This is a genomic window from Burkholderia sp. WSM2232 (assembly GCF_000472545.1).
Taxonomy (GTDB): domain Bacteria; phylum Pseudomonadota; class Gammaproteobacteria; order Burkholderiales; family Burkholderiaceae; genus Paraburkholderia.
Window position 1 is genome coordinate 1 of sequence record NZ_AWZV01000040.1, and the last position, 44,917, is coordinate 44,917.

Annotated in this window: 34 protein-coding genes and 1 pseudogene; 18 read left to right on the plus strand and 17 right to left on the minus strand. The window is 64.2% G+C overall.

Going from position 1 to position 44,917, the window contains the following annotated elements; translation table 11 throughout:
• A partial coding sequence (locus F757_RS34210; protein WP_035467498.1) for a phage late control D family protein occupies positions 1–680 on the minus strand: 680 nt, incomplete at its 3' end.
• Between the two features lie 716 nt (positions 681–1,396).
• A complete protein-coding gene (locus F757_RS0127400) occupies positions 1,397–2,317 on the minus strand; it encodes a recombination-associated protein RdgC (RefSeq protein ID WP_027214171.1) in 921 nt (306 codons plus the stop codon).
• 236 nt (positions 2,318–2,553) lie between these two features.
• Between F757_RS0127400 and F757_RS0127405 the strand changes: the two genes are divergently transcribed.
• Complete coding sequence (locus tag F757_RS0127405; RefSeq protein WP_027214172.1) at positions 2,554–2,886, plus strand: hypothetical protein; 333 nt, start codon at positions 2,554–2,556, stop codon at positions 2,884–2,886.
• A 49-nt stretch (positions 2,887–2,935) separates the two neighbouring features.
• On the opposite strand, the gene F757_RS0127410 is transcribed toward F757_RS0127405, so the two are convergent.
• Positions 2,936–3,781, minus strand: a complete 846-nt coding sequence (locus tag F757_RS0127410) for a glycosyltransferase family 2 protein (protein ID WP_027214173.1) — start codon at positions 3,779–3,781, stop codon at positions 2,936–2,938.
• A gap of 291 nt (positions 3,782–4,072) precedes the next feature.
• On the opposite strand from F757_RS0127410, the gene F757_RS0127415 reads away from it, so the two are divergent.
• Positions 4,073–5,344 carry an O-antigen ligase family protein gene (locus tag F757_RS0127415; protein ID WP_027214174.1) on the plus strand — a complete coding sequence of 424 codons (1,272 nt, stop codon included), beginning with the start codon at positions 4,073–4,075 and terminating at the stop codon, positions 5,342–5,344.
• A gap of 113 nt (positions 5,345–5,457) precedes the next feature.
• Here the strand turns inward: F757_RS0127415 and F757_RS0127420 are convergent, their stop codons facing one another.
• Positions 5,458–6,537 carry a glycosyltransferase family 4 protein gene (locus tag F757_RS0127420; protein ID WP_027214175.1) on the minus strand — a complete coding sequence of 360 codons (1,080 nt, stop codon included), beginning with the start codon at positions 6,535–6,537 and terminating at the stop codon, positions 5,458–5,460.
• 159 nt (positions 6,538–6,696) lie between these two features.
• On the opposite strand from F757_RS0127420, the gene F757_RS0127425 reads away from it, so the two are divergent.
• Complete coding sequence (locus F757_RS0127425) at positions 6,697–7,713, plus strand: glycosyltransferase (protein ID WP_027214176.1); 1,017 nt, start codon at positions 6,697–6,699, stop codon at positions 7,711–7,713.
• 194 nt (positions 7,714–7,907) lie between these two features.
• On the opposite strand, the gene msbA is transcribed toward F757_RS0127425, so the two are convergent.
• On the minus strand, positions 7,908–9,701 hold the full coding sequence (gene msbA, locus F757_RS0127430) for a lipid A export permease/ATP-binding protein MsbA (RefSeq protein ID WP_027214177.1): 1,794 nt from the start codon (positions 9,699–9,701) through the stop codon (positions 7,908–7,910).
• Positions 9,702–10,247: 546 nt separating this feature from the next.
• Here msbA and F757_RS0127440 point away from each other — a divergent pair.
• Entirely contained in the window at positions 10,248–11,018 is a 771-nt protein-coding gene (locus F757_RS0127440) for a glycosyltransferase family 2 protein (RefSeq protein WP_027214178.1), read from the plus strand.
• A 16-nt stretch (positions 11,019–11,034) separates the two neighbouring features.
• Here F757_RS0127440 and dnaE read toward each other — a convergent pair whose 3' ends face one another.
• Positions 11,035–14,634, minus strand: a complete 3,600-nt coding sequence (gene dnaE, locus F757_RS0127445) for a DNA polymerase III subunit alpha (RefSeq protein WP_027214179.1) — start codon at positions 14,632–14,634, stop codon at positions 11,035–11,037.
• A gap of 586 nt (positions 14,635–15,220) precedes the next feature.
• Here dnaE and F757_RS0127450 point away from each other — a divergent pair.
• Positions 15,221–16,084 carry a sulfurtransferase gene (locus F757_RS0127450; RefSeq protein WP_027214180.1) on the plus strand — a complete coding sequence of 288 codons (864 nt, stop codon included), beginning with the start codon at positions 15,221–15,223 and terminating at the stop codon, positions 16,082–16,084.
• Positions 16,085–16,156: 72 nt separating this feature from the next.
• Positions 16,157–17,056 (plus strand): tRNA glutamyl-Q(34) synthetase GluQRS, encoded by a 900-nt coding sequence (gene gluQRS / locus F757_RS0127455; protein WP_027214181.1) that lies wholly within the window; start codon positions 16,157–16,159, stop codon positions 17,054–17,056.
• A gap of 165 nt (positions 17,057–17,221) precedes the next feature.
• On the opposite strand, the gene F757_RS0127460 is transcribed toward gluQRS, so the two are convergent.
• The 6 genes from F757_RS0127460 to purT form a co-directional block, all read right to left on the minus strand.
• Positions 17,222–18,685 carry a DEAD/DEAH box helicase gene (locus F757_RS0127460; RefSeq protein ID WP_027214182.1) on the minus strand — a complete coding sequence of 488 codons (1,464 nt, stop codon included), beginning with the start codon at positions 18,683–18,685 and terminating at the stop codon, positions 17,222–17,224.
• Positions 18,686–19,109: 424 nt separating this feature from the next.
• Entirely contained in the window at positions 19,110–20,546 is a 1,437-nt protein-coding gene (locus F757_RS0127470) for an aldehyde dehydrogenase family protein (RefSeq protein ID WP_027214183.1), read from the minus strand.
• Between the two features lie 62 nt (positions 20,547–20,608).
• Positions 20,609–22,258 (minus strand): acetolactate synthase large subunit, encoded by a 1,650-nt coding sequence (locus tag F757_RS0127475; RefSeq protein ID WP_027214184.1) that lies wholly within the window; start codon positions 22,256–22,258, stop codon positions 20,609–20,611.
• A 251-nt stretch (positions 22,259–22,509) separates the two neighbouring features.
• Positions 22,510–22,866, minus strand: a complete 357-nt coding sequence (locus F757_RS0127480) for an MliC family protein (RefSeq protein WP_027214185.1) — start codon at positions 22,864–22,866, stop codon at positions 22,510–22,512.
• A gap of 22 nt (positions 22,867–22,888) precedes the next feature.
• Positions 22,889–23,125, minus strand: a complete 237-nt coding sequence (locus F757_RS0127485) for a DUF6726 family protein (protein WP_027214186.1) — start codon at positions 23,123–23,125, stop codon at positions 22,889–22,891.
• 145 nt (positions 23,126–23,270) lie between these two features.
• Positions 23,271–24,494, minus strand: a complete 1,224-nt coding sequence (gene purT / locus F757_RS0127490; protein WP_027214187.1) for a formate-dependent phosphoribosylglycinamide formyltransferase — start codon at positions 24,492–24,494, stop codon at positions 23,271–23,273.
• A 142-nt stretch (positions 24,495–24,636) separates the two neighbouring features.
• Here purT and F757_RS0127495 point away from each other — a divergent pair, with 142 nt between their 5' ends.
• Both F757_RS0127495 and F757_RS37090 read left to right on the plus strand, forming a co-directional pair.
• On the plus strand, positions 24,637–25,185 hold the full coding sequence (locus tag F757_RS0127495) for an META domain-containing protein (RefSeq protein ID WP_027214188.1): 549 nt from the start codon (positions 24,637–24,639) through the stop codon (positions 25,183–25,185).
• A gap of 2,577 nt (positions 25,186–27,762) precedes the next feature.
• Positions 27,763–29,301: pseudogene (locus F757_RS37090) on the plus strand (DNA translocase FtsK); the annotation flags it as partial.
• 275 nt (positions 29,302–29,576) lie between these two features.
• Here the strand turns inward: F757_RS37090 and F757_RS0127505 are convergent.
• Entirely contained in the window at positions 29,577–30,887 is a 1,311-nt protein-coding gene (locus F757_RS0127505) for a lactonase family protein (RefSeq protein WP_027214190.1), read from the minus strand.
• Between the two features lie 282 nt (positions 30,888–31,169).
• Here F757_RS0127505 and F757_RS35495 point away from each other — a divergent pair, with 282 nt between their 5' ends.
• Positions 31,170–31,322 carry a DUF3096 domain-containing protein gene (locus F757_RS35495; protein WP_006048361.1) on the plus strand — a complete coding sequence of 51 codons (153 nt, stop codon included), beginning with the start codon at positions 31,170–31,172 and terminating at the stop codon, positions 31,320–31,322.
• 318 nt (positions 31,323–31,640) lie between these two features.
• Here F757_RS35495 and F757_RS0127515 read toward each other — a convergent pair whose 3' ends face one another.
• Positions 31,641–31,886: a hypothetical protein gene (locus tag F757_RS0127515; RefSeq protein WP_027214191.1), complete on the minus strand. Its 246-nt coding sequence runs from the start codon at positions 31,884–31,886 to the stop codon at positions 31,641–31,643.
• A gap of 246 nt (positions 31,887–32,132) precedes the next feature.
• Between F757_RS0127515 and F757_RS0127520 the strand changes: the two genes are divergently transcribed.
• The gene (locus F757_RS0127520; protein WP_027214192.1) at positions 32,133–34,013 is read left to right on the plus strand and encodes a glycoside hydrolase family 15 protein; all 1,881 of its coding nucleotides are present in this window, start codon (positions 32,133–32,135) and stop codon (positions 34,011–34,013) included.
• A 180-nt stretch (positions 34,014–34,193) separates the two neighbouring features.
• The gene (locus tag F757_RS0127525; RefSeq protein ID WP_027214193.1) at positions 34,194–35,471 is read left to right on the plus strand and encodes a polyhydroxyalkanoate depolymerase; all 1,278 of its coding nucleotides are present in this window, start codon (positions 34,194–34,196) and stop codon (positions 35,469–35,471) included.
• A 161-nt stretch (positions 35,472–35,632) separates the two neighbouring features.
• Here F757_RS0127525 and F757_RS0127530 read toward each other — a convergent pair whose 3' ends face one another.
• Positions 35,633–36,265 carry a TetR/AcrR family transcriptional regulator gene (locus F757_RS0127530; RefSeq protein ID WP_006048365.1) on the minus strand — a complete coding sequence of 211 codons (633 nt, stop codon included), beginning with the start codon at positions 36,263–36,265 and terminating at the stop codon, positions 35,633–35,635.
• A gap of 234 nt (positions 36,266–36,499) precedes the next feature.
• Between F757_RS0127530 and rsxB the strand changes: the two genes are divergently transcribed.
• From rsxB to F757_RS0127545, 3 genes are all read left to right on the plus strand, one after another.
• The gene (gene rsxB, locus F757_RS0127535) at positions 36,500–37,510 is read left to right on the plus strand and encodes an electron transport complex subunit RsxB (RefSeq protein WP_027214194.1); all 1,011 of its coding nucleotides are present in this window, start codon (positions 36,500–36,502) and stop codon (positions 37,508–37,510) included.
• Between the two features lie 25 nt (positions 37,511–37,535).
• Positions 37,536–38,180: an endonuclease III gene (gene nth, locus F757_RS0127540; protein WP_027214195.1), complete on the plus strand. Its 645-nt coding sequence runs from the start codon at positions 37,536–37,538 to the stop codon at positions 38,178–38,180.
• Between the two features lie 253 nt (positions 38,181–38,433).
• On the plus strand, positions 38,434–38,868 hold the full coding sequence (locus F757_RS0127545) for a DUF1841 family protein (protein ID WP_027214196.1): 435 nt from the start codon (positions 38,434–38,436) through the stop codon (positions 38,866–38,868).
• Positions 38,869–39,142: 274 nt separating this feature from the next.
• Here the strand turns inward: F757_RS0127545 and F757_RS0127550 are convergent, their stop codons facing one another.
• Positions 39,143–39,526 carry a c-type cytochrome gene (locus F757_RS0127550; protein WP_027214197.1) on the minus strand — a complete coding sequence of 128 codons (384 nt, stop codon included), beginning with the start codon at positions 39,524–39,526 and terminating at the stop codon, positions 39,143–39,145.
• 65 nt (positions 39,527–39,591) lie between these two features.
• Entirely contained in the window at positions 39,592–39,960 is a 369-nt protein-coding gene (locus F757_RS0127555; RefSeq protein WP_013338619.1) for a c-type cytochrome, read from the minus strand.
• Between the two features lie 299 nt (positions 39,961–40,259).
• Here F757_RS0127555 and F757_RS0127560 point away from each other — a divergent pair, with 299 nt between their 5' ends.
• From F757_RS0127560 to tal, 4 genes are all read left to right on the plus strand, one after another.
• Complete coding sequence (locus tag F757_RS0127560) at positions 40,260–41,102, plus strand: AAA family ATPase (protein WP_013338618.1); 843 nt, start codon at positions 40,260–40,262, stop codon at positions 41,100–41,102.
• A 34-nt stretch (positions 41,103–41,136) separates the two neighbouring features.
• Positions 41,137–42,312: a vWA domain-containing protein gene (locus F757_RS0127565; RefSeq protein WP_027214198.1), complete on the plus strand. Its 1,176-nt coding sequence runs from the start codon at positions 41,137–41,139 to the stop codon at positions 42,310–42,312.
• A gap of 39 nt (positions 42,313–42,351) precedes the next feature.
• A complete protein-coding gene (locus F757_RS0127570; RefSeq protein WP_027214199.1) occupies positions 42,352–43,572 on the plus strand; it encodes a benzoate/H(+) symporter BenE family transporter in 1,221 nt (406 codons plus the stop codon).
• A gap of 241 nt (positions 43,573–43,813) precedes the next feature.
• On the plus strand, positions 43,814–44,767 hold the full coding sequence (tal, locus tag F757_RS0127575) for a transaldolase (RefSeq protein ID WP_027214200.1): 954 nt from the start codon (positions 43,814–43,816) through the stop codon (positions 44,765–44,767).
• Positions 44,768–44,917 lie beyond the last annotated feature (150 nt).

A 44,917-nucleotide genomic window follows, 5' to 3' on the forward strand; every position in this document is an offset into this window, starting at 1 on the left:
AACGACTGCGGAACCGTCTGTGTGTGCGTCTTCAGCGCCGTCACCGCCTCGACGCCGCCCGCCTCGAGCCCCGCCGTCTCCCGGTATGGCGCGATCAGTTGCGGATCGTAGACATAGTGGTCAATGTCGTCGGCAAACACGATCTGGTCGCCGTACTCCGTCTCGACCATGAAGCAGTAGATACCCGCCTTCTGCATGAGCATGTGCACATAGAAGAAGTCGGTCATCTGGTACTGGAAGCGCCACCGGTGCGCCGGATACCCGCTGCGCAAGCGGAACGACATCTGATGGTCGCGCATGCCATGGCCGCGGAGGATTTCCCGGATGATCTGCGGTGTGCTCAGGTGCTGGAAGGTCTGCGTGTTCGTGACAGCCTGGAGTCGCCCGAAATGCGACTTCAGCACGAGCTCGTACCTGGTGAAATCCTTCGTGGTCTGCACCGTCGAGAAGCGTTCGATATACCCCGAGAACTTGCGCACCGGGCCGCTGTGAGGCCTGATTGTGAACACCGCATCGCGGCTCAGGTAGTCCGCGCGCGCAAGCTGCTGCGCATGGGTGAGCACGATGCGCACTTCATTCGGCTCGCCCATTTTTTCGGTTGCCTCGAACGACACGACCGAGAGCGCGGCGGCGCTGCCGGTGCCCGGCACATCCAGAAAATACGCCTGCTGTCCCGTCATGCTCTGGATTAACGGATCAGACTCTGCCACTCCCCGCCCCCTGAAAAAGACCAGCGACACACATTCCGCTGCGAAATTGTTAATTGACCATTCAATACTAATCAGGTCAACTTAATTAATTTGAGACAGACGATTCTTGACACAGCTTTACAAAAAACAAGGCGGCCAGTTTTTAACGCAGAAGAATGGACTTGGCCAGGTACCTTCGCGCAGTGAGCCGTCGCTTTCCAACTCTTCCATCGTCGATGGCGGGGCGGATGCGCGAGAACCCCGGCGGCTGGCGCTTCATCGCACTCATGCCGGACCGCAGCGAGGGTCAGGCGCGGTCACACTCCGGGCGGCGTTCACGCGTCCCCCTTTTGAACAGGTAGCGGAGCGCAAGTCAACGCTGATTGCTTGACTCGGCATGCACAGAGCCGGACAGGCCGGAGCCATCGTTCAGAATAAGGCCGTGATTCGCAGCGCCGAGTTTATGGGGCGGCGCTTCGCCGATGCCATTCAAAGCATTTCCCCTCACCATATCCCGTCCAAGATGCCTTCCGTGGCCCATGTTAGGCATGGCAGAAGTTACTCACAGAATCCGTTGAAAACACTGTGGACAACTACCCCGCAATCGCCGCAACTCATTGAAGCGCTGGCCGTTTCCGCAGAGAAGCGGAACTTGGGCAGCGAGGCCGCCCCTTTTCCTCACGCGGCCGTCGGCCTGAACCGTCGCTTCAGGCCGCCGCCTGCAGCATCCCCTCGCCCTGCTCGCCGCCCAGCGCATCGAGCAGATCGCCGAGCATCCCGTCGAGTTCTGCGGTCATCAGCGTGACGTCCGAATCGAAACGTTCGTCGTCGTTCTGGGCGGTCGGGTCGCCCGCTTCCTTCAACACGTCGAGCGGGGCAATGCGCTTGATCGTCAGCGAAGGCGTCAGCACGAACGACACGCGGTCCTTCCATGTCATCGCGAGGCGCATGCATTGCTTGCCGGCCTCGATATGACGGCGCATATCTTCAGCATCCAACGTATGTCCGACGTAACGGACCGTCGCGTTGCCTTCCGTTGGCGAGCGCAATTCCGTGTCCTGATCGACGGTGAACCCGGCCGGACCCTCGCCGGAAAGCAACCACTCCGTCATCGCCGCAACCGGCGACTGCGCGACGCGCACCGTGCCGAGCGGCAACTGATCGATCGACTTGACCAGCAGGCCGCGCACTTCGTCCGCGACCGCTTGCGACGCAGCGTCAATCACGAGCCAGCCATTGCGGCAATCAATCCACACGCGCGTGTCGCGGCGAATACTGAAGGCACGGGGCAGGAGTTCGTCGGTGACCTGCTCCTTGAGCTCGCGCATCTGTTTGCGGCCGGGCTTGAAACCCTGCTGTTCCTCGAGTTCGGCCGCACGGGCCTTGGTCACCTGCGTGACGACCGAAGCCGGCAGCAGCTTCTTTTCAGCGCGAAACGTGAGCAGCATCTGGCCGTTGAGCGCGTACACGAGCGAGTCGTTATCGCGCGGCGACGCCCAGCCGTGGCTTTGCATCTCGACACTGTTGCCGGGCGCGAACGCGTGCGGCGCAAGCCATTTTTCCACTTGTTCCGGAGTAACGGACCACGGCGCGGGAAGGCGGTGAAGCTGGAGGTTTTTGAACCACATAGGCGAGGTGTCTGACGGGCAAAGCGCGTCATTCTATATGACGGCGTGCGTCGGGCGAGCGCACTGGCCGATTGGCCGATGTGCGCCCGGGTTCGAGAAAATGCCGCGCAGGCGGCGAAACCACGCCGCCACCGGCGTGGCGAAACCACAGTGGTTTTGCGGGACGCGTGAACGAGCGCGCTTCGCGACGAAATCGCCTAGACTTTTTGATATGCGCGATGAAGACGGAGGCGGCTATGGCCGACGCAACCGCAGCCTGGCAAATGGTCGAGTACGAGGGCTTCGAGATTCACGCGGCGCCGATGCCCAAAGATGCGCCTGGTGAAGCCGGTATGTCCAACGCGCCGCCGCACACGGCGGTCAACCGCTACACCTATGTGGGGTATGTGTGTCATCCGGGTGCCGATCCGTCGATTCCGGGACACGCGGTGTCCTTCCACGCGGACGGCGAAGAAAGCTTCGCCAGCGAGGACGATGCGCTATACGAGGCCGTGCACGTGGGCCGCAGCATCGTCGACGGGACGCATCCGGACCTGACTGTGCTGCCGCTCGTCACCGGCGGAGTGTGACGCGCATCGCCGCATCGCCGCATCGCCGCATCGCAATCATTCAACGCGATCAGCCGAGCGCGCGCTTGATCCGCGACTTCAGCAGCGCACGCCGCAAAGCTCCGCTCAGCTCGGGCTGGCTCACCGCCGGCCCACCCACGACAGCCGTGCCGCGCCGCAAGTAGAAGCGGTCGAATGTAGCCTGCGTCATACCCCACTTGTTCAGGAACTGGCGGCGGCCGTCGTTCTTGACGATCTTGCCGGTGCTCTTCTGCTGGAAGTGATAAACGAGACTGTCGCCGACGCCGAGGAACACGCGGCAGCCGGCATCCCACAGCTTCATCGAAAAATCATTGTCGCTGCTCATGCCGGGGCTCAGTTCACTGCTGTACCCGCCCAGCTTGTACCACCAGTCCCGATGCACGAGCGTGGGCGGCCAGGTCGCGCCCCGCCAGTCGGCACGCACGAGCCGCGGCGTCGCGGCGACCAGTTCGCCGCAGCGGAACGTCCCGGCGTCGCGGCCGAAGTTCTGCACGACCACACACGGATTGCCCGAATCGACCGGTTCAATCATGGTGCCCGACAGCATGAACAGGTTGTCGGCGGGCATTTGCGGCAGGCGCTTGATCAGCGCTTCGTCCCAGCCGGGGCAGCAATACATGTCGTCGTTCATATAGACGATGTAGTCGCGCGTGGCACGCGCCGCCGCAATGTTCACTGCATGACAGATACCGATATTGCCCGGCGACGCGGTGTGCTCGATTCCCTCGTCGCGCACCCAGGCGAGCGTGCCGTCGGAGCCGTCGTTGACATGCACGATGATCTGGTGCTCATGCGTCGAATGGCGCCGCAGGCTTTCCATTACGAGGCGCAGGTACGGCAGGTTATTCCACGTTGGGATGATGATCGAGAACATCGGTTGTGTCCGTTGGGCGGGCCGGCGCAGTTGCGATTGCATGCCGGCCATTTGTCTGGCCAGGATTGTACCGCTCATGCACGCCAACAGCAGGCCGCTCGCCACGGCACCGCTTTCCGGACATTCCCGCCACGTCGCGCGGCGGATTCGCGCACGCCCTCGCGCAAGCTTTTTGCAAGGCGGTGCACGGTTATAATCGCAATCGCCCTACCGTCTTAAAAATACCCAACGATGGATCCGGCCCTTCGCAGTTCCATCCGGAACGGTAGTGTCAATACAAAACGTCACCCTATGATTTTTGCACCCAGTCTGGTCTGGCTGACCGCCGCCCTGCTGTTTCTCGCGCCCGCGGTCAATCTCGTATGGCGCGGCGGTACCGGTTACTGCTTCTTCGCAATTCTGGCTCTGGCGTTAGGCGCCGCTGTCGCCAATCGCCGCACGCCCGGCTATTTTTCAGGCTTGCGCACTTACCGTTGGTTCACGATCGGCATGCTCGCGTTCGTAGTCGCCATCGGCGTTCAACAACTGCTGTTGGGCTACTGGCTACCGAGGCAATTCGACGCATTGTCGCGCTTCATGCTGGCGCTGCCGGTCTTCCTACTGCTGCGGCAATTGCCGTCGCGGCATCTGCGGATGATCGGCTGGGGCTGTGCTGCGGGGGCGCTCGCCGTGGGCCTGTGGGCAATCGTCGATCAGCCGGCCGGCGGCTGGACGGATGCGAATCGTCTGAACAACTCTTACACCAACGCGATTCCATTCGGTGATACCGCGCTGTTGCTGGCCTTTCTGTCGGCCTTCACGCTCGGCTGGGACGGTCCGCGCGACTGGCGTATCGCCGGCGTGCGCCTTCTGGCTCTTGCTGGGGGCGGCTACGCGTCCTATCTGTCGGGCACGCGCGGCGGCTGGCTGGCTGTGCCGGTGTTCGTCGTGCTGCTCGGCATGCAGTATCGGTGGTTCGCGCACAAGAAGCGCCTGCTGGTGGCGAGCGTCGCAATCGCGATTGCGGCCGCCTCGCTGCTTTCGACGGAGCGCATCCAGAAACGTCTGAGTGAAGCCACCACGGACTTCTCGATGCTGCATCAAGGCGAGGACTACACCTCGGTGGGTCTGCGCCTGCAGTTGTGGCACGCGTCGCGAATGATCTTTTCACAGCACCCGGTCTACGGCATCGGCAAGGGTCACCTGATGAGCGAGCTGGGCACCATGGCAAAGCGCGGTGAGGTGAAGAGCGACATCGTCAACGAGCGCGCGCATAGTGACTTTTTCTCGACGCTCGCCGAGATGGGCGCCGTGGGTGTGGCGTGTCTGCTGCTCTTCTACTATGGAATCTCGGTCTATTTCTGGCGTCACCGCAACTCGACCGACGCCGCCATCCGCGCCGCCTCGTACTCGGGACTGGCGGTCGCGACGAGCACGGTGATCTTCGGGCTGACCATCGACGTGCTCGTGCCGATCATGGTGACGGTGCTGCTGGCGCTGCTGGTGGCAACCTTCCTCGCGGTGATCGATTCACGCCAACGCGAACTGCGCGAGCTACGCGAATTGAACGGATCGAACGGATAGAACGGCTTCGAGCGCTTCGAGCGCCCGGAGCTGATTGAAGCGTTGCAGCGAAGCCGGCGCGCATGCGGGAAATGCGCCCGCTCCCGGCGCAGCCCGCCCCGAGCCGGCTACTCTCAACGCGTGAACAGCTTATACAGCGCGGCGACGTGCGCGTCGACGTCCGGGTTATAGACGAGGCTCGCGAGCGGGTCCGCGATTCTCGCCTTGCCTTGCTGCACCCGTTCGAGCGCCGCGTGAATCGCTCGCTCGAAACTCCCCGCCGAACGCCGCGAGAATTCGATCTTCGCGTCGCCCTTCACGGTTTCCGCCGCGCCGACGTTGTCGGCGATCACGAGCGGCGTGCCGCACATGACCGACTCCACGCCGACAAGCCCGAACGGCTCATACTCGGACGCGACCGCGGTGAAGTCGCCCGCGGCGAATAGTTTCTCGATCTCGTTGCAGTAGCCGACGTAACGAATCGTCTCGCCGGTTCGCCGCACCGGCCGCCCGGCCACCGCGAGACAAACCGGCAGCGTGGTCTGCGAAAAAAACGCCTCCAGCAGCGGATAGCCTTTGCGCTCGTGGCTCGTCGACGAAAACACGAAGATCACGCGGTCTTCCGGCAAATGAAAATGCCGGCGCACGGCGGCGCGCGCCTCTTCCGTGAGCGGCTGGAAGCGTTGCGTATCCACCGGCGGATAAATCACTTCAATCCGTTCCGCAGGTACGCCGTAAAACCGCTGCAACTCGCGGCTCATCAACTGCGAATGCGCGACGACCGAACGCGCATGCGTATAGACGCGCCGTTCGAGTTCGAACTGCCACTGGTCGCTGCGGCGCACCGCACGGCCCGAAGCTTCCAGCGAACCGGGATGGGTGCCGCCGCAGGCCACGACGTCCGCCTGCGTCGAATGGTTGATCGAAAACACACAGGCCGGGCGGCGCCGCTTCAGGCGCTGCTTGAGGCGCCAGTCAAAGGCGAGATTGCGCAGTTTGCGAGGCGCCCAGCGCACGTTCAGCCGTTTCGCGTCGACCCATGCCGCCTCGGGCAGCGAGCGGTCGATTTCGCGGGCATAAAGGGTAGGACGCACGCCCATTCGGTGGAGGCCGGCGATCACATCGCGCGTGTAGCGCTCGGCGCCGCCGCTGTTTTTCAGCGCCTGCGCGGTCAGCGCGATGTCGGTGAGGGATGGGCGGGTTGGCTCGGACAAAGATCGGATCTCGCTGATGTGAGGACGCGCGCCGGCGGCGGATGCGCCGCGCGCAGGTTTTGCGGCAAGCGTAATTCTAAACGATGACTAACGGCGCCCGGCATCGTGCACTGCCGCCAGCGATTAGAATCGACCCTGATCGCACTTTTTACCGAATTTATGACCGATAGCCCGCCGCGCCCCTCGCCCGCTGCTGCACAACGCCCTTTGGTGTCGATGCTGCTCGTCACCTACAACCAGCAACAGCAGATCGGCGATGCCATTAAAGGAGCGCTCGCGCAAACTTACGAGCCGCTCGAAATCATCATTTCCGACGACGCCTCGAGCGACGCCACGTTCGCCGCCATTCAGGCAGCCGTGGCCGGTTACGAGGGACCCCATCAGGTGGTGGTGCGCCGCAACGCGGTGAACCAGGGCATCAGCGCCCATCTCTCGCAACTCGCGCAGATGGCCCGCGGCGAGTTGCTGTTCGTTGCCGCCGGCGACGACATCTCGGCGCCCAATCGCTGCGAGCGGGTCGTCGACTTCTGGCTTGCCCACGACCGGCGCCCCGATCTGATTGCCACCGATCTCGCCGACATGGACGAAGCTGGCAATGTCCACGAGCGCATGAGTCCTACGGAACTGGACCGCTATCGCAGCTTCGACGACTGGCTTAAGGAGCGTCCGTGGCTCGTCGGCGCGGCGCATACGTGGTCGCGGCGGCTCTTCGAGCGCTTCGGGCCGATGTTGCCGGGCACGATGGCCGAAGACCAGATCATGGTGCTGCGCGCGATCCTGTCCGGCGGCGCACTGAGCCTGCGCGAGCCGCTCGTGCGGTATCGGCGGGGCGGGCTGTCGGGCAAGCGCCGCTATAAATCGGTGGCCGAACTGGTCGGGCGCATGCGGCAAAGCAATCTGTATGGACTGGGAGAACTCGCGCAATTGCAGCGCGACGCGGAGGTGGCGGGTGTCGGCGAACGCATGCGCGTGGCGATGGCGCCCAAGCTCGCCCGCGAGCAATTCATTCGTGCGATGTTCGAGGCGGGCAGTCTCGCTGAGCGCGTCGGACTGGTTATGCGCAGCGCGGGCGTGAAGCTCGGCCTGCGCATCAGGATGTTTCTGTATGTGAGCTGTCCGGCGGTTTATGCGCCTGGTCTGTGGGTGAAGTGGACGTTGCGCAAAAGGCGGGGCTGATGCATTGCGCGAAGGGGTACGAGCCTGGGCGAGCCGGCGCGCGCGTCGTGCCATGCCCGCCGAGCGCGGCGCGGCATTGTGGTTACTGAATCGCCCCGCCGGCGAGCCGCGCAAGCGCCCGCGCCGCGTCAGGTCAGCAACGCCTTAGCGCGTCCCCGGCACACTACGCGGCGCGCGGCGCCGCCTGCTCAGGCTCACGCCGCGTTCTGCTGGAACTGGATCCGATGCAGATGCGCATAGAGCCCGTTCTGCGCCAGCAGCTCGCGGTGGCTGCCACTCTCGACGATATGCCCCGCCTCCATGACGAGGATGCGGTTCGCGCGCTCGATAGTGGACAGCCGGTGGGCGATGACGAGCGTCGTGCGGCCCTTCATCAGCGTTTCGAGCGCGGCCTGCACGTGGCGCTCGGACTCCGAATCCAGCGCGGACGTGGCTTCGTCGAGAATCAGGATGGGCGCGTCCTTGTAGATGGCGCGCGCAATCGCAAGACGCTGGCGCTGGCCGCCGGAGAGCATCATGCCGTTGTCGCCCACGAGCGTGTCGATGCCGTTGGGCATGGCGTCCACCGTGTCCCACAGGTTGGCCGCGCGCAGCGCCGCATTGACCCTGTCGCGGTCGGCGGTCTGGCCGTAAGCGACGTTGTTGGCCACCGTGTCGTTAAAGAGCACGACGTCCTGGCTCACCATCGCGATCTGGCTGCGCAGCGCGTGCAGGTCGTATTCGGGAAGCGCGACGCCGTCGACGAGAATCTCGCCGCCGGTCGGATCGAAAAAGCGCGGCAGCAGATTGACCAGGGTAGTCTTGCCGCTGCCCGACGGACCCGCCAGCGCGACCATTTCACCGGGCGCCACCCTGAACGACACCTGGTCCAACGTGTGGCGATTGTGCGTGGCGTTGGTGCTGTACGTGAACGAGACGTTGCGGAACTCCACCTCGCCGCGCGCGCGCTCGAGCGGCCTGCCGCCGCCCGCAGGCTCGGCCGGTTCGTCGATCAGGCCGAAGATCAGCTCGGCCGCCGTCATGCCCCGCTGCAGCGGCTGGTTCACGTCCATCAGGTGCTTGAGCGGAGAAATGATCAGCAGCATGGACGTGACGAACGCGACAAAGCCGCCCACCGTGGTCTGATCGGACGACGACTGCACCACCGCAATCGTGATCACGACTGCAAGCGCGATCGACGCAAGGAACTGCGTTAACGGTTGAGCCAGACCGCCGGAGACGGTCATGCGCATCGCATAACCCCGCAGGCGCTTGCTCATCGACGAAAAGCGGTCCATCTCGTACTTCTCGCCGTTATGGACCTTGACCACCTTGTAGCCGCCCACCGTCTCTTCGACGATATAGGACAGCTCATTGGTCAGCATCTGATGCTCGCGGTTCAGCCGCCGCAGCCGGCGATTGATCTTGCCGACCAGCCAGCCGATGCCCGGCAGCAGCACCGCGACGATCAGCGTGAGCCGCCAGTTCAGATAGAACAGATAGCCGAGCAGGAAAATCACGGTAAGCGAGTCGCGCACCAGCGTGACCATCACGCTCAGCAGCACGTTGAGAATCTGGTTGACCTCGAAGACGATCGCGTTGATCACCGTGCTCGCGGTCTCGCGCTGGAAAAACGCGACGCTCGTGTGGATCATGCGGTCGAACATGCGCAGCCGCAGCTCAAGCAGAATCTTATTGGAGACGTAGGCGAGCAGATAGCCGGACGCGTATTGCGACACGCCGCGGATCAGCGCGAGGCCGATCACGGCGACCGGCACGAACCACCTCGCGTTGTCGCTGGCATGGGCGCCGAAACCCTTGTCGAGCAACGGCTTGAGCAGCGCGGGAATTGCCGCGTCGGTGCCCGCGCTTGCGGCCATCGCGAGAATGGCGCCGACGATCACCCACATGAGCGGCTTGATGAACGGCCATAAGCGCCGGAAAACGACGGCGGGCGACGACCCCTCGCCGGCACCGATGGGTTTGCTTAACGTTGGCTTCGCGCTCAAGGAATCCTCTGGGAATGCGGTACGAGCTTCGCGGCGGCGGCTGGCTGCCCGGGCGCGAAGATCGAAAAGGAGCATTGTAAACGGTTGAGGTTGACGGACGGCTGACGTTTTGGCCGCCGTGCGGCGGCGTGCGCTGCGACTGCGGGGCGGATGGGTGGCAGTGGGCGTATCGGTCGATGCGGGGGTTGGTGCGGGGGTTGGTGCGGGGGTTGGTGCGGGGGTTGGTGCGGGGGTTGGTGCGGGGGTTGGTGCGTGGGTTGGTGCGCGGGTTGGTGCGGGGGTTGGTGCGGGGGTTGGTGCGGGGGTTGGTGCGGGGGTTGGTGCCGGGGTTGGTGCGTGGGTTGGTGCGCGGGTTGGTGCGCGGGTCGGTGCGCGGGTCGGTGCGTTTGTCGGCGTACGCGTGGATAGGGATCGTGCCGCATCGGGCGCATGGGCCGCATGGGCCGCCCGCCTACCGGCGTGTGTATACTTGCGCGACCCGCGCGCTCTAGCGGGCGATCCATTGCGTCGTTCTACTCAGGCCACTCGCGATTCAGCACGTCAGGTATGCAAGAAAACACTCTCGGTGTCGCCATCATCACAAAAAACGCCGCGGCGCGACTGGCCGAATGTCTACGCTCCGTGGCCTTTGCCGACGAGATAGTCGTGATCGACGGCGGCAGCACCGACGGCACCGCCGAGATTGCGCGCGCGCACGACGCCCGGGTGATCCAGCAGACCGACTGGCCAGGCTTTGGCCCGCAGAAGAACCGCGCTGTGGACGCACTCACGACCACGTGGGTCCTCTCGCTCGACGCCGATGAGATCGTCTCGCCGGAACTCGCCGCCGCAATTCGCGCGGCGCTCGCGTCGCCCGCCGCTGACGTTTATGCGGTGGACCGCCTGTCGAGTTTTTGCGGGCACTGGATTCATTACAGCGGGTGGTATCCGGACTGGATTCCGCGCCTGTTCAAACGCGGCGCAGCCCGTTTTTCCGACGACCTCGTGCACGAGCGGCTTGTATTCGACACGCCAGCGCAACGCTTGAACGGCAAGCTGATGCACTACTCGTATGAGGACTTCGAGACGGTGGTGCGCAAGCTCGACGCATATTCGAGCGCCGGCGCGTTGCAGCGCCACGCGGCGGGCCAACACGGCAGCTTCGGCAAGGCGCTTGTTCGCGGCGCCTGGGCGTTCGTGCGCACCTATCTGTTGCGGAGAGGTTTTCTCGACGGCCGCGCCGGCTTCATGATTGCGGTGTTCAACGCTGAAACGGTGTACTACCGGTTCCTCAAGCTCGCGCGGCTCGCCGAAGAGCCACGCTCGCAGTCGCGTTAAGCGGGGCGCTCGCCCCTCAATAGACAATCTCGATGGCGCTGCCGGCGAATTGGCCGCGCAGGTCGGCGAGCAACTCGTCGGTCGGCTTGACGCGCCACGCGTCGCCAAGCCGCATTTCTCCCTCGGCATTCTCGCTGCGGTACACGATCTGCACGGCGAGTCCATTTGGAATCTGCACCGGCTGACGCTGACGGCCGTTGTCGCCGCCGTAGCCGCCCTGGCTGCCGTTGCGGCCACCGCCGTTGCCGCCATTGCCACCATTGCCACCGCGTGCGGAAGCCGCCTGCGCCGCCGCGGCTTGCGGCTCGTCCTTGCTTGCGCTGTGGGCCTCGAGAACGCGCCGCAACGCCAGCGCGTCCGCGTTGCCGTTCATCTTCACTTTCACGGCCTCGGCATAGCGGCAGCGCGCGCGGCCGAGATCCATGACCGTGTCCACGGTGAAGCGAATGCCGCCGGTAAACGCGTCGTTGCGCGCCTGGCCTTGCACGACCAGTAGCTCGTCTTCCCTGAACAACTGCTTGTTCGCTTCGTACGTCTCGTTGAACACGGTCACTTCGCATTGGCCGGTGCCGTCGTCGAGCAGCGCGATCATCATCTTGCCGCGCTGGGTCATCTGCGTGCGCAGCGATACGACGATGCCCGCGACCAGCTTGTCGCGCCCCTCTTTTAGCTCGCCGATCTTCTGGCGCACGAAGCGGCGCACTTCGTCCCTGTATGCGTCGAACAGGTGGCCCGACAGGTAGAAGCCGAGCGCGGCCTTCTCTTCCTGCAGCTTCTTCTTTTCGGGCCACTCGGGCTCGTCGACCAGCTCGTGCCCTTGCGAAGGCGCATCGCCCATGTCGAAAAGGCCGGCTTGCAACGCGTTCGCGCTGGCCTGCTCCGCGGCTTCCATGGCGAGCGACACGGATGCGATGAGTTGCGCGCGGTTCGCGTGCAGGCTGTCGAATGCGCCCGCGCGAATCAGCGCTTCAACCGTGCGCCGATTGACGACGCGGCGGTCGATCCGGTTGCAGAAGTCGAAAATGTCGATGAACGGGCCGTCTTCGCGCGCCCGCAGGATTTCCTCGATCGCGTTCTGGCCGCTGCCCTTGATCGCACCGAGTCCATAGCGGATGGTTCGGGAGCGCTTGCCGTCCGCTTCCGCGACGGGCTCGAAGCGATACGCCGACAGATTGATGTCCGGCGGCAGCACGGTCATCTTGTTGGCGATGCAGTCCTCGAACAGAATCTTGACCTTCTCGGTGTCGTCCATGGCAAGCGACATATTCGCCGCCATGAATTCCGCCGGATGGTGCGCTTTCAGCCACGCGGTGTAGTAGGCGAGCAGCGCGTAGGCCGCCGCGTGCGACTTGTTGAAGCCATAGCCCGCGAACTTCTCCATCAAGTCGAAAATTTCGTCGGACTTCTCGCGCGTGAGGCCGTTCTTCGCCGCGCCTTCCGCGAAAAGCTCGCGGTGCTGCGCCATTTCTTCGGGCTTCTTCTTGCCCATCGCGCGGCGCAGCAAGTCGGCGCCGCCCAGCGAATAGCCGCCGATGATCTGCGCCATCTGCATCACCTGCTCCTGGTAGACCATGATGCCGTAGGTCTCTTTCAGAACAGGTTCGACGCGCGGATCGGGATACTCGACCACCTCGCGGCCGTGCTTACGCGCACAGAAGCTCGGGATCAGGTCCATCGGGCCCGGACGATACAACGCGACGAGCGCGATGATGTCTTCGAAACGGTCGGGCTGCGCGTCCTTCAGCATGCCTTGCATGCCGCGGCTTTCCAGCTGGAACACGGCGACCGTATTCGCTTTCTTGAGAATCGAGAAAGATGCCGGATCGTCGAGCGGCACTTGTGCAAGCGACCAGTCTTTCTTCGACGGATCGAGGCGGCGGATATAGCGCTCGGCCCAGTCGAGAATGGTGAGCGTAGTCAGGCCGAGAAAGTCGAACTTGACGAGGCCGACGGCTTCCACATCGTCCTTGTCGTACTGGCTCACGACGCCGCTCTCGTCGCCCTGCGTGTACAGCGGGCAGAAATCGGTCAGCTTGCCGGGCGCGATCAGCACGCCGCCCGCATGCATGCCGACGTTACGCGTGATGCCCTCCACGCGCTGCGCGAGCTCGAGCAGCTGGTGCACTTCGTCTTCGTTGTCGAAGCGCTCCTGCAGCAGCGGCTCTTCCTTCATCGCGTCGGCGATGGTGACGTGCTTGCCGGGCTTGAACGGAATCAGCTTTGCGATGCCGTCCGTGAACATGTAGCCGAGATCGAGCACGCGGCCGATGTCGCGCACCGCCGCCTTCGCCGCCATCGTGCCGAAAGTTGCGATTTGAGAGACGGCGTCCGCGCCGTATTTCTCCTTCACGTACTGGATCACGCGGTCGCGGCCGTGCTGGCAGAAGTCGATGTCGAAGTCGGGCATCGACACCCGTTCCGGATTCAGGAACCGCTCGAACAGCAGGTTGTAGCGCAGCGGATCGAGGTCCGTGACGCCGAGCGCATACGCGACGAGCGAGCCCGCGCCCGAGCCCCGGCCGGGGCCCACCGGCACGCCGTTGTTCTTCGCCCAGTTGATGAAGTCCGCGACGATCAGGAAGTAGCCCGGAAAGCCCATCTTGATGATCGTGCCGCACTCGAATTCGAGCCGCTGGTAATACGTCTCGCGCTGGGCGGCGCGCTCCGCTTCGTCGGGATACAACTGCGCGAGACGCGTTTCCAGGCCCTCTTTCGACAGATGCACGAGGTAGTCGTCGAGCGACATGCCGTCGGGTGTCGGAAAGAGCGGCAGTTTCGGCTTGCCGAGTTCGAGCGTGAGGTTGCAGCGCCTGGCGATTTCGACCGAATTGGCGAGCGCCGACGGAATGTCCGCGAAGAGCGCAACCATTTCGTCTTGCGTGCGGAAATACTGCTCAGGTGTAAAACGCTTCTGACGCCGCGGATTGGCGAGAATGTCGCCTTCGGAAATGCACACGCGCGCTTCGTGCGCGGTGAAGTCGTCGGGCGTCATGAACTGCATGGGGTGGGTGGCCACGACCGGCAGTTTCAGCGACGCCGCGAGCGCGACCGCCTGCTGCACGTACTGCTCGCCACCCGGCTGCCCACAACGCTGCAACTCGATGTAGAAGCCGCCCGGGAACACCTTTGCCCAATGCAACGCGTTGCGCTTTGCCGCCTCCTGATTGCCCGCGGCAAGCGCGAGGCCAATGTCGCCCTGCTGCGCGCCCGACAATGCGAGCAGACCCTCGCCAAGGCCGGACTCGAGCCAGCCGGCCTCGACTTCCGCGCGGCCGCGATACTGGTTGGTGAGCGAGGCCTTGCTCAGCAGCTCGCACAGATTCAGATAACCGCGCCGGTCTTTTACCAGCAGCAGCAGTCGCGAAGGTTTGTCGCGATCGTCCGGATTGGTGATCCAGACGTCGCAGCCGGCAATGGGTTTGACCCCTTTGCCGCGCGCTTCCTTGTAGAACCGGACGAGCCCGAACGCGTTGCCGAGATCGGTCAGGGCGAGCGCCCCCTGACCGTCTTTGGCGGCCGCCTTGACGACGTCGTCAAGACGCACGATGCCGTCGGCGATCGAAAATTCGGAGTGGAGGCGGAGATGGACGAAGCGGGGATCTGACATGGGCGACATTGTAACTCCACCCTCCCGCAGATTTCAGCGCAAAACCGCGCGCTGGCCATTCGGGTTAGGACACCGTCGACTCCCGCTGATCGGCCGCGATTTTTTGCGAGCTACCACGGCCGCGTGCGCAAACCAAGCGCGCCAGTTCGCCCGGCGTTTGCGCTAGCGCAAAGCATCGTCCATTCGGCTAGCTCGGGAAAAACGCCGGGTTGAGGGATAATATGGGTTTCGCCCAATTCGACGTGGCTGCCGCACAGGGCAGTGTGGGCGGTTCGGGGCCAGTGCAGGCATCCTAGGGCGCTTCGGGCAAACGACCAGGCTCGTGGGCATGCTGGGCGCTCTTGCGGCTGCTCTTGCAACCTTTTGCTGCGCTTTGCCGCCGTGGGCCTGCGTGCCGGGACCGCGTGCCGACCGCTCGCGCCTGCTTGTCGCGTGTTTTTTGCCTGCTTGTCGCGTGCTTTTTGCGCGCTCGCTGCGTGCTTGTCGCCTGCCCGTTGGATGGTTGTCGCGTGATCGTCGCGTGGTCGCCGCCCCACCGCATTCGCGCCACCACCAGGCCCGGCCTGCCCATCGTCAATTACTACCGCTGACACCCATGAGTATCGTCAACCTCGCCGCGTATCATTTCGTCACAATCGAAGACACCGCCGCCTGGCGGCCGCAGGTCACTGAGCGCTGCAATGCGCTCGGCCTGCGCGGCACCATCCTGCTCGCGCCGGAAGGCATCAACCTGTTCGTCGCGGGCACGCGCGAGAATACCGACGCCTTCATCGACTACATTCGTCACGACCCGCTGTTCGAAGGCAAATTCGCGAATCTGCAATTCAAGGAAAGCCTCTCGGAGAAGCAGCCGTTCACGCGCATGCTGGTCAAGCTCAAGCGCGAAATCATTACAATGAAGAAGCCGGCCATTCGTCCGGAACTGGGCCGCGCGCCGTTTGTGGACGCCCCCACGCTGAAAACCTGGCTCGACCGCGGTCACGACGACGAAGGCCGCCCGGTCGTCATGCTCGACACGCGTAACGCGTTCGAAGTGGACGTCGGCACGTTCGACAACGCGCTCGACTATCGCATCACGAAATTCAGCGAGTTTCCCGAAGTGATCGAAGAGCATCGCACCGACCTTGAAGGCAAGACGGTCGTGTCGTTCTGCACCGGCGGCATTCGCTGCGAGAAGGCGGCGATTCATATGAAAGAGGTCGGCATCGAGCACGTGTATCAGCTCGAAGGCGGCATTCTGAAGTATTTCGAGGAAGTGGGCGGCGCCCATTATCACGGCGACTGCTTCGTGTTCGATTACCGCACCGCGCTCAATCCGCAGCTTCAGCCTACTTCGACCGTGCAGTGCTTCGGCTGCCGTGCGGTAGTAACGCCCGAACAGCAGAAGTCGCCGATGTACGTGGCCGGCAAGACCTGCCCGCAATGCCATCCGGACAGCAAGGCGGCTCGCGCGGCTTGAGCGCAGCGGCGCTTTCCGGCTGTCGGGCGCCCGTTGGGCCCGAGAGCAACTGAACCTCCGGCGCATCGACTCATGAACTATCGCGGACGCTTCGCGCCCTCGCCCACCGGCCCGCTACATTTCGGCTCTCTGGTGAGCGCGCTCGCCAGCTGGCTCGACGCGCGCGCGCATGGCGGCACGTGGCTTGTTCGCATAGAAGATATCGACGGCCCGCGCACGGTGCCGGGCGCCGCGCAAGACATACTCGACACGCTGCAGCGCTTCGGCCTGCGCGCGGATGAGCCGCCTCTCTGGCAAAGCACGCGCACCGGGCATTATGCGCAAGCTCTGGACCGCTTGATGGCGGCCGGCGTCGTCTATCCATGCGGCTGCACGCGCAAGGAAATTGCCGATTCGCTGCTGCATGCGCATGCGCGCCACACCACGCTCGCCTATCCGGGCACATGTCGCAACGGCCTGCACGGCAGGCCCGCGCGCGCGTGGCGGCTGCGCGTGCCGGACGGCGCTGCGGCTGTCGTTACATTCGAAGATCGTTGGCAAGGCGAACAGACGCAGAATCTCGCCACCGAAGTGGGCGATTTCGTGCTCAGGCGCGCGGACGACCAGTGGGCCTATCAACTCGCGGTCGTAGTGGACGACGCCGACGCCGGCATCACGCACATCGTGCGGGGCGCGGATCTGATGGATTCGACTGCGAGGCAGATCTACCTGCAGCAGTGCCTCGGCGTGCCGACGCCGCGCTACCTGCACGTGCCGGTCGTGACGAACGAGCACGGTGAAAAGCTCAGCAAGCAGACAGGTGCAACCGCACTGAACTGCGACGAGCCGCTGCAAGCGCTGAACGCCGCTGCGCGGCACCTGGGACTGAACCTCGAGAATGGCGGCGCGAGCGGTTCAACGCAGCGCACGCTGGACGAGTTCTATGCCGCGGCGATTGCGGCGTGGTCGAGGAAAATGCGCTCGAGCGTTTGATTAGCTGTCCGGCGCGGCCCGAGAAACCCACGTTTGAGAGCCCGCACGGTGGTCGAAAGTGCTTTGCGCCCGGTCATCAGGTCATCAGGTCATTCGGGCAACCGCCGCCCGCCGCGCAGCCAGCACAACCCGGCAACGGCGCGAGCCGGCAACAACCCGCCAACTTTACGACGACGACTTGCGCGGCATGCCAAACCCGCCGAGCAACGCGGCGAGCGGCTGCTTCGAAGCCGGCTTTTGCGGCGCGGACCGTGCAGCCTCCGCCTCTTCCACCTTGCGAACCGAAGCGGGCGACGGCTCGTAGGGCTTCAGGAAGAAATCGTCCACTGGCTGCGCGCGGTGATGATGCGGCCGGTCGAACGAACCGGAGGGCGCGCCCGCACGGCGGCGTGCACCGCGCTCGTCGCGACCCTCGCCGCGCTCGCGCCGCGGCGCGCGGTCTTCGTGGTGATGACGCACGGGCGTGTCTACGGTCAGACGCTGCACCTCGAGCGGACGCTTGATCAGCTTTTCGATATCCGCCAGTTGCTTGCGCTCGTTCGGGCTGCACAGCGACAACGCGTCGCCGGACGCGCCGGCACGGCCCGTACGGCCGATGCGGTGCACGTAGTCTTCCGCATTGAACGGCAGATCGAAGTTGATCACAGCCGGCAACTCGGCAATGTCGAGACCCCGCGCCGCGACGTCGGTGGCCACCAGCGCCTCGATCTCGCCGCGCTTGAATGCGTCGAGCGCCTGCATGCGCTCGTTCTGCGAGCGGTCGCCGTGAATCGCGGTCGCCACCACCCCGTCACGCTCCAGACTGCGCGCGAGACGGCTCGCGCCGATCTTGCTGTTGCAGAACACGATGACCTGCTTCAGGCTGCGCTCGCGAATCAACTGAACCACGGCGCCGGTCTTGTCGCCCTCGGCCACTTCGTAGACGATCTGCGTGACATTGGTTGCTGTCGAGTTGCTGCGCGCGACTTCGATGGTTTGCGGATTGCGCAGGTAAGTGGCCGCGAGCTTCTTGATTTCGCCCGAGAACGTTGCCGAAAACAGCAGCGTTTGCCGCTCTTTCGGCAGCAGATTCAGAATGCGCTGCAAATCCGGCAGAAAGCCCATGTCGAGCATCCGGTCCGCCTCGTCGAGCACGAGAATCTGCACCTGGCCGAGGTTGGCGGTTTTCTGTTGCACGTGGTCGAGCAGGCGGCCCGGCGTGGCGATCAGAATCTCGACCCCGCGGCGCAACTGCTCCGACTGCGGATTCATGTCCACGCCGCCGAACACCACGGCGCTGCGCAGCGCGGTGTGCTTGGCATACGACTGGACGTTCGCCGCGACCTGGTCGGCCAGTTCGCGAGTGGGCGTGAGGATCAGCGCGCGCACAGGGTGGCGCGCGGGCGAAGCGCTCGTGCTGGCCTGCGGCAGCAGCCGCTGGATGATCGGCAGCGAAAAGCTCGCGGTCTTGCCGGTGCCGGTTTGCGCGGCGCCCATGACGTCGCGGCCTGCCAGCACGACAGGAATGGCCTGCGCCTGGATCGGCGTGGGCGTGGTGTAGCCCGATTCCTTGACTGCTTTCAGGATGTCGGGCGCGAGGCCGAATTGATCAAAACTCGCAGTAGTGGGCGTGACGGCTGTGTCGGACATGGTGGCTTTCGCTAAAAATGCGTCTGCGCGTTGCGCTTCGCGTGCGCGCGGCAGCGGTCGGAACCGCAGAAGGCATCAGGATGAAGGCGGAGCCACGGCGTTCGGCACAGGACCCGTCACTATTGCGGGAAAGAATGCGGCCGGCTCCGGCCGGCGGAAAAGTACCGCCGGAAAGGCCGGTATTGTAGCACTTCAGCAAAAACACTCATGGCGCATGCGGCGGCTTTCTGCTTGCGCGCCGAAAGCGCGGCGCTGCTCGGGCGGACGCGTTCACGTGTGACGAAGCACCGGCCCGCCTCGCTCGCGAGCGTAGTGCGTCGCGGCGACAGTTGCATGACAAGGGTGGCATGACAAGGGTTGCGTGCCGCTCTTGCGGGTTGCATGCCGCTCTTATGCCCCCGTCACCTCTGCCGCCGCCGCTGACTCACCAGGTTTCGCGCATCACCATCAATCGCAGCTCGGTCATGTCCTCGATTGCGTAGCGCACGCCCTCGCGCCCCAGCCCCGATTCCTTAACGCCGCCGTACGGCATATTGTCGACGCGAAACGACGGCACGTCGTTGATCACCACGCCGCCCACTTCCAGCTCGTCCCACGCGCGATGCGCATGCGCGAGCGAATCGGTGAACACGCCCGCCTGCAAGCCGAAGTCGCTGTCGTTGACGGCCGCAAGCGCCGCATCGAAATCGTCGAAACGCTCCAGAACGGCGACCGGTCCGAACGCTTCCTTGCGATACAGGTCGGTGTCGCGCTTCACGTCTTCGAGCAGCGTGGCTTCGAACATCGCGCCCTCCACCTTGCCGCCCGCGACGATTTTCGCGCCCGCCTGCACGGCGCTCTCCATCCAGCCGGCGAGGCGTCGCGATTCCGATTCGGAGATCATCGGCCCGACGAAGGTTTTTTCGTCCTTCGGATCGCCCATCACGAGCGACCTCGTCTTCGCGATCAGCTTCTCGCGCAGCGCATCATAAAGGCTCGCATGCACGAGAATGCGCTGCACGCCGATACAGCTTTGCCCCGACTGGTAAAACGCGCCGAACGCGAGCCGCTCGACCACGTAGTCGAGCTTGCCGCCCTGATCGCCGTCGACGATCGCCGCCGCGTTGCCGCCCAGCTCCAGAATCACCTTCTTCTTGCCCGCCTTCTTCTTCAGGTCCCAGCCCACTGCCGGTGAGCCTGTGAACGACAGCAGTTTGAAGCGCTCGTCGGTGGTGAAGAGATCCGCGCCGTCGCGATGCGCGGGCAGAATCGAAAACGCGCCCTTGGGCAAATCCGTTTCCGCGAGAATCTCGCCCATGATCAACGCGCCGACCGGCGTGCGGCTTGCCGGCTTCAGCACGAACGGCACGCCCGCCGCGATGGCCGGCGCGACCTTGTGTGCGGTCAGATTCAACGGAAAATTGAACGGCGAGATGAACGAGCACGGTCCGATCGGCACCCGCTTCACATAGCCGTGATAGCCCTTGGCGCGCGGCGAGATTTCCAGATTGACGATTTCGCCGTCGATGCGCACCGCCTCCTCCGCCGCGACCTTGAACGTGTCGATCAGGCGCGTCACTTCGCCCTTCGAGTCGTTGATCGGCTTGCCCGCCTCAATGCACAGCGCGAGCGCCAGTTCGTCGTAGCGTTCGCGAAAGCGCTTCACGCAATGTTCGAGCACCGCCTGGCGCTTGAACGGGGGAAACGCACGCAGCGCGGGCAGCGCGTCCACCGCGAAGCCGATTGCCTTGTCGATGACCGCGGCATCCGCCATCGCGACGCGCGTGGCGACTTCGCCGCTGAACTTGTCGGTGACTTCGAGATCCGTGTTTGCCGCAACTGCTTCGTTCGCCAGGTAGTACGGGTAAGTCTTGTTCAGCATGACGCGTTCTCCTTCTGATAGATGCCAGCGGCAGCGCGGGCCCGCACGCGAGCGCGCGCTGTTCACAGTTGCGCGGAGAGCCGCTTGATCTCGCGGTTCAGCACGCGCTCGTTATCCGAATAGTCGATCGGCACGTCGATCACGTGCACGCCCGGCGTGGCGAAGCACTCGCGCAACAGCGGCGCGAACTCCGCTGCCGCTCCAACGCGATGCCCCTTCGCACCATAGCTCTGCGCGTAGGCGACGAAATCGGGGTTGGCGAGCGTCATGCCGTAGTCGGGGAAGTTCATGTTCTCCTGCTTCCAGCGGATCATGCCGAACGCGTCGTCGCGCAAGATCAGGATCACCAGATCGAGCTTCAGGCGCACTGCCGTTTCGAGTTCCTGCGAATTCATCATGAAGCCGCCGTCGCCGCACACGGCCATGACCTTGCGGTCCGGGTGCACGATCTTGGTCGCGATCGCAGAGGGCAAGCCGGCCCCCATCGAAGCCAGCGCATTGTCGAGCAGCAGCGAATTCGGCTCGTGCGCGCGGTAGTAACGGGCGAACCAGATCTTGTACATGCCGTTGTCCAGACACACGATGCCGTCCACCGGCGTGGTCTCGTACACGTCGTTGACGAGCCGCACCGGGTACATCGGAAAGCGGTCGTCGTGCTGGCCCTTCACCAGATGCGCCTCGAAATGCTCCTTGATTTCCTTGAAGCGCGTGAAGTCCCAGTGTTCCTGGCGCTCCGTGAGGCTTTCCTTCAGTTGCCATACCGCGTTGGCGATGTCGCCGACCACCTCGATCTGCGGAAAATAGACCGTGTCGACCTCCGCGCCGAGAAAGTTGACGTGAATGACCGTTTTCTCGGCGTCGCCGCTGCGCATGAAAAACGGCGGCTTCTCGATCACGTCGTGGCCGACGTTGATGATGCAGTCGGCGTGATCGATCGCGCGGTGCACGAAGTCGCCGTCGGAGAGGGTCGCGTTGCCGAGCCACATGGGATGCGATTCGTCGATCACGCCCTTGCCCATCTGCGTCGTGAAAAACGGAATGCCGATCTGGTCGACGAACTCGCGCAGCATCTTCGTCGTGGTCTTGCGATTGCCGCCCGCGCCGATCATCAGCAACGGGTGCTTCGCCTTGGTGATCGCCTGGACCGCGCGGGCGACCGCTTTTTCCTCGGCGACAGGACGCCGGCTGTAGCTTTTGGGAATCGGCTTGNCGTCGCCTTCTTCGTGGGCCACGTCTTCGGGCAGCTCCAGATGCGTGGCGCCGGGGCGCTCTTCTTCCGCCTGCCGCACCGCCTCGCGCACGGCGGCCGGAATATTGGCGATCGACACGATCTGGCGCGTGTATTTCGTGAGCGGCTCCATCATGCGCACCACGTCGACGATCTGGAAATGGCCCTGCTTGCTCGACTTGATCGGCTTCTGGCCGGTCACCATCAGCATCGGCATGCCGCCCAGTTGCGCGTAGGCGGCGGCCGTCACGAAGTTGGTGGCGCCGGGGCCGAGTGTCGCGAGGCACACGCCAGTGCGGCCCGTCAGGCGTCCGTAGGTGGCGGCCATGAAGCCGGCCGCCTGCTCGTGGCGTGTCAGGATCAGACGGATTTTCGAGCGGCGCAGCGATTCGAGAAGATCGAGATTTTCTTCGCCGGGAATGCCGAACACGTCCTCGACACCTTCGGCTTCCAGCGATTTGACGAACAGGTCCGATGCTTTCATGGAGGATCTCGTTTGAAGGGACGCACGCGAGCGCAAAGCCTCGCAATGGGTGAGCGGAACACACGACCGGAACACGCAGGGAGACTACAGGGACGACAGCAGCGACGCTCACGGCGACATGCCGCAAGCCACTGCGGACAGCTTACTACTCGGCTGGAAATGATGCGCGCAGATTGACCATGCCGCGCGGCGGGAGGGGAAAAGCACGCGGCAGCTTCGCGAAGCTGCCGCGGGAGGAAAAAGCATGCGGCTCAGCGATTGAGCGTTATACAGTCGGACAAAAGAGGCGGCGCGTCTTCGCCTGCCGTGGCGTCGTACAGGTCCGCGCGCGGGCCCTTGGTCCACCACGTGTAGCTGCCGGCCTGGTACTTCGCGCCGGACGCAGCTATGGTGTTGACGAACAGCAGTTGCTTGCCCTTTACCGGCACGAGCGCGAAGCTCTGGCCGTTGGCCGTGTTCCAGTAAGTGACATGCAGAATCCGGCCGGTCGCGCACGTGTACTTGCGCGTTTGACGGTTTTTGGTCTGAACGTCTTCGAGATGTAGAGGTGCGGCGAACGCATAGCCACAGATTGCCGCGAGGCTCGCTGCAAGCAGCCTTTTTTTCATGGGATGCCCCGGTCGTTGCTGATCAAGGGTCGATGACTTCGGCGCAGGCATCGGTCGGGGCGGCGGCCACGTGCCCGACCACCGGCACGATCTTCAGGCCCGCCGACGCAATGCGGCACGGCGCGGCCGCAAGGCCGCAGCCCGTCAGCCCCGCAGAGAGCGCGAACAACACGCTCAACACGCCGAGCGTGCGCACACGGCCGGCAGTGCGACGCCGCGTTGCGGCGCGCGGCGCTTCGTTACGGGATTCCTGCAACATACTGACCTCGACTTCAATGAGCCCGCGATTCGTTCGACGGGCCCGGATGTTTCAACTGCATGTGTGTCCAGCGGCCGTGCTTGCCGTCCTTGCCGTGCTTTCGCCACCCGCGCGGCAGGCATCAGGCAGGCACCAGGCAGGCGCATTACCGCGCCGGCTTTGCCGACACGGGATGCACCGCCGCCGCTGCCTCTTTTGCGCGCGAGCGTGCTTCGTCGATATGCTCGCCGGTGGCGAGCGCCACGCCCATGCGCCGCTTGACGAAGCTCTCCGGCTTGCCGAAGAGTCGCAAATCCGCGTTCGGCACGGCGAGCGCCGCGGCAACGCCTTCGAACGCAATGCCTGTCTCGTCGAGCCCGCCGTAGATCACCGCCGACGCACCCGGTGCGCGCAACGACGTATCGACCGGCAAACCGAGAATAGCGCGCGCGTGCAGTTCGAACTCCGAAAAACGTTGCGAGCACAGCGTCACGAGACCCGTGTCGTGCGGACGCGGGCTCACTTCCGAGAACCATACGTCATCGCCGCGCACGAAAAGTTCCACGCCGAAGAGCCCGCGTCCGCCGAGCGCGGCCGTCACCTTGTGGGCGACTTCGCGCGAACGTTCGAGCGCGCGCGGGCTCATTGGCTGCGGCTGCCACGATTCCACGTAATCGCCCGCCACCTGCACGTGGCCGATCGGATCGCAGAAATACGTGGCGACCTCGCCGGTCGACGGATCGATCGCGCGCACCGTCAATTGCGTGATCTCGTATTCGAAGTCGATAAAACCCTCGACGATCACCCGGCCGTGATTCACACGGCCGCCTGCCATCGCGTACTGCCAGGCCGGTTCGACGTCGGCGTCGCTGCGCAGCACCGACTGCCCCTTGCCCGAGGACGACATGACCGGCTTCACCACGCACGGATAGCCGACCCTGGAAATGCCCGCGCGCAGTTCTTCGAGCGAATCGGCGAATGCATACGGCGAGGTGGGCAAGCCCAGCTCTTCTGCGGCGAGGCGCCGGATGCCCTCGCGGTTCATCGTGAGCTGCGTGGCGCGCGCGGTGGGGATGACTTCGGCAATGCCGTCGCTTTCGATGGCCGCCAGCGCGTCGGTGGCGATTGCCTCGATTTCGGGGACGATCAGATGCGGACGCTCCGCTTCGACGAGCGCGCGCAGCGCGGCGCGGTCGGTCATGTCGATCACGTGCGAGCGGTGCGCGACCTGGTGGCCCGGCGCATCAGGGTAACGGTCGACGGCGATCACCTCGACGCCCAGCCGCTGCAGCGCGATGATCACTTCCTTGCCGAGCTCGCCGGCGCCGAGCAGCATCACGCGCGTCGCGGATTCAGAAAGGGGCGTGCCGATCCGTTGGCCGATCTGCATGAGGTCTCCAGATAAAAGTCGGATGAGGGTGTGATTGGACAGAACACGATGTTAACATGCGGGCCCCTCGCCGCGCCTTGTCCGCGCGGCGCGCCGAGTGCGTTACCCTTACGCCTTTGCCAGTTTGAAGAGGAACGACGCCATGCAACCACGCCTGTCCACGCGACGTCTCGCGCGCATCGCTCCCAACGCGCGCACGGCTCTCGCCGCGCTGAGCGTCGCGGCGCTGCTCGGCGCCTGCGCGATTCCGAAACATCCGGATGCGGAAGCCCCCGCGCCCGACCCGTTCAACCCAGCCGCCACGCAGTTGCTTGACGACACCAGCTGGACCCTCAGCGGATGGAAAGATGCAGACGGCAAAGCGCGCGCGGTCCCATCCGCGGATGGGAGCGGGCCGATCACCCTCACGCTGTCCACCGCCGCAGGCCAGCGCCACGCGAGCGGCTTTTCGGGCTGCAACCGCTATATGGGTTCGTACGCGCTGAAGGACGGCAAGCTCTCGTTCGGCACGCTGGGCGGCACGCGCAAGGCTTGCGCGACGCCGGGCGGACAGATCGAAAGCTCGTATCTGAACGCGCTCACGCATATTCAACGAACCGGCGTGCAGATGCGCGCGCCGCAGCAGATGCAGCTCGTGCTGGATAACGGCGAGACGCTGGTGTTCGAGCGCAGCGGCGAGGCTGGCAAATGAATGATCAGTAAGCGGCAAGCGACCTGCGAATGAGCGGTCAACAAGCGGCGGGGCGCAGCGGCGCGCGAGTTGTCCAGCGCGCCGGGTCCGCTTCGCACGAGGACGCAGGCATACTTGCGTCCGCCTGCGGAGCGTTTGGCTTCGCCGGTTTAAACTCGACGGATTGCGTTTTCGCCAATCCGTCATTCGTCGATGTCTAGTATGCACACGGTAGTTTTCGGCTGGTTCGGCGGGTCGGCCGTCTGGTTCATCCCTCTCATCTGGCGGCTCGTCAAGTCGATGCTGCCTGGCGGCGCGGGCCTGCGCGGTCCGGGCACGATCCGGCTGTGGCTAGGCTTCGTCTGCACGATGCTGGCGAGTTGCACGCTCGAAGCGTCGCTTATCGGCGCGGCCGGCACTAATGCGATCGGCCATGCGCTCGCGACAGGCCTCGGTCACCTGCTCGGGCATATCGGCACGCCGCTCGCGGCGCTCGGCGTTTTCCTCGTCAGCCTGCCGTGGCTCGTCGGTTTTCACTGGCGCGAGTTTCTTCTCTGGGCCGATGGTGCGTTCGGCCTCGGGCTCGCCTCGCGCGGTCTAGCGAGGCGCGACGACGAGGCGCGCCGTCATCGCAGCCTGGACGATGGCGCGGCGCCGCACCTCTCCAGCTCGATCAACACGATGGCGCCAAGAAGCAAAGGGCGCTACGCGCGGCCGACCGTTTGGCGGCCACCCGTGAAGAGCCGCGCGGCCGGTGGGGCCGCGGGCGGCGCCCATTCCGCCGCGGCCGGATCGACCGCCGGGCGGGAAACGGCAGGCCGGGCGGCGGCCGAGGGTTGGCGCGCGGCACGCGGCGCGGCGCGCGCTCAGGTTGCGCCGGTCGAGCCCGTCTTGCGCACGGGCAACGCGACATCGGCACGGCCGACAGCGACACGGCCCGCGGTGCAGGCGTCTGGCGGCGAACGACTGTCGTCGATACCGGCTGAGCCCGTCGCACCGGCTGGATGGTTGCGTGAGACCGGCCAGCGGACGGACACGTCTGCGCGGAACTCGGGGGGAACGGCTGGTGTTGGCGGTGGGGGGCGTGTTGCGGCGCACTCCGCCGGCCGCTCGGGTCATGGGGTGCGAAACGGCGACTCGATAGCAATGGGTGCAGGCGCCGCAGCAGCGGCGCGCGTGGCCGGGGCAGCGGGAGTCGCGGGAGTCGCGGCAGTGGGCTCGGCATCAACCGCAGGTGGCGCTCTTCGAACAGGAGCGCAGATGGGCCACGGCGAGTCAAGCGGCGCGGGAGGCACGGGAGCAACGCCGGGCGCGCTGTCCGCAAAGACGTCCTCTGCTGGCCGTGCTGCAGTCAGTCCGGCTGCCGTGTCCTTCTCCCCATCGCTTGCGCGCGCACAGCCGGCGACGTCGGCCATTCGCGCGAACGAGACCGGCGGCATTTCAAACGCGGCGCGCCCGCCCTCGCCGGCGCCCAGCTACACGCGGCCCATGCCTGTGGGCGAGAAAGTCACGCCGCCGCCTGCCAGCGTTCAGGAAACACTGCGCAGCATCGCGGAAAACGCCGCCCGCTGGACGGATATCGCCGGCGTCAGCCTTGCACGCAGTACGAGCGCCGAAGGCGCGAAGATCGGAGGCGCGAGCGTTGTGCCGCCGGGTGCCGGCGGCGTCGCTCATGCTTCGGGTTGGGAAGACCACGCATCCGCTGCGGCGTCATCTCCCGCGCATGCGTCGTCTGGCGAAATCGCGGATTCGGCGGATCGCGGTGTGTCAACGCAGCAGTACGTCGGCCATGACGGCAGTGCTACAGTTCCGCCAGCCATGAAAACCGCGGTTGGGGCGACGGTTGATGCATCGGTCGAGGCGCCGGTGGACGCATCAGTGGACGCATCGGTCGCCCCGGTCACGCGCGACGTTCCGGCGACACTTGCGCGCACGCCGTTCGGCATCTTCGCGAGCCGTTTTGAGCAGGCTGACGCCTCGCCGCAGACACCGCCGTGGGAAGAAGAGTCTGCGACGGCGGACGAATCGCCGGAACATGCAGAGCGCACCCCAGGCGCGCCTACCGAACCGAGCCTTGACGGTGACGCGCAACGCAATGTCCCCACCGCGCCGCCTCTGGACGAGCGGACGATAGCGGCATCGAACAACCCTTCGCCGACGCGGCATGCCTTCAGCGCCGACGTCAGCGACAACGCCGACGCCCACGCATCAGCATCCGCCGCCGCTGCGCCACCCCCGGCCGAAAGCGAAACGCTTGCGCCCCCTCCCCTCGCGGATTCCGGCTCCGCCGCAAACTTCGCGCACACCTCACCCGCAGACGATGCCGCCGCCACGCCCGCGCAAAGCTTCGCGCCGTCGGCATCGTCGAACGTGGTGCGCTTTCCCGGTCCCGCGACGCAGCCGCTAGCGCAGGCTCAGGCGACCGCACATACCGGTCCTGACGGACACGAACCCCCTCGCCTGGACGCCCCGGCGACGGCGTCCGCGCAACAGCCGACGCCCGCCGCGAATCCCGGCCTTCCGTCAACGCCCATTCACGCACCGGTTCAAGCACGTGTAGATGTCGAGCCCGCGCCTGAGAGCGTCGTGCAGCGCCCGCCGCCGCGCGGCCACGGTCCGGCCAACGGCTTCGAGTTTCACGCGCCGGCCGCGTCGATGGTGGAATTGCCCACGCTCGATCTGCTCGCGCCCGCGGACACCGACATCGAGCCGGTTTCCGAGGAAAAGCTCACGGAAACCGGCCTGCTGATCGAACAACGGCTGCAGGAGTTCAAGGTGCCCGTCACGGTGGTCGGCGCGTCGGCCGGTCCGGTCATCACCCGCTTCGAGGTGGAACCGGCGCTCGGCGTGCGCGGCAGCCAGATCGTCGGACTGATGAAGGACCTGTCGCGTGGGCTCGGACTCACGTCGATCCGCGTCGTCGAAACGATTCCCGGCAAGACCTGCATGGGCCTCGAATTGCCGAACGCCAAGCGCCAGACGATCCGCCTGTCCGAGATTCTCGAAGCAGGCGTGTATCAGAACTCGCATTCGCAACTGACGCTTGCCATGGGCAAGGACATCACCGGCCATCCGGTGGTCGCCGATCTCGCCAAAGCGCCGCACATGCTTGTCGCGGGCACGACCGGCTCGGGCAAGTCGGTAGCCATTAACGCGATGATCTGCTCGCTGCTTTTCAAGGCGACGCCCGAGGAAGTGCGCCTCATCATGATCGATCCGAAGATGCTGGAACTGTCGGTCTACGAAGGCATCCCGCATCTGCTCGCGCCCGTGGTCACCGACATGAAGCTCGCCGCCAACGCGCTCAACTGGTGTGTCGGCGAAATGGAAAAGCGCTATCGGTTGATGTCCGCAGTCGGTGTGCGAAATCTGGCGGGCTTCAATCAGAAAATTCGCGACACGGAAGCCAAGGGCAAGAAGCTCGGCAATCCGTTCTCACTGACACCTGAAGCGCCGGAGCCCCTCGCGCCGCTGCCGCTAATCGTCGTCGTGATCGACGAGCTGGCCGACCTGATGATGGTGGCCGGCAAGAAAATCGAGGAACTGATCGCACGGCTCGCGCAGAAGGCGCGCGCGGCCGGCATCCATCTGATTCTGGCGACGCAGCGGCCCTCCGTGGACGTAATCACCGGGCTCATCAAGGCGAATATTCCGACGCGGGTCGCGTTCCAGGTGTCGTCGAAAATCGACTCGCGCACGATCCTCGACCAGATGGGCGCGGAGTCGCTGCTAGGCCAGGGCGACATGCTGTTCCTGCCGCCGGGCACCGGCTATCCGCAACGCGTGCACGGCGCGTTTGTCGCGGACGAAGAAGTGCATGCGATCGTCGAATATCTGAAGCAGTTCGGCGAGCCGCAATACGAGGAAGGCATTCTCGACGGCCCGGCCACCGAGGGCGGCGCGACGCAGGACCTGTTCGGCGACTCGCCGGATGCGGAAGCCGATCCGCTCTATGACGAAGCAGTCGCCTTCGTTGTGCGCACGCGGCGCGCGTCGATCTCGTCGGTGCAGCGGCAGTTGCGCATCGGCTATAACCGCGCGGCGCGTCTGGTCGAGCAGATGGAGACGGCGGGGCTCGTGTCGGCAATGGGTATCAACGGCAGCCGCGAAGTGCTGGCGCCTGGTCCGGCGGAATAGCATGCCGGCGGGGCCGCATAGGCCTCGCGCGGCGCGCCGCGGGCATGCGGCTGCGACGCAACACCAGCGGATCGGTCCCGTCGACAACGCCACAACGCGACAATGCAACGCCGGTTGCGCGGGTTATATCGACGACGCGACAACACGACGCCAATCGCGCAGCCTGCGCCGGCCGCATCGACCGCACAGCAAACGCAACGTCAGCCAGGTGGCTCACCTCGACCATGCAAAACGGGCCGCTAGAACGCGGCCCGTTTGCCATTCAACACCCTCGCCTACGACGGCGACACCAGCTTGAAATCCACCGGCGAGCCGATCTCGATCCGCTTGGGGTTCGCTTCGAGCAGACCGCTTTGTTGATTGCGCCGGAACACATAGACCGTGTCGCTGTTCTGATTGCCGACGATCAGCCACTTGCCGGTCGGATCGATTGCGAACTCGCGCGGCGCCTTGCCGAGGCTCGATTGACGACCGATCTTCTTCAGATGTCCGTTCGCGGGATCGACCGAAAAGATCACGATCTCGTTCGCATCGCCGCGATTGGTCGCGTAGAGGAAGCGCCCGTCAGGCGACAGATGGATCGCCGCCGCGCCTACCGCGCCCTTGAAGCCCGGCTCGGTGAGCGACATAGTCTGCACCTGCGTGAGCTTGCCGTCTTCGTAATTGAACGTGGTGACGGTCGCGGCGAGTTCGCTCGTCAGATACGCGTGCTTGCCGTCGGCGTCGAATATCAGATGCCGCGGGCCGCTGCCCGGTTTTTGCGGCGTGTAGCGCCAGTCGGTCGGGCCGAACAGGCCGCGGCTGCCGTCGGGCATATAGCGGTACGAGTACAGCTTGTCCGCGCCGAGATCCTGCGCAAACAGGTACTTCCCGTCCGCGGAGAACACCGTGGAGTGCACGTGCGAGTTGTCCTGGCGCCCCTTCACCGGACCGCCTCCTTCATGATGCACGGTCAGCAGCGACGCGCCGAGCTGGCCGTCGGCCGCGACCGGAAACACCGCGAAGCTGCCGCCGGGATCGGCTGCCACCGAATAGTTCGCGGCAAGCAGATACTTGCCGTCCGGCGAAAGGCTTAGATAGCAGGGATCGTTGCCATCGGCGGAAACCTTGTTCAGGAAGCTCAACTGGCCGCTCGCGGCATCGAAGCGAAACGCGCTGATGCCGCCACGCTGGGTGGCCGGTCCGTTATCGCCGGGTAGTTCGTTGACCGCGTACACGAAACGGCGATCGCGGCTCACGACCAGGTACGACGGGTTCACGGTCTGGGCGACCGACACGCGCGTCGCCTCGCCGGTCTTGGTATCGAAACGATAGACGTACAAGCCTTCGCTCTTGCCGCCGGTATAGGTGCCGACCAGCAGGTCGTACACGCCGTCGGCGGCAACCGCGTTGGAACCGGCATCCTGCGCATACGCGGACGAAGCGACAATCGAGACCATGAGCGCGAAACCTTTTATGATCGAGCGGGCGGCGCCCATTGCACTCCAACTGCGGGCCCGCCGTGAAATGAAGTCAACCTCGTGATACGAAGAAGACGGCTCAAGCGCTCGCGCAGCATGCACGGCGGCCCGGTGACGACCCAGCATACGACCTCCTCTACAGGGTTATTTGCGTAAAGCGGTTGCAATCGTGCCTCTGGTCTGCCGCGCGGCGCTCGAGCGTCGTTGTTCTCGAGCAAGTATAAAAGCGTTGCAACGGATCATGCTGCCAGGCGGCCGGCGGTCTCATGCCTGCGATGCCTGGCGCTGCGTCGGGCGTCAATCCGTCGAGTCGGCGCTGCGTCGCGCGGCATGGCGGCTGCATGAGTAGCAATCGTCCCGCCTGAACGGGACATTCTCAACTACGTGTCACCACACTACGGAGTCTTCATGAACATCACCCTGAGCCTGGGCCCGCTGGTTTCCCTGATCGCCGGCATTCTGATTCTCGTGATGCCGCGGCTGCTGAACTACATCGTCGCGCTTTATCTGATCATCATCGGGATCATCGGCATTTTTGGCGTGGGTTCGTCGCACTTCTGAGCAAGACAGCCGGGCGCAAGCAGGCCCGGCTTGTGTCGTCGAGAACAAGGCGTAGGCGCAGCGGGTCAGGGTGCGGAAAACGTGCTATGGCGTGCGGGTGTGCACGGGCATGCCTGGTAGACGTCCAGGCGGGCGTGGAGACAAGTGTAGAAAAAAGCCAGGGAGAAGCGTGAACCGTGTGAGCCGCACGCCGGCATACCGGTGCCGGTCAGGGCCGCGCGTGTGCAATGCGCGTGTGCAATAAATGCCTTGCGTTCAGGCAGCGCAGCGCGTGCGGGCACAGAACCCCGAGCGGGCACCCGCGCGGCAACGCCGGACTCAGCCGTTCGAAAGCTGTTCGAGCCGCAAGCGCCCCTGCAACGATAGCGCGCCGACGGCATAATGACCGTCACCTTCCTGATAGCGCCGGAAGCAGGCCCGTTCGATCAGAAAGCTCGCGGCGGTCCGCATGCCATTGCGGCTCAGACCCAGACGGCCATGATCGAGTGGGAGCATTGAATCTTCCGCGAGCTGGCTCGCGGCGGAGAGAATCGTGATGCAGTCGGATTTTGACGGATTCAGCATGGCTTTCGTCCTCCAAACGGCGTGTGCATGCGCGATGGGTAAGCCGGCTTCGCAAACCGGGAAGTTTGCGTGTCGGCTGGATTACTGATTGTAGGCATCAATTTGGCAATTACAACCCGCGTTTTGCCGCATGGTGCGGTGACGAACCATACGGCAACGCGGGTTGCGCACGAACAACGAACGGGGCGCAGCCGAGCTTGCCGCGCCAGTTACTGAAAAGCACTGAAGGCATTGATACGGACGCCCATGCCCGCACTCATCGAAGACTATGCGCTCATTGGCGACGGCCACACGGCCGCGCTCGTTTCCCGCGACGGTTCCGTCGACTGGCTGTGCTGGCCGCGCTTCGACTCCGGCGCCTGCTTTGCCGCGCTGCTTGGTACGCCGGACAACGGCCGCTGGCTGATCTGCCCCGACTCGGACACGCCCCCCACCATTACGCGCCGCTATCGCGACGAAACGCTGATCCTCGAAACGCACTTCGAAACGCCCGAGGGCGCGGTCACCTTGGTCGACTTTATGCCGCCCGGCAACGGCTGGTCGGAAATGGTGCGCATCGTGGTCGGCAAGCGCGGCACCGTGCGCATGAAAATGGAGCTGGTGCTGCGCTTCGACTACGGCTTCTCCATTCCGTGGGTCGACCGTCTGAAGCACGAAAGCGGCATTCGCGCCCTCGTCGGTCCGGATAACGCCGTGCTGCGCACGCCCGTGGATCTGCGCGGCGAGAACATGAAAACCGTGGCCGAGTTCACCGTCAGCGAAGGCGAGCGCGTGCCCTTCTCGCTCGCCTATTCGGCTTCGCACCTGCGGCTTCCGCCCGCGCGCGATCCGCATACGGCGCTCGCGCGCACCGAGAACCACTGGCTGGAGTGGGCGGCGCGCGGCAGCATAGAAGGGAGATGGGCCGAACCGATCCGCCGCTCGCTCATCACGCTGCGCGCGCTCGCTTATGAACCGACCGGTGGCATCGTCGCCGCGCCCACTACGTCGCTGCCGGAACAGCTCGGCGGCACGCGCAACTGGGACTACCGCTACTGCTGGCTGCGCGACGCCACCATCACGCTGCTCGCGCTGATGCGCGGCGGCTATTACGACGAGGCGCGCGCCTGGCGCAGCTGGCTCGGCCGGGTCATGGCGGGCGCGCCCGACCAGTTGCAGATCATGTACGGACTCGCCGGCGAACGGCGCCTGCCCGAGTTCGAGATCGACTGGCTGCCCGGCTACCAGGGCGCGAAGCCCGTGCGCATCGGCAATAACGCGGTCGGGCAGCTACAGCTCGACGTGTACGGCGAAGTGATGAACGCGCTGCATCTTGCGCGAGTGGGCGGCCTGCAGGCGGACGACACGTCGTGGAACGTGCAATGCGCGTTGCTGCGCCACCTCGCTACGATCTGGCAACAGCCCGACGAAGGCATCTGGGAGACGCGCGGCGGCCGCCAGCATTTCACGTTTTCCAAGGTGATGGCGTGGGTTGCGTTCGACCGTGCGCTCGCCTCGGCGGAAATGTTCGATCTGCAAGGCCCGCTCGACGAATGGCGCGCCACCCGCGCGCAGATTCACGCGGAGGTCTGCGAGAAGGCCTGGAATCCCGCCCTCAATGCGTTTTCGCAGACCTACGGCAGCGATCGGCTGGACGCGAGCCTGCTGCTGCTGCCGCTGGTGGGCTTTTTGTCGCCGCACGATCCGCGCGTGAAGGGCACCGTGGCGGCAATTGAGCGCGACCTGATGCACGACGGCTTCGTGATGCGCTACCGGACCACCGAGTTCGACGACGGCCTGCCGCCCGGGGAAGGCACGTTTCTGGCTTGTTCGTTCTGGATGGTCGACAACCTTGCGCTGCAAGGCCGCCTCGACGAAGCCATTGCGATGTACGAGCGGCTGCTCGGCCTGTGCAACGACGTGGGACTGCTCGCGGAAGAATACGACCCGGCGCAAAAGCGCCTCGTCGGCAACTTCCCACAGGCGTTCTCGCACGTGGCGCTGGTCAACACCGGCCTGAACCTGATGAAGCACGAACAGGCGATGGCGCAGGCGACGGGTCAGCCGTCCCATAACGGCACGCAGCAGGCAGAACTTGAGGCTGCTGCAAGCCCGGATAGCGGCACAGCAGCATCGCCAGTAGCATGATTCAATGACACTTTTGCGGATCGGCCTTACAGAATTGCTGCATTGCACAAGTACCCTGGTTTCTATATGATCGAACCGTATGTCGGCCGCATAACAATGTGCCAACAACCAATATGGCCCGCCGCAACGCCACACGCGTGTTTGCGAAGCCCCATGCGAACCGCTTAAAACGGAGCACCCATGCTCTATCAATTGCACGAATTCCAGCGGGCTATGCTGAGCCCGCTTACCGCCTGGGCTCAGGCCGCGTCGAAATCGTTCGCGAACCCTGCCAGCCCGCTCGCCTATGTGCCCGGCGCCACGCGCCTTTCGGCGGGCTACGAGCTGCTCTACCGGCTCGGTAAAGATTACGAAAAGCCGGAGTTCAACCTCCACCAGATCGTCAAGGACGGCCACAACATCCCGATCATCGAGCAAACGATCATCGAGAAGCCGTTCTGCCGACTGATGCGCTTCAAGCGTTTCGCGGACGACAGTGACGCTGTCATTCAACTGAAAGACGAGCCGGTCGTGCTGGTGTGCGCGCCTTTGTCGGGGCACCATGCCACGCTGCTACGTGACACAGTGCGCACGTTGTTGCAGGACCACAAGGTCTATCTGACCGACTGGATCGACGCTCGCATGGTGCCGCTCGAAGACGGCGAGTTTCATCTGGACGACTACATCGCGTACATTCAGGAATTCATCCGCCACATCGGCGCGAAGAATTTGCACGTGATTTCCGTGTGCCAGCCGACCGTGCCGGTGCTCGCCGCCATTTCGCTGATGGCGAGCCGAGGCGAGGACACGCCGCGCACCATGACGATGATGGGCGGCCCCATCGACGCGCGCAAGAGTCCGACTTCGGTGAATTCGCTCGCCACGCAGCACTCGTACGAGTGGTTCGAAAACAACGTGATCTTCACGGTGCCGCCGAACTATCCGGGCGTCGGCCGCAAGGTGTACCCGGGCTTTCTGCAGCACACCGGTTTCGTCGCGATGAATCCGGAGCGTCACGCGGCGTCGCATTGGGACTTCTACCAGAGCCTGCTGCGTGGCGACGAAGACGACGCCGAAGCGCATCGCCGCTTTTACGACGAGTACAACGCGGTGCTCGACATGGACGCCGATTACTACCTCGACACGATCCGCGTGGTGTTCCAGGAATTCCGCCTTGCGGAGGGCACGTGGGACGTGGCCGGCGAACGCGTGCGGCCGCAGGACATCACGAAAACGGCGCTCTTCACGATTGAGGGCGAGCTGGACGACATTTCCGGCGACGGCCAGACCTTTGCCGCACACGAGCTGTGCACCGGCATTCCGGAGAAGAACAGGCGCCACTTCACGGCGGAAAAGTGCGGCCACTACGGCATCTTTTCAGGCCGCCGCTGGCGCACGATTATCTATCCGCAGTTGCGCGACTTCATTCTCGAGCACAACAAAGCGCCGAAGGTGGTGAAGGAAAAAGCCGAGGTGTGAGCGGCGTGCCCGCAAACGAATGCGGGCAGCATATGAAAACGGCCTCCTGACGGGAGGCCGTTTTTTTTGCTTTGTCCATCTCGAAGCGTGAGCGGACAATGCGCCGCACCACATCGCACCTGACCTCGCGGCCACTTTCATGGCCAGCGAAAGGCGCTCTGCTACTTGCGCAGCAGATACGCGAGCAGTAGTTCGGTGTTCATCTGGATCACTTCACTGCGCTCACCCGGACTGCTGAAATCGCGGCCGAGCGTTGCTTCCAGCGTGAAGCGGTTGGACACGATGTAGTAGCCCATGCCCGACAGCGTGACGTAAAAGCGCAGCGGATCGACATTGGTCCGAAACAGGCCCGCGCGCTGGCCACGCTCGAGAATGCTGCCCAGTGTGGCGACAATCGGCGAAATCATTTCGCGGATGCGCGTGGACTTCTGCATATAACGCGCCTCATGCAGATTTTCGTTATTGACGAGGCGCAGCAGTTCGGGATGATCGCGATAGTAGTCCCACACAAAATGCGCAAGACGCGTGACGGCCTCCACCGGTGCAATGCCGTTCAGTTCCAGCGTGCGTTCCGCTTCATTGAGCGCGCTGAACGCGTGCTCGAGTACTGCTGTGAAAAGCTGCTCCTTGCTACCGAAGTAGTAGTAGAGCATGCGTTCATTCGTCTCAGCGCGGCGGGCGATCTGATCGACGCGCGCGCCGAATAGCCCACCATTTGCAAACTCTTCGGCAGCCGCAAGCAGAATGCGGCGCCGGGTGCCTTCAGGATCTCTTTTGATTTTCGGCTGATTCATGGTGGCATTGTCTTCGTGAGCCGCGTTATCCGGATCGCACCGCCGGCCTCTCCTCGGGCCTTGCACCGACAGCACTGGACGGGCTGGTTGGGGGAAAACCCTTCTGCGGTCTTTCGAAATAAGCGCTTCGATTATGGCACATGGATTGCGGATGGCAATTGGGGAAATCGGCGATAATGTGCTATTTAAATCAAGCTGTGCGGCCGCCCGCCGAGTCCCGCTTGGCCACACATCGTGACCGTGACACAGATCAAGACACTCGCAGATCGCATTGAAAATCTGCTTCCCCAGACGCAATGCACCAAGTGTGGTTACCCCGCCTGCCGTCCGTACGCGGAGGCCGTCGCGCGCGGCGAAGCCGGCTACAACCAGTGCCCGCCGGGCGGCGCCGAAGGCGTCGCGCGGCTTGCGGCCCTGCTCGGCAAGCCCGTCATCGCGCTGAATCCAGCCAATGGCGTCGAACGGCCGCGTCCGCTGGCGGTGATCGACGAACAGATCTGCATCGGCTGCACGCTTTGCATGCAGGCGTGTCCCGTCGACGCAATAGTTGGGGCACCGAAACACATGCACACGGTCGTTGCCGAGCTGTGCACGGGTTGCGACCTGTGCGTGCCGCCCTGCCCGGTCGATTGCATTTCCATGCCGCCCGTGACCGGCGAGGCCACCGGCTGGGACGCATGGAGTCAGCCGCAGGCCGACGCGGCACGCGAGCGGCATAACCGGCGTGAGGCGCGTCTCGCGCGCGAGCGCGAAGCCGCCGAAGCCCGTGTTGCGGCGCGGCGAAGCGGCGCTTTGGCTGCATCTGCGGGTTCAGGCGCGGGTTCAAGTGCGGGTGCAACTCCCGCTTCTGGCGCTACCACCGGCGCGGCTGCCGGCGCGCCTGCGGGCGTTGCCGTAGCGCCGGCCACCGCGCCCGCATCCGCCACCGAAGACGCCGAAGCGAAGAAACGCGCGATCATTCAGGCCGCGCTCGAGCGAGCGCGCAAGAAGAAGGAAGAACTTGCGGCCAAAGGCCAGGGACCGTTGAACACGGAACATGTCAGCGCGCAGGTGCAGGCGCAGATCGACGCTGCGGAAGCACGCCGCCGCCGTCTGGGACTCGCCGACCAACCCGTCGACCACCCCGCGACCGATACCACCGCCGGCACCACGCACACCACCGGGACCACCGGGACCACCGGCACCACCGACACTCCCAGCCCGGACGCGCCCCCGGCACCGCTCCGCGCGCGCACCCCGCGCTAACCGCCACCGCCTCTGCCCGCTCAGCATGAATGCGAACAAACGCCGCGCCATCTACGAAACGCTTCAGAGCATCAATCCGCACCCCACTACCGAGCTCGAGTACACGACACCGTTCGAACTGCTGATCGCCGTGCTGCTGTCGGCGCAGGCGACGGACGTGTCGGTCAACAAGGCAATGCGCAAGATGTTTCCGGTCGCAAACACGCCGCAGGCCGTGCTCGAGCTCGGCGAGGAAGGCGTCGCGAACTACATCAAGACGATCGGCCTGTATCGCAACAAGGCAAAGAACGTGATCGCGACTTGCCGCATTCTGCTGGACCAGTACGGCGGCGAGGTGCCCGAAAACCGCGAGGCGCTGGAAAGCCTGCCGGGCGTCGGGCGCAAGACGGCCAATGTGATTCTGAACACTGCGTTCGGTCATCCCACCATCGCGGTGGACACGCACATCTTTCGGGTTGCCAATCGAACCGGGCTTGCGCCCGGCAAGGACGTGCGCGCAGTCGAAGCGGCGCTCGAAAAGTTCACGCCCGCCGAGTTCAAGCACGACGCCCATCACTGGCTGATCCTGCACGGCCGCTATGTCTGCAAGGCGCGCCGGCCGGAGTGCTGGCATTGCGCGATAGAGCCGCTGTGCGAATTCCGGCCGAAGACGCCGCCACCCGATCTGTGAGTCGGACCACGCTCAGCGGGCCGCGGCGGCCGCGCGTAAAATGATGCACTGCGCTTGCGGTCACTCCACGCTTGCAACCGCACCACGCTCGCAGCCATACCATGCTTGTTGCCGCACCAAGGCATGACTCCCAGCCTGGGTAGACGCTGCGGCATACCCTGCGGCAGAAGGCGGCGCGAACCGCGCGTCGATGCGTTACCGCGTGGATGCGCCGCATTTTCCTCACCGCCCCACTCAATACACCGGTCCCATGATGTTCAATCCCAGCCGCGACGAAGTCCGTCAATTCTTTACCGAGACGTGGCGCAAGCAGCGCCATGGCGAAATCCTCACGCCACTCGAAGCGATGGCCGCCGACTGGATCAGCGAGCACCCCGAGTATCACGCGGACCTGACCGATGCCGAGGCCGCCCAGGCGCAGGACTATTCGCCTGAGCGCGGGCAAACCAATCCGTTTTTGCATCTGTCGATGCATCTGGCCATCAGCGAGCAGTTGTCGATCGATCAGCCGCCCGGCATTCGCGCCGCGCATGAGCGGCTCGCCGCCCGGCTCGGTTCGACGCACGACGCTCAGCACGCGATCATGGAATGCCTTGGCGAAACGATCTGGGAAGCGCAGCGCAGCGGCATGCCGCCGGACACAGACGCGTACTTGCAGCGGATTGAACGCCGCGCGACGCGCGACTGACTGGAACGAGCAGGCATGAAAGCCGCGGCTCAAAACAAAACACCCCGCCAAAGCGGGGTGTTGAAGACGGCCTTGAATTAAAGCCAGGCGCTAAGGCAAGCACTAGAGCGAGCCTTTAAAGCTAACCATTAAAGCAACGCGTTAAAGCTAAGCATCAAAGCAAAGTCATCGAAGCAAAGTCAGCAAGCCAGCCATCGAAGCGAGGCGTTGCAGCGGCGTCTACAGCATGGCGTTTACAACTGCCCGAGGTGCCGCCCGTTGCGGCGCGGCGTGCTTACTTCTTCTGGACAAGATCGCCCTTCAGCGATTCGATATAAGCCGCGATGTCCTTCATGTCGCTTTGCGACAGGCTCTGCACCTGCGCCTGCATGATCGCGTTATTGCGACCCATGTGCGGGTTGCCGTTACCCATCTGATACTGACGCAGCGCCCAGTAGATGTAGTCCGAGTGCTGACCCGCGAGCTTCGGATATTCCGGGCTCACCGGCTTGTTCAGGTTCGGACCGTGACAGGCCGCGCAATTGTGGCTGTCGGACAGCACCTTGCCGTTGCCGGCGTCTGCCGCATGGGCGACGCTCGCTGCAAACAGACCAAATACTGCCGCCGACGCGCATGCAGCCTTGAACACCGTGTGGAGTGCCTGTTGGGGCTTATTCATGAATTCTCCTATCCCGCGAATTTAATAGCCGTGTGACTGGTTGGATGAGCGCAGCCAGCCACCTGTCACTTGTCGGGATTGCTCTTCGATGAGGAATTTTGCGCTGCGTAGTAAGCAGCGATGTCGGCGATGTCCTGATCCGATAGCGATGCGGTGATCGCATGCATCGTTTCGAAGTGGCGGTCGCCCTTCTTGTAGCCGCGCAGCGCGTTTTCGAGGTACGCCTGATTCTGGCCGCCCAGCATGGGCACGCGGTACACCTCAGGGTAAGCCGTGCGGTATTCAGGGATGCCGTGGCAGCCAATACACATCGCGACCTTGCCTTGGCCCGCTTTCGCGTTGCCGACGACATCCGCTGCCTGCGCACTGGCCGCATAGCCCGCGAGCACCGACAGCGCTGCGATCACGACGTGTTTGCCGACGAATTTGTTCATAGCATGTAACCTGGCTTGAGGGGAAACGGGCGCCCGAAAAGGCAACGGCCCGCGCCATTTTCTTATAGGGAGCCACGCAGGCCAAAAAAATCGGGCTAATTGTACCGCGTCGCCGCGCCGAACGTCCACCGCGCGGGGCGTACGCGCCGGTGGGCCGGTGTCGGCACCGCGGCGCGCCACGCGCGCGCCGCCACGGGAAGTACGCAAAGACGCGGCTGCAACCTTACGCGAGCCGGCTTCAGGCCAACAGGGCTTCTGACTTATACTGGGTTTTTTCCCACGCCAGAGAGCACCTCGCCATGCGTTTCGAAGGCTCATCGCAGTACGTCGCCACCGACGACCTCAAGCTCGCGGTCAACGCCGCGATGACGCTCAAGCGCCCGCTTCTCATCAAAGGCGAGCCCGGCACCGGGAAAACCATGCTGGCCGAAGAGGTCGCCGCGGCGCTCGGCATGCCGCTGCTGCAGTGGCATATCAAGTCGACCACCAAGGCCCAGCAGGGTCTGTACGAATACGACGCGGTGTCGCGCCTGCGCGATTCGCAGCTCGGCGACGAACGCGTCAAGGACATTCGCAACTACATCGTGAAGGGCGTGCTGTGGCAGGCATTCGAGTCGGACCAGCAAACCGTGCTGCTGATCGACGAGATCGACAAGGCCGACATCGAGTTTCCGAACGACCTGCTGCGCGAACTTGACCGCATGGAATTCTACGTGTACGAGACCCACGAGCTGGTGCGCGCCAAGCAGCGGCCGCTCGTCATCATCACGTCGAACAACGAGAAGGAGCTGCCCGACGCCTTCCTGCGCCGCTGCTTTTTCCATTACATCAAGTTTCCCGATCCGGCCACCATGCAGCAGATCGTCGAGGTGCACTACCCCGGCATCAAGAAGGAACTGCTGGCCGCGGCCATGCAGAGCTTCTTCGAGTTGCGCAACGTGGCGGGGCTGAAGAAGAAACCGTCGACGTCCGAACTGCTCGACTGGCTCAAGCTGCTGCTTGCCGAGGACATTCCGCCCGAAGCGCTGCGCTCCGCGGATCAGAAGCAGATCATTCCGCCGCTCGCCGGCGCGCTGCTCAAGAACGAGCAGGACGTGAGCCTGTTCGAACGGCTCATCTTCATGAACCGCAACAACCGTTGACCTCCTATCTGGCTCGCGCCGCAGGGGACCCAGCATGCTGATCGACTTCTTCTACTCGCTGCGCGCCGCGAAGCTGCCCGTGTCGGTGAAGGAATACCTGACGCTGCTCGAGGCGCTCAAAGCCAACGTCATCACGCCGTCACTCGACGACTTCTATTACCTCGCGCGCATGACGCTCGTGAAGGACGAGCAGTATTTCGACAAGTTCGATCAGGCGTTCGGCGCCTATTTCAACGGCGTGGCCAAGGCGTCGGAGCTCGCCTTCGACGTGCCGCTCGACTGGCTGAAGAAAAAGCTGCAACGCGATCTGTCGCCCGAAGAAAAAGCGCAGATCGAGGCAATGGGCGGGATCGACAAGCTCATGGAGCGCCTGAAGCAACTGTTCGACGAACAGAAAGAACGGCATGAGGGCGGCAACAAGTGGATCGGCACTGGCGGCACCTCGCCGTTCGGCAATGGCGGCTACAACCCGGAGGGCGTGCGCATTGGCGGCGACGCGGCGGGTAATCGCACGGCCGTCAAGGTGTGGGAAGCGCGCGCCTATCGCGACTACGACGACCAGGTGGAAATCGGCACGCGCAATATCAAGGTCGCGCTGCGCCGCTTGCGCCGCTTCGCGCGAGAGGGCGCGGCCGAAGAACTGGACCTGCCCGACACGATCCGCAGCACCGCCGCGAACGCTGGCTGGCTGGACCTGAAGATGGTGCCCGAGAGGCACAACAAGGTGAAGGTGCTGATGCTGCTTGACGTGGGCGGCTCGATGGACGATCACATCAAGCGCACCGAAGAGCTCTTTTCTGCCGCCAAGGCCGAGTTCAAGCATCTCGAGTTCTACTATTTCCACAACTGCGTGTACGACTTTCTGTGGAAGAACAATCGGCGCCGCCACGCCGAGCGCACGCCGACGTGGGACGTGCTGCACAAGTTCACGTCCGACTACAAGCTGATCTTCGTCGGCGACGCGACCATGAGTCCCTATGAAGTGCTGCAACCGGGCGGCTCCGTGGAATACAACAACGCCGAGGCGGGAGCGGTCTGGCTGCGCCGGCTCGCCGATCACTTTCCGCATCACGCGTGGCTGAACCCGGAACCGGAAGGCTTGTGGCCGTACCGCCAGTCTGTCAGCGCGATTCGTGAGGTGCTCGGTCACCGCATGTACCCGCTCACGCTCGCCGGCCTCGAGGCCGCCATGCGCATTCTGAGCAAATAAGCCGCCCCGCTCCACCCTCAACGACAAGAAAGTACCTGCATGCGCCGCTCGTCATCGCCTGAACTGGCCACCGCCGGCATTGCGCCCGGCCGCTTCAACCCTATTGCCGACACATCGCTGTCCGCGATCGTCGCAGGTTTCGTCGCGATGATGACCGGCTACACCAGTTCGCTCGTGCTGATGTTTCAGGCCGGCCAGGCCGCGCATCTCAGCAACGCGCAGATTTCGTCGTGGATCTGGGCGTTGTCGATCGGCATGGCAGTCAGCACCATCGGTCTGTCGCTGCGCTTTCGCGCACCGATCGTGGTGGCATGGTCGACGCCGGGTGCGGCGCTGCTCGTTTCGTCGTTGCCGCACGTGCCCTACGCGCAGGCAATCGGCGCGTTTATCGTCTGCGCGCTGCTGCTCACCGTCGTCGGTCTGACAGGCTGGTTCGACACGCTAATGAAGAAAATTCCCGCAGGCATCGCAGCCGCCTTGCTGGCGGGCATTCTGTTCGAGATCGGCATTGAGATCTTTCGCGCCGCGCAATTCCAGACTGCGCTCGTGCTGACAATGTTTCTGACCTATCTCGTCGTCAAACGGATTGCGCCGCGGTATGCGATTCCACTGACGCTGATCGCCGGCACGCTCGCAGCCGGGGTGCTCGGACTGCTCGATTTCAGCCACTTCAAGGTCACGCTCGCGCAGCCGGTGTTCACCATGCCGTCGTTTTCGCTTGCAGCCAGCATCAGCATCGGCATTCCGCTCTTCGTGGTGGCCATGGCGTCGCAGAACGTGCCTGGCATTGCGGTGCTGCGCGCCGACGGTTATGCCACGCCCTCCGCGCCGTTGATTTCGACGACCGGCATCGTGTCGCTCGCGCTCGCGCCGTTCGGTTCGCACGGCGTCAATCTTGCTGCGATCACGGCGGCAATCTGCACCGGCCCCGAAGCGCACGAGAACCGCGACAAGCGCTACACGGCCGCGGTGTGGTGCGGAATTTTCTATCTGATCGCCGGCGTGTTCGGCGCGACAATTGCTGCGCTGTTCGCGGCGTTTCCGCGCGAACTCGTCGTCTCGGTGGCGGCGCTGGCGTTGTTCGGCTCGATCATGAGCGGCCTCACCAACGCGATGCAGGATGCAAGGCAGCGCGAAGCGGCGCTCGTCACCTTCATGGTGACGGCGTCCGGGCTCACGCTGTTGTCCATTGGCTCGGCGTTCTGGGGGCTGGTGGCGGGCGTCGTCACGCAAGTCGTGCTGAATGCGCGGCGTGCGTGAGGGCGAGACAAGAGTGAACGGACCGGCGGCGCACGGTGTCAATACTGCATCAGACGATCCGCCATAAAATAGAGGCATCCGGCAGCGTTTCCCGGCAACATGGTTGCAACGTCGCGGCGCCCGTTGCAATCCTGGGTAAGCGCTGCAGCGAAACTCGTGGCAGCCGGACCGAAGCGGTCTTTCGATCCGGCTGCAACTCATTCTCCTGAACCGTGGCGCATGCGCCCCTAAAGGCACGAATATGACAACCGCACTCGATCAACTCAAGCAATACACCACGGTCGTGGCCGATACCGGCGACTTCCAGCAACTCGCGCAATACAAGCCGCAAGACGCGACCACCAACCCGTCGCTGATCCTCAAGGCCGTGCAGAAGGACGACTACCGTCCGCTGCTCGAAAAGACGGTGAAAGATCATGCGTCCAAGCCGATGGGCGCGATCATCGATCAGTTGCTGATTGCGTTCGGCACCGAAATCCTGAAGATCATCCCGGGCCGCGTGTCGACCGAAGTGGATGCGCGTCTGTCGTTCGACGTGCAGGGCTCCATCGCCAAGGGCCGTGAACTGATCGCGCTCTACAAGGAGCACGGCATCGACCGCGAACGCGTGCTGATCAAGCTGGCCTCCACGTGGGAAGGCGTGCGTGCCGCCGAAGTGCTGCAAAAAGAAGGCATTAATTGCAACATGACGCTGCTGTTCTCGCTCGCCCAGGCCGCCGCATGCGCGGAGGCGGGCGCCAAGCTGATCTCGCCGTTCGTCGGCCGGATTTACGACTGGTATAAGAAAAACGCCGGCAGCGCGTGGGACGAAGCGAAAGACGGCGGTGCGAACGATCCGGGCGTCCAGTCGGTGCGTCGCATCTACGCTTACTACAAGAAGTTCGGCTACAAGACCGAGGTGATGGGCGCGAGCTTCCGCACCACCGGCCAGATTCTGGAACTGGCCGGCTGCGATTTGCTGACCATCAGCCCCGACCTGCTGCAAAAGCTGCATGAAAGCACCGACAAGGTGGAACGCAAACTGTCGCCGGAAAGCTCGCACGACGCGAACCTGGAGCGCGTGCCGGTCGACGAGCCGTCGTTCCGCTTTCTCGTCAACGACGAGGCAATGGCAACCGAAAAGCTCGCCGAAGGTATTCGCGCGTTTGCGGCGGATGCAGTAAAGCTGGAGAAGCTGATCGAAGCGATGCGTTGAGGATTAGGGGCATGGTGCCGCGCGGTGCGGCGGTGCGGCGGTGCGGCGGTGTGGACGTTGTGCCGTTGTGCCGTTGTGCCGTTGTGCCGTTGTGCCGTTGTGCCGTTGTGCCGTTGTGCCGTTGTGCCGTTGTGCCGTTGTGCCGTTGTG

Excerpts from the sequence above, each read along its gene's own strand:
- F757_RS0127410 (WP_027214173.1), bottom strand. The coding sequence starts at position 3,781 with ATGTTCTCGATCATCATCCCAACGTGGAATAACCTGCCGTACCTGCGC.
- F757_RS0127505 (WP_027214190.1), bottom strand. The coding sequence starts at position 30,887 with ATGCTGGGTCGTCACCGGGCCGCCGTGCATGCTGCGCGAGCGCTTGAG.
- F757_RS0127440 (WP_027214178.1), top strand. The coding sequence starts at position 10,248 with ATGCAAGAAAACACTCTCGGTGTCGCCATCATCACAAAAAACGCCGCG.
- purT (WP_027214187.1), bottom strand. The coding sequence starts at position 24,494 with ATGCAGATCGGCCAACGGATCGGCACGCCCCTTTCTGAATCCGCGACG.
- dnaE (WP_027214179.1), bottom strand. The coding sequence starts at position 14,634 with ATGTCGCCCATGTCAGATCCCCGCTTCGTCCATCTCCGCCTCCACTCC.
- F757_RS35495 (WP_006048361.1), top strand. The coding sequence starts at position 31,170 with ATGAACATCACCCTGAGCCTGGGCCCGCTGGTTTCCCTGATCGCCGGC.
- F757_RS0127460 (WP_027214182.1), bottom strand. The coding sequence starts at position 18,685 with ATGTCCGACACAGCCGTCACGCCCACTACTGCGAGTTTTGATCAATTC.
- F757_RS0127425 (WP_027214176.1), top strand. The coding sequence starts at position 6,697 with ATGACCGATAGCCCGCCGCGCCCCTCGCCCGCTGCTGCACAACGCCCT.
- F757_RS0127400 (WP_027214171.1), bottom strand. The coding sequence starts at position 2,317 with ATGTGGTTCAAAAACCTCCAGCTTCACCGCCTTCCCGCGCCGTGGTCC.
- F757_RS0127565 (WP_027214198.1), top strand. The coding sequence starts at position 41,137 with ATGCTGATCGACTTCTTCTACTCGCTGCGCGCCGCGAAGCTGCCCGTG.
- F757_RS0127405 (WP_027214172.1), top strand. The coding sequence starts at position 2,554 with ATGGCCGACGCAACCGCAGCCTGGCAAATGGTCGAGTACGAGGGCTTC.
- F757_RS0127530 (WP_006048365.1), bottom strand. The coding sequence starts at position 36,265 with ATGAATCAGCCGAAAATCAAAAGAGATCCTGAAGGCACCCGGCGCCGC.
- F757_RS0127520 (WP_027214192.1), top strand. The coding sequence starts at position 32,133 with ATGCCCGCACTCATCGAAGACTATGCGCTCATTGGCGACGGCCACACG.
- gluQRS (WP_027214181.1), top strand. The coding sequence starts at position 16,157 with ATGAACTATCGCGGACGCTTCGCGCCCTCGCCCACCGGCCCGCTACAT.
- F757_RS0127560 (WP_013338618.1), top strand. The coding sequence starts at position 40,260 with ATGCGTTTCGAAGGCTCATCGCAGTACGTCGCCACCGACGACCTCAAG.
- F757_RS0127485 (WP_027214186.1), bottom strand. The coding sequence starts at position 23,125 with ATGTTGCAGGAATCCCGTAACGAAGCGCCGCGCGCCGCAACGCGGCGT.
- F757_RS0127495 (WP_027214188.1), top strand. The coding sequence starts at position 24,637 with ATGCAACCACGCCTGTCCACGCGACGTCTCGCGCGCATCGCTCCCAAC.
- F757_RS0127555 (WP_013338619.1), bottom strand. The coding sequence starts at position 39,960 with ATGAACAAATTCGTCGGCAAACACGTCGTGATCGCAGCGCTGTCGGTG.
- F757_RS0127450 (WP_027214180.1), top strand. The coding sequence starts at position 15,221 with ATGAGTATCGTCAACCTCGCCGCGTATCATTTCGTCACAATCGAAGAC.
- F757_RS0127515 (WP_027214191.1), bottom strand. The coding sequence starts at position 31,886 with ATGCTGAATCCGTCAAAATCCGACTGCATCACGATTCTCTCCGCCGCG.
- F757_RS0127470 (WP_027214183.1), bottom strand. The coding sequence starts at position 20,546 with ATGCTGAACAAGACTTACCCGTACTACCTGGCGAACGAAGCAGTTGCG.
- F757_RS0127480 (WP_027214185.1), bottom strand. The coding sequence starts at position 22,866 with ATGAAAAAAAGGCTGCTTGCAGCGAGCCTCGCGGCAATCTGTGGCTAT.
- tal (WP_027214200.1), top strand. The coding sequence starts at position 43,814 with ATGACAACCGCACTCGATCAACTCAAGCAATACACCACGGTCGTGGCC.
- F757_RS0127545 (WP_027214196.1), top strand. The coding sequence starts at position 38,434 with ATGTTCAATCCCAGCCGCGACGAAGTCCGTCAATTCTTTACCGAGACG.
- F757_RS0127570 (WP_027214199.1), top strand. The coding sequence starts at position 42,352 with ATGCGCCGCTCGTCATCGCCTGAACTGGCCACCGCCGGCATTGCGCCC.
- nth (WP_027214195.1), top strand. The coding sequence starts at position 37,536 with ATGAATGCGAACAAACGCCGCGCCATCTACGAAACGCTTCAGAGCATC.
- F757_RS0127525 (WP_027214193.1), top strand. The coding sequence starts at position 34,194 with ATGCTCTATCAATTGCACGAATTCCAGCGGGCTATGCTGAGCCCGCTT.
- F757_RS0127415 (WP_027214174.1), top strand. The coding sequence starts at position 4,073 with ATGATTTTTGCACCCAGTCTGGTCTGGCTGACCGCCGCCCTGCTGTTT.
- F757_RS0127550 (WP_027214197.1), bottom strand. The coding sequence starts at position 39,526 with ATGAATAAGCCCCAACAGGCACTCCACACGGTGTTCAAGGCTGCATGC.